General features: G+C 72.5%; 47 protein-coding genes and 1 pseudogene (2 of these 48 running past the window's edge). 41 read left to right on the forward strand and 7 right to left on the reverse strand.

Going from position 1 to position 57,671, the window contains the following annotated elements; translation table 11 throughout:
* From ACIQAK_RS09050 to ACIQAK_RS09065, 4 genes are all read left to right on the forward strand, one after another.
* A protein-coding gene (locus ACIQAK_RS09050; protein ID WP_366387605.1) for an ABC transporter ATP-binding protein crosses the window boundary here: on the forward strand, nt 1-594 show its 3' portion. Its footprint begins 399 nt before the window's first position; the window shows 594 of its 993 coding nt (coding positions 400-993); its start codon lies off the left edge, out of view; its stop codon occupies nt 592-594.
* Nucleotides 591-1,751, forward strand: coding sequence for an oligopeptide/dipeptide ABC transporter ATP-binding protein (locus tag ACIQAK_RS09055; RefSeq protein WP_366387606.1), 1,161 nt, complete (start codon nt 591-593; stop codon nt 1,749-1,751). Before ACIQAK_RS09050 ends, ACIQAK_RS09055 begins: the two co-directional genes overlap by 4 nt.
* A gap of 18 nt (nt 1,752-1,769) precedes the next feature.
* A complete protein-coding gene (locus ACIQAK_RS09060; protein WP_366387607.1) occupies nt 1,770-2,429 on the forward strand; it encodes a trimeric intracellular cation channel family protein in 660 nt (219 codons plus the stop codon).
* Between the two features lie 62 nt (nt 2,430-2,491).
* Nucleotides 2,492-3,364, forward strand: coding sequence for a thioesterase family protein (locus tag ACIQAK_RS09065; RefSeq protein WP_366387608.1), 873 nt, complete (start codon nt 2,492-2,494; stop codon nt 3,362-3,364).
* 31 nt (nt 3,365-3,395) lie between these two features.
* Here ACIQAK_RS09065 and ACIQAK_RS09070 read toward each other — a convergent pair whose 3' ends face one another.
* Complete coding sequence (locus tag ACIQAK_RS09070) at nt 3,396-4,031, reverse strand: TetR family transcriptional regulator (protein WP_366387609.1); 636 nt, start codon at nt 4,029-4,031, stop codon at nt 3,396-3,398.
* 127 nt (nt 4,032-4,158) lie between these two features.
* On the opposite strand from ACIQAK_RS09070, the gene ACIQAK_RS09075 reads away from it, so the two are divergent.
* From ACIQAK_RS09075 to ACIQAK_RS09085, 3 genes are all read left to right on the forward strand, one after another.
* On the forward strand, nt 4,159-4,314 hold the full coding sequence (locus tag ACIQAK_RS09075) for a hypothetical protein (protein ID WP_366387610.1): 156 nt from the start codon (nt 4,159-4,161) through the stop codon (nt 4,312-4,314).
* A gap of 73 nt (nt 4,315-4,387) precedes the next feature.
* Nucleotides 4,388-4,741, forward strand: a complete 354-nt coding sequence (locus ACIQAK_RS09080) for a hypothetical protein (protein ID WP_366387611.1) — start codon at nt 4,388-4,390, stop codon at nt 4,739-4,741.
* A gap of 165 nt (nt 4,742-4,906) precedes the next feature.
* Nucleotides 4,907-6,076, forward strand: a complete 1,170-nt coding sequence (locus ACIQAK_RS09085) for a cysteine desulfurase family protein (RefSeq protein ID WP_366387612.1) — start codon at nt 4,907-4,909, stop codon at nt 6,074-6,076.
* 7 nt (nt 6,077-6,083) lie between these two features.
* Here ACIQAK_RS09085 and ACIQAK_RS09090 read toward each other — a convergent pair whose 3' ends face one another.
* The gene (locus ACIQAK_RS09090) at nt 6,084-6,848 is read right to left on the reverse strand and encodes a peptidoglycan recognition family protein (protein ID WP_366387613.1); all 765 of its coding nucleotides are present in this window, start codon (nt 6,846-6,848) and stop codon (nt 6,084-6,086) included.
* Between the two features lie 61 nt (nt 6,849-6,909).
* Here ACIQAK_RS09090 and mnmA point away from each other — a divergent pair, with 61 nt between their 5' ends.
* Complete coding sequence (mnmA, locus tag ACIQAK_RS09095; RefSeq protein ID WP_366387614.1) at nt 6,910-8,040, forward strand: tRNA 2-thiouridine(34) synthase MnmA; 1,131 nt, start codon at nt 6,910-6,912, stop codon at nt 8,038-8,040.
* A gap of 41 nt (nt 8,041-8,081) precedes the next feature.
* On the opposite strand, the gene ACIQAK_RS09100 is transcribed toward mnmA, so the two are convergent.
* Nucleotides 8,082-8,897: an alpha/beta fold hydrolase gene (locus ACIQAK_RS09100; RefSeq protein ID WP_366387615.1), complete on the reverse strand. Its 816-nt coding sequence runs from the start codon at nt 8,895-8,897 to the stop codon at nt 8,082-8,084.
* Between the two features lie 73 nt (nt 8,898-8,970).
* Nucleotides 8,971-9,306, reverse strand: coding sequence for a DUF427 domain-containing protein (locus ACIQAK_RS09105; RefSeq protein WP_366387616.1), 336 nt, complete (start codon nt 9,304-9,306; stop codon nt 8,971-8,973).
* 106 nt (nt 9,307-9,412) lie between these two features.
* Here ACIQAK_RS09105 and ACIQAK_RS09110 point away from each other — a divergent pair, with 106 nt between their 5' ends.
* The 16 genes and pseudogenes from ACIQAK_RS09110 to ACIQAK_RS09185 all read left to right on the forward strand — a co-directional run bounded on the left by ACIQAK_RS09110 (nt 9,413) and on the right by ACIQAK_RS09185 (nt 31,326).
* Complete coding sequence (locus tag ACIQAK_RS09110; RefSeq protein ID WP_366387617.1) at nt 9,413-9,952, forward strand: TIGR00730 family Rossman fold protein; 540 nt, start codon at nt 9,413-9,415, stop codon at nt 9,950-9,952.
* A 38-nt stretch (nt 9,953-9,990) separates the two neighbouring features.
* A complete protein-coding gene (locus ACIQAK_RS09115; protein WP_366387618.1) occupies nt 9,991-10,680 on the forward strand; it encodes an SDR family oxidoreductase in 690 nt (229 codons plus the stop codon).
* 52 nt (nt 10,681-10,732) lie between these two features.
* Nucleotides 10,733-11,761, forward strand: a complete 1,029-nt coding sequence (locus ACIQAK_RS09120) for a methionine synthase (protein ID WP_366387619.1) — start codon at nt 10,733-10,735, stop codon at nt 11,759-11,761.
* A 32-nt stretch (nt 11,762-11,793) separates the two neighbouring features.
* Entirely contained in the window at nt 11,794-14,094 is a 2,301-nt protein-coding gene (gene ligA / locus ACIQAK_RS09125; protein ID WP_366387620.1) for an NAD-dependent DNA ligase LigA, read from the forward strand.
* A 366-nt stretch (nt 14,095-14,460) separates the two neighbouring features.
* The gene (locus tag ACIQAK_RS09130) at nt 14,461-16,611 is read left to right on the forward strand and encodes a bifunctional diguanylate cyclase/phosphodiesterase (RefSeq protein ID WP_366387621.1); all 2,151 of its coding nucleotides are present in this window, start codon (nt 14,461-14,463) and stop codon (nt 16,609-16,611) included.
* A gap of 320 nt (nt 16,612-16,931) precedes the next feature.
* A complete protein-coding gene (gene gatC / locus ACIQAK_RS09135; RefSeq protein ID WP_003966094.1) occupies nt 16,932-17,228 on the forward strand; it encodes an Asp-tRNA(Asn)/Glu-tRNA(Gln) amidotransferase subunit GatC in 297 nt (98 codons plus the stop codon).
* 5 nt (nt 17,229-17,233) lie between these two features.
* Nucleotides 17,234-18,736, forward strand: a complete 1,503-nt coding sequence (gene gatA / locus ACIQAK_RS09140; protein WP_366387622.1) for an Asp-tRNA(Asn)/Glu-tRNA(Gln) amidotransferase subunit GatA — start codon at nt 17,234-17,236, stop codon at nt 18,734-18,736.
* A 5-nt stretch (nt 18,737-18,741) separates the two neighbouring features.
* Nucleotides 18,742-18,975, forward strand: a complete 234-nt coding sequence (locus ACIQAK_RS09145) for a hypothetical protein (protein ID WP_366387822.1) — start codon at nt 18,742-18,744, stop codon at nt 18,973-18,975.
* Nucleotides 18,976-18,991: 16 nt separating this feature from the next.
* Nucleotides 18,992-20,500 carry an Asp-tRNA(Asn)/Glu-tRNA(Gln) amidotransferase subunit GatB gene (gene gatB, locus ACIQAK_RS09150; protein ID WP_366387623.1) on the forward strand — a complete coding sequence of 503 codons (1,509 nt, stop codon included), beginning with the start codon at nt 18,992-18,994 and terminating at the stop codon, nt 20,498-20,500.
* Nucleotides 20,501-20,598: 98 nt separating this feature from the next.
* Nucleotides 20,599-21,935: pseudogene (locus tag ACIQAK_RS09155) on the forward strand (SLC13 family permease).
* Between the two features lie 45 nt (nt 21,936-21,980).
* Complete coding sequence (locus ACIQAK_RS09160; protein ID WP_366387624.1) at nt 21,981-24,083, forward strand: phosphocholine-specific phospholipase C; 2,103 nt, start codon at nt 21,981-21,983, stop codon at nt 24,081-24,083.
* Between the two features lie 190 nt (nt 24,084-24,273).
* Complete coding sequence (locus ACIQAK_RS09165; RefSeq protein ID WP_366387625.1) at nt 24,274-26,514, forward strand: MMPL family transporter; 2,241 nt, start codon at nt 24,274-24,276, stop codon at nt 26,512-26,514.
* Entirely contained in the window at nt 26,492-27,061 is a 570-nt protein-coding gene (locus tag ACIQAK_RS09170) for a GNAT family protein (RefSeq protein WP_366387626.1), read from the forward strand. Before ACIQAK_RS09165 ends, ACIQAK_RS09170 begins: the two co-directional genes overlap by 23 nt.
* A 35-nt stretch (nt 27,062-27,096) precedes the next feature.
* Nucleotides 27,097-27,741: a hypothetical protein gene (locus ACIQAK_RS09175; RefSeq protein ID WP_366387627.1), complete on the forward strand. Its 645-nt coding sequence runs from the start codon at nt 27,097-27,099 to the stop codon at nt 27,739-27,741.
* A 184-nt stretch (nt 27,742-27,925) separates the two neighbouring features.
* The gene (locus tag ACIQAK_RS09180; protein ID WP_366387628.1) at nt 27,926-28,108 is read left to right on the forward strand and encodes a hypothetical protein; all 183 of its coding nucleotides are present in this window, start codon (nt 27,926-27,928) and stop codon (nt 28,106-28,108) included.
* A gap of 74 nt (nt 28,109-28,182) precedes the next feature.
* On the forward strand, nt 28,183-31,326 hold the full coding sequence (locus ACIQAK_RS09185; protein ID WP_366387629.1) for an AAA family ATPase: 3,144 nt from the start codon (nt 28,183-28,185) through the stop codon (nt 31,324-31,326).
* A 67-nt stretch (nt 31,327-31,393) separates the two neighbouring features.
* On the opposite strand, the gene ACIQAK_RS09190 is transcribed toward ACIQAK_RS09185, so the two are convergent.
* Together ACIQAK_RS09190 and ACIQAK_RS09195 are read right to left on the reverse strand one after the other, a co-directional pair.
* The gene (locus tag ACIQAK_RS09190; protein WP_366387630.1) at nt 31,394-32,602 is read right to left on the reverse strand and encodes a PQQ-dependent sugar dehydrogenase; all 1,209 of its coding nucleotides are present in this window, start codon (nt 32,600-32,602) and stop codon (nt 31,394-31,396) included.
* Nucleotides 32,603-32,797: 195 nt separating this feature from the next.
* Nucleotides 32,798-33,754: an aldo/keto reductase gene (locus ACIQAK_RS09195; protein ID WP_366387823.1), complete on the reverse strand. Its 957-nt coding sequence runs from the start codon at nt 33,752-33,754 to the stop codon at nt 32,798-32,800.
* Between the two features lie 164 nt (nt 33,755-33,918).
* Here ACIQAK_RS09195 and ACIQAK_RS09200 point away from each other — a divergent pair, with 164 nt between their 5' ends.
* The 9 genes from ACIQAK_RS09200 (at nt 33,919) to ACIQAK_RS09240 (ending at nt 47,904) form a co-directional block, all read left to right on the forward strand.
* On the forward strand, nt 33,919-34,881 hold the full coding sequence (locus ACIQAK_RS09200) for a 2-hydroxyacid dehydrogenase (RefSeq protein ID WP_366387631.1): 963 nt from the start codon (nt 33,919-33,921) through the stop codon (nt 34,879-34,881).
* Nucleotides 34,882-35,313: 432 nt separating this feature from the next.
* The gene (locus ACIQAK_RS09205) at nt 35,314-38,133 is read left to right on the forward strand and encodes an EAL domain-containing protein (RefSeq protein ID WP_366387632.1); all 2,820 of its coding nucleotides are present in this window, start codon (nt 35,314-35,316) and stop codon (nt 38,131-38,133) included.
* 218 nt (nt 38,134-38,351) lie between these two features.
* A complete protein-coding gene (locus tag ACIQAK_RS09210; protein ID WP_366387633.1) occupies nt 38,352-40,208 on the forward strand; it encodes an acetolactate synthase large subunit in 1,857 nt (618 codons plus the stop codon).
* A gap of 23 nt (nt 40,209-40,231) precedes the next feature.
* On the forward strand, nt 40,232-40,759 hold the full coding sequence (ilvN, locus tag ACIQAK_RS09215; RefSeq protein WP_366387634.1) for an acetolactate synthase small subunit: 528 nt from the start codon (nt 40,232-40,234) through the stop codon (nt 40,757-40,759).
* Between the two features lie 110 nt (nt 40,760-40,869).
* A complete protein-coding gene (gene ilvC, locus ACIQAK_RS09220; protein ID WP_366387635.1) occupies nt 40,870-41,871 on the forward strand; it encodes a ketol-acid reductoisomerase in 1,002 nt (333 codons plus the stop codon).
* Between the two features lie 311 nt (nt 41,872-42,182).
* Nucleotides 42,183-43,775, forward strand: a complete 1,593-nt coding sequence (serA, locus tag ACIQAK_RS09225) for a phosphoglycerate dehydrogenase (RefSeq protein ID WP_366387636.1) — start codon at nt 42,183-42,185, stop codon at nt 43,773-43,775.
* Nucleotides 43,776-43,964: 189 nt separating this feature from the next.
* Complete coding sequence (locus ACIQAK_RS09230) at nt 43,965-46,544, forward strand: Tox-REase-5 domain-containing protein (RefSeq protein WP_366387637.1); 2,580 nt, start codon at nt 43,965-43,967, stop codon at nt 46,542-46,544.
* Between the two features lie 81 nt (nt 46,545-46,625).
* A complete protein-coding gene (locus tag ACIQAK_RS09235; protein ID WP_366387638.1) occupies nt 46,626-47,324 on the forward strand; it encodes a hypothetical protein in 699 nt (232 codons plus the stop codon).
* 37 nt (nt 47,325-47,361) lie between these two features.
* Nucleotides 47,362-47,904, forward strand: coding sequence for a hypothetical protein (locus tag ACIQAK_RS09240; RefSeq protein WP_366387639.1), 543 nt, complete (start codon nt 47,362-47,364; stop codon nt 47,902-47,904).
* Here ACIQAK_RS09240 and ACIQAK_RS09245 read toward each other — a convergent pair.
* Nucleotides 47,901-49,052, reverse strand: a complete 1,152-nt coding sequence (locus ACIQAK_RS09245) for a helix-turn-helix domain-containing protein (RefSeq protein WP_366387640.1) — start codon at nt 49,050-49,052, stop codon at nt 47,901-47,903. The genes ACIQAK_RS09240 and ACIQAK_RS09245 overlap by 4 nt on opposite strands.
* A gap of 200 nt (nt 49,053-49,252) precedes the next feature.
* Between ACIQAK_RS09245 and ACIQAK_RS09250 the strand changes: the two genes are divergently transcribed.
* From ACIQAK_RS09250 to ACIQAK_RS09285, 8 genes are all read left to right on the forward strand, one after another.
* Entirely contained in the window at nt 49,253-50,179 is a 927-nt protein-coding gene (locus ACIQAK_RS09250) for a proline dehydrogenase family protein (protein WP_366387641.1), read from the forward strand.
* A 54-nt stretch (nt 50,180-50,233) separates the two neighbouring features.
* A complete protein-coding gene (pruA, locus tag ACIQAK_RS09255) occupies nt 50,234-51,865 on the forward strand; it encodes an L-glutamate gamma-semialdehyde dehydrogenase (RefSeq protein ID WP_366387642.1) in 1,632 nt (543 codons plus the stop codon).
* Between the two features lie 237 nt (nt 51,866-52,102).
* Nucleotides 52,103-53,170, forward strand: a complete 1,068-nt coding sequence (locus ACIQAK_RS09260) for a S1 family peptidase (protein WP_366387643.1) — start codon at nt 52,103-52,105, stop codon at nt 53,168-53,170.
* 124 nt (nt 53,171-53,294) lie between these two features.
* Nucleotides 53,295-53,846, forward strand: coding sequence for a GNAT family N-acetyltransferase (locus ACIQAK_RS09265; protein ID WP_366387644.1), 552 nt, complete (start codon nt 53,295-53,297; stop codon nt 53,844-53,846).
* A gap of 351 nt (nt 53,847-54,197) precedes the next feature.
* Nucleotides 54,198-54,326 carry a hypothetical protein gene (locus ACIQAK_RS09270; protein WP_366387645.1) on the forward strand — a complete coding sequence of 43 codons (129 nt, stop codon included), beginning with the start codon at nt 54,198-54,200 and terminating at the stop codon, nt 54,324-54,326.
* 100 nt (nt 54,327-54,426) lie between these two features.
* The gene (locus tag ACIQAK_RS09275; RefSeq protein WP_366387646.1) at nt 54,427-55,470 is read left to right on the forward strand and encodes a 3-isopropylmalate dehydrogenase; all 1,044 of its coding nucleotides are present in this window, start codon (nt 54,427-54,429) and stop codon (nt 55,468-55,470) included.
* Nucleotides 55,471-55,726: 256 nt separating this feature from the next.
* On the forward strand, nt 55,727-56,830 hold the full coding sequence (locus ACIQAK_RS09280) for a branched-chain amino acid aminotransferase (protein WP_366387647.1): 1,104 nt from the start codon (nt 55,727-55,729) through the stop codon (nt 56,828-56,830).
* Nucleotides 56,831-57,088: 258 nt separating this feature from the next.
* Nucleotides 57,089-57,671: the 5' portion of an agmatine deiminase family protein gene (locus ACIQAK_RS09285; protein ID WP_366387648.1), read on the forward strand. 446 nt of this gene lie beyond the right edge of the window; 583 of the gene's 1,029 nt are visible here — the first part of the coding sequence; it begins with the start codon at nt 57,089-57,091; its stop codon lies off the right edge, out of view.

Below are 57,671 nucleotides of genomic sequence, written 5' to 3' on the forward strand. Positions count from 1 at the left end.
TCGCTGCTCGACCGGGTCGGCATCCCCGACCCGGACCGGCGGCTCAAGGAGTACCCGCACCAGCTCTCCGGCGGTATGCGCCAGCGCGCGCTGATCGCCATGGCGGTGGCCTGCGCGCCCCGGCTGCTGATCGCGGACGAGCCGACCACCGCGCTGGACGTGACCATCCAGGCGCAGATCCTGGAGCTGCTCAAGGAGCTGGTCGACCAGGAGGGCACCGCCCTGCTGATGATCACCCACGACCTCGGTGTGGTGGCCGGCCTCTGTGACGAGGTCAACGTGCTCTACGCGGGCCGGGCGGTGGAATCGGCGGGCCGCCGCGAGCTGTTCGCCCACCCCACCCACCCGTACGCGCACGGGCTGCTCGGCTCCATCCCGCGCCTGGACGCCCCGCGCGGCGAGCCGCTCAACCCGATCCGCGGCTCCATCAACGACAAGATCGCCTGGGCCGACGGCTGCGCCTTCGCACCCCGTTGCGACCACTACACGATGGAGTGCCTCACCGGCACCCCCGAACTGACCGAACCACGCGCCGCCGGACACCAGGTGCGCTGCGTCAACCCGGTCCTGCCCGAGGCGGAGGTCCCGGCATGAGTCTGCTCGAACTGGACGGCGTCAAAGTCCACTTCCCGGTCAAGAAGGGCCTCTTCTTCGACCGTACGGTGGGCCATGTCTACGCCGTCGACGGCGTCTCGCTCAGCGTGGAGGCCGGTCAGACCTACGGTCTGGTCGGCGAGTCGGGGTGCGGCAAGACGACGCTCGGCCGCGCGGTGCTGCGGCTGAACGACATCACCGAGGGCGCGGTCGTCTTCGACGGCACCGACCTCGCCCAGTTGCCATCGGAGGAGATGCGGGCCTTCCGCCGCCGCCTCCAGATGGTCTTCCAGGACCCGCTGGGCAGTCTCAACCCCCGGCAGAACATCGAGTCGATCCTGGCCGAGGGCATGGCCGCCCACGACATCGGCAAGGACCAGGCCGAGCGCCGGGAGAAGATCAAGGGGATCCTCGCCAAGGTCGGCCTGCCCGCCAACGCGATGTCCCGCTACCCGCACGAGTTCTCCGGCGGCCAGCGCCAGCGCATCGGCATCGCCCGCGCGCTGGTCCTGGAACCCGACGTGATCATCTGCGACGAACCCGTCTCGGCGCTCGACGTCTCGGTCCAGGCCCAGGTCATCAACCTGCTGGAGGAGCTCCAGGAGTCGCTGGGCCTGACCTATCTGGTCATCGCCCACGACCTCGCGGTCGTCCGGCACATCTCGGACGTCATCGGGGTGATGTACCTGGGCGGTCTGGTCGAGGAGGCGCCGAGCGACGCGCTGTACGCGGGGCCCCGGCACCCGTACACCAAGGCGCTGATGTCGGCCGTCCCGGTGCCCGACCCCGAGGTCGAGGACCGCCGGACACGCATCCTGCTCCACGGCGACCTGCCCTCCCCGGCCAACCCGCCGGCCGGCTGCCGCTTCCACACCCGCTGCCCGTGGGTGCAGGAGACCAAGTGCGCCACGGAACGCCCGCCGCTGCTCGACACCGGTGACGGCCACAAGGTGGCCTGCCACTTCACGGCCGAGATCGAGGCCGGGACGGTGAAGCAGACCCTGGCGACCGGGATCGAGGCGGTGATCGACACGGAGGCGGTGGCGACCGAGGCGGTGGAGGTCTCGGAGGGCGATGTCCCGCAGGAGCCCGCGAAGGTGCCGGGCCAGGGGGACGCGCCCGTCGCCGTACCGGCGAAGGACGGAGCCCAGGAGTAGGACCGGCACAATTGCCCGGTGCTCACCGAACTGTTCACGCCCTCCGTCCAGCATGCGCTCGATCTCGTCGGGATCTTCGTCTTCGCGATCTCGGGCGCCCTGCTCGCCGTACGCAAGAACTTCGATGTCTTCGGCATCGCGGTCCTCGCCGAGGTGACAGCGCTGGGCGGGGGGCTGTTCCGTGACGTGATGATCGGCGCGATCCCGCCCGCCGCCTTCACCGACCTCGGCTACTTCACCACCCCGCTCGTCGCCGCCGGGCTGGTCTTCTTCCTCCACCCGCACGTGGAGCGCATCCAGGCCGGGGTCAACGTCTTCGACGCGGCGGGACTCGGCCTGTTCTGCGTGACCGGCACGGTCAAGGCGTACGAGTACGGCCTCGGGCTCACGTCATCGGCGGCGCTCGGGCTGGCCACCGCGGTCGGCGGCGGTGTGCTCCGGGACGTGCTGGCCAACGAGGTGCCCTCGCTGCTGCGCTGGGACCGCGACCTGTACGCGGTGCCCGCGATCGTCGGCGCGACCATGGTCGTCCTGTGCATCCGCTTCGACACCCTCAACGCTCTCACCAGCGGCATGGCGGTCATCGCCGCCTTTGTCCTGCGGCTGCTGGCCCTGCGCTTCCACTGGCGGGCGCCGCGCGCGTACAACCGTTCGTCGGCGCGGGCGGAAGAGGCCTAGGACCGGGAACGGAGCGCCGAAAAGCTACCGCTCAGTAACGCCATCCGTGTACCGTGCATGCCATGGCACAGGCAGCGACAGAGGCGGCGGCACAGACCGCCCCGGCAACCATCGGCGACAGCGAGTTCGACCGGGACACCGCGGTCACGTTGCGCGAGGAGGGCGTCTACGACGCGGAGCTCTCCGCGGGCTGGACCATCATCCACGCCGTCAACGGCGGCTACCTGCTGGCGCTCATCGGCCGCGCGCTCGGCGAGGCCCTGCCGCACTCCGACCCCTTCTCGGTCTCCGCGCACTACCTCACCGCCTCCGTGCCCGGCCCCGCCGTGATCCGGACCCAGACCGTCCGCTCCGGCCGCACCCTCTCCACCGGCCAGGCGTCCCTCTTCCAGTACGCCGAGGACGGCAGCGAGATCGAGCGCATCCGGGTCCTCGCCACCTACGGCGACCTGGACGCCCTCCCCGACGACGTACGCACCACCGCCGTGGCGCCCGCCATGCCCGACCGGGACCACTGCCTCGGCCCGAGCGACGGCGCGCCCAAGATCCCCGGCAGCTCCGCCATCACCGACCGCCTGGACATCAAGCTCGACCCGGCGACGGTCGGCTGGGCGGTCGGCGCCCCGTCCGGCAAGGGCGAGATGCGCGGCTGGTTCGGCCTCGCCGACGGCCGCGACCCCGACCCGCTCTCCCTGCTGCTCACCGTGGACGCCCTGCCGCCGACCTCGTTCGAGCTGGGCCTCACCGGCTGGACCCCCACCGTCGAGCTGACCACCCACATCCGCTGCCGCCCCGCCCCCGGCCCGCTCCGCGTCTCCATCACCACCCGCAACCTCGCGGGCGGCTTCCTGGAGGAGGACGCCGAGGTCTGGGACGGCGCCGGCCGCCTCGTCGCCCAGTCCCGCCAGCTGGCGAAGGCCCCCCGCGCCGAGTAGGGCGTAGGCGTACGTCGCCGCCCGCCCGGGCTCAGTCCCGGGCGGGCGCCTCGTCGAGCCAGTGGGCGCGGCCGACGGAGACCAGCCGCAGCCGCCGCCGGGCCTGCCGGACCACGGCCCGTTCGTGCTCGGGACCGGCGTCCAGCAGCGCCGACGCGGTCATCACCATGTGGTCCACATAGAACCCGCCCAGCATCAGCAGGTCCTCCTCGCTCCACCCGGCCGACCCCGGCTCCTGCCCGAGCGCGTACGCCACCTCCTCCGCGAACCGGAACAGCTGGGCCGCGATGGCCTCGCGCACCGGGCCCACCCCGCCGTGCTGCTCCCGGGCGATGAACCGGAAGTGGGCGGGCTGCGCGCCGACGTGCCGCGCTATCACCTCCACGCTGCGGTCCAGCCGCTCCTCGCTGTCACCCGTCTCCGTGAGCACCGCGCCGATCAGCCCGTGCAGGCTGCCCAGCGTCTCCTCCACCAGGGCCACGCCGAGCGCGGCGGTGTCGGCGAAGTGCCGGTAGAAGGCGGTGGGGGTGACCCCGGCGGCCCGGGTGACCTCGCGCAGTCCCAGGCTGCTGAGGCTCTGGTGCTCCAGCAGCAGGAGCGCGGCGTCGAGCAGGGCCTGGCGGGTCTTCAGCTTCTGGGTCTGGCGGACTCCGGCGGTGTGACTCATGCCATTCAGTAAACAACCGTTCTCCGAGTCGAGGAAGGGGTCGGAGGTTTAGGCTGGCAAGTCAGTGAACAGTCGTACTCTGAACGGCTTTCGTCCGCGCACAGACTTCGCACAGAGAGGTTCCGCCGTGCTCGTCCTCGTCGCCGCGCTGCTTCTGCTCGGAATCGCCCTCGGGGCGGTCGCCCAGCTCCCGCTCCCGGTCTCCCTGGTCGCCGCGGCCGTGATCGGCTGCTGGCTGCTGGTCTTCGCCGCGCGTGAGCGCCGCGCACGCCGCACCCGCTGACCCGCGCCCGCCGCACCCGCTTCAGCACCCGCCGAGCCTGCCGCACCCGGACCGATCCGAAGGAGCTCGCACCATGACCCTCACCCTCATCGACCGCGCCCGCCGTACGGACCACGGCACCGGCCAGGGCGTCGCGCCAAAACAGCCGCGCCCGCGCGAGGAGGCCGCCCCCGCTCCCCGCCGGGCCGCCGGCCGGGAGGCGGACGGGCTGGCCGTCGCCTCCTTCGTCCTCGGCCTCGTCGGCCTGCTGGCGTTCAACCTGCTCCTCGGCCCCACCGCGATCGTGATGGCGCTGCTGTCCCTGACCCGCCGCACCCGCCGTCCCGGCCGCGCCTACCTCGGCCTCGCGCTCGGAGTCGCCGACCTCGTCGTGCTGGCCGTCCTGGTCACCGCCAACGGCACGGTCGCCTGGAACTTCGGCGGCTGACGCGGGCCGCCCGAGCCGCTCTCCCCGTTCCGGATCGGGCTCCGGACTGGGCTTCGGACCGGGCCCTGCTGGGGTTCCGCGCATCCCCGTGCGAGCGTGCGCGGTCACCGCACCGGGACGCGCCCGCCATGCGCCCCGCCCCGGGCTCGTAGAATCGGCCCCACCATGGCCTACCTCGACCACGCCGCGACCACGCCGATGCTTCCCGAAGCGATCGAGGCGATGACCGCCCAGCTCTCCGTCACCGGCAACGCGTCCTCCCTGCACGCGGCCGGGCGCCGGGCCCGCCGCACCGTCGAGGAGTCCAGAGAAACCCTCGCCGACGCCCTCGGCGCACGTCCCAGCGAGGTGGTCTACACCTCCGGCGGCACGGAGGCCGACAACCTCGCCGTGAAGGGCCTCTACTGGTCCCGCCGCGACGCCGACCCCCGCCGCACCCGGGTCCTCGCCGCCCCCGTCGAGCACCACGCCGTCCTGGACGCCGTCGACTGGCTCGCCGAGCACGAGGGCGCGACCGTCGACCACCTCCCCGTCGACCGCTACGGCCGGGTCCACCCCGAAGACCTGCGTGAGGCGATCCTCCGCGACCCCGACGACATCGCCATGATCACCGTGATGTGGGCCAACAACGAGATCGGCACGATCATGCCGGTACGGGAACTGACCGCGGTCGCCGCCGAGTTCGGCATTCCGATGCACGCCGACGCGGTCCAGGCCTTCGGCCAGCTGGAGGTCGACTTCGCCCGCTCGGGGCTGGCCGCGATGACGGTCAGCGCCCACAAGATCGGTGGCCCGTTCGGCATCGGCGCGCTGCTGCTGGGCCGCGACCACACCCCCGTACCCGTCCTGCACGGCGGCGGCCAGGAGCGGCACGTGCGCTCCGGCACCCTGGACGTGCCCGCCGTCGCCTCCTTCGCGGTGGCGGGGCGGCTGGCCGCCGAGGGGCGCGAGCACTTCGCCCGGCGCGTCGGCTCCCTCCGCGACGACCTGGTGGCCGCCGTGCGCCACGCCGTCCCGGACGCCGTCCTCGGCGGTGACCCGGACCCGGCCGGGCGGCTCCCGGCCAACGCGCACTTCAGCTTCCCCGGCTGCGAGGGCGACTCCCTCCTGCTGCTGCTGGACGCCCAGGGCATCGAGTGCTCCACCGGCTCCGCCTGCACCGCGGGGATCGCCCAGCCCAGCCACGTACTCCTGGCCACCGGCACCGATCCGGACCTGGCCCGGGGCACCCTGCGCTTCTCGCTCGGCCACACCTCGACCGAGGAGGACGTGAAGGCGCTGGCCCAGGCGATCGGCCCGGTGGTGGAGCGGGCGCGGACGGCCGGACTCAGCTGAGGGGGCCCTACTCCGCCTTCGCCGAGGCGGAAGCCGTGGGCGCGGGTGCCGGGGAGGGCGGTGCCGTCGCCGCCCGCCGCACCAGCTTCAGATACCGCTCCCAGTCCCAGTGCGGACCCGGGTCGGTGTGGTCGGTGCCCGGCACCTCCACATGCCCGATGATGTGCTGCCGGTCGACGGGTATGCCGTGCCGCGCGCAGATCGAGGCCGTGAGCCGCGCCGACGACTCGTACATCGCCCGGGTGAGGTCCTTCGGCCGGTCCACGAACCCCTCGTGCTCGATGCCGACGGCGCGCTCGTTGTACGAGCGGTTGCCCGCCTGGTACGCCACGTCCAGCTCGCGGATCATCTGCACCACCCGCCCGTCCTGGCCCACGATGTAATGCGTCGCGGCCCGGTGGGCGGGGTTCTGGAACACCCGGACCGCGCTGTCGAAGCTGCCCTGGGTGACATGGATGATCACGCGGTCGATCCGGAAGTCGTCCGGCCGGTCCGCACGCCGCCAGTTCGCCTCGGACGCGGCGACCCAGGTGGCGCCCGCGTAGTCCAGCTCACCCGCCTTGCGGGGCTTCTCCACCCCCGGCACCTGCCACCACGCCCGCTTCACCTCGTCGCGCGCGAGCACGACTGCCGTGCCGGCCGCCAACACCGCGCCCCCGCCGATCAGCAGCGCACGCCGGCTGACGCCGCCCGCGGGCTTCTTCCGCGAGGGCCGGCGCGACGACGTGCCTGAGGGCTTGCCCGACGCCCCGGTGCTCCCGTTGTTCCCCATGTGATCGTGAACGTATATCCGCGAGCGTTCGGTTCCCGGCGACCCGTACCCTGGAGGGGCTATGACTCAGACTTCCCAGCGCCCCCTGCGTGTCCTCGCCGCGATGTCGGGCGGCGTGGACTCCGCCGTCGCCGCGGCCCGCGCCGCCGAGGCGGGCCACGACGTGACCGGTGTCCACCTCGCCCTGTCCGCGAATCCCCAGTCCTTCCGGACCGGGGCGCGCGGCTGTTGCACCATCGAGGACTCCCGCGACGCCCGCCGCGCGGCCGATGTCATCGGTATCCCGTTCTATGTCTGGGACCTGGCGGAACGCTTCCGCGAGGACGTCGTGGAGGACTTCGTCGCGGAGTACGAGGCCGGGCGCACACCCAACCCGTGCCTGCGCTGCAACGAGAAGATCAAGTTCGCGGCGCTGCTCGACAAGGCCCTCGCCCTCGGCTTCGACGCCGTCTGCACCGGCCACTACGCCACGGTGCGGCTCGCCAGGGACGGCAGCCGCGAGCTGCACCGCGCCTCCGACATGGCCAAGGACCAGAGCTATGTGCTGGGCGTCCTGGACGAGAAGCAGCTCGCCCACGCCATGTTCCCGCTGGGCGACACCCTCACCACCAAGGACGAGATCCGCGCCGAGGCCGAGCGCCGGGGCCTGGCCGTCGCCAAGAAGCCCGACAGCCACGACATCTGCTTCATCGCCGACGGCGACACCCAGGGCTTCCTGGCGAGCCGCCTCGGCGGCCCGGCCGAGGGCGACATCCTCGACGAGACCGGTACGAAGCTCGGCACCCACGACGGCGCGTTCGGCTTCACCATCGGCCAGCGCAAGGGCCTGAGGATCGGCCACCCCGCCCCCGACGGCAAGCCGCGCTACGTGCTGGACATCTCCCCGGTGAACAACACGGTCACCGTCGGCCCCGTCGAGGCCCTCGACGTGACCTCCCTGACCGCCATCAGGCCCCGCTGGTGCGGAACGCCCCCCTCCGGCCCCGGCACGTACACCGCGCAGCTCCGCGCCCACGGCGGCGAGAGCGAGGTCACCGCCGAGCTGGTGGACGGCGAGCTGAACGTCACCTTCACCGAGCCGGTACGGGGCGTGGCCCCCGGCCAGGCGGTCGTCCTCTACGACGGCAGCCGGGTCGTCGGCTCGGCCACCATCGCCACGACGGCGCGGCGCGAGCGGGTGTCCGCCGGCTGACGGGCCCCGCCTCACGAGGCCTGGCGTACTGACGCCCCGCCTCACGAGGCCTGGCGTACGTACACATCCCGGGCGAAGAAGTCCGCCAGCACCGGGGCGAGCACCTGCGGCGCCACCTCGCGCATCTGGCCCGTCAGCGTGCGGTGCCGGGCGCGCGGCAGGGCCTCGGCCAGGGTCCGGGTGGCCGCCCGTGCCGGGGCCGCGCTGAAGCCGCCGCAGACCACCAGCGTGCGGGCGGTGACGGCGGCGAACCGCTCCGCCGGGATCGCCCCGTCGCCCAGCAGCGCGTCGTCGTACGCCAGGGTGTGCGCCAGCGCCTCCAGGCCGGGCCACAGGGGCGCGCGCTGCATCCGGGCCACCGTCGCCGCGTCGAGACCCGTCGCGGTCAGGAACAGCTCCACCGCCCCCGCCCGGTCCCCGGCCGCCAGCAGCCGGTCCAGTCGGGCCGTGCAGCGGGCCTTGGAGAGGAGGCCGGAGGCGCCGGGGGTGTAGGGCGGCTCGTAGACGGCGAGCAGGTCGACGGGGAGCCCGGCGGCGGCCGCCTCCAGGGCCAGCGCCCCGCCGGAGGACATCCCGAAGAGGCAGGCGCCGGGGCCCGCCGCCGTCACGACCGCCGCCAGGTCCTCGATCTCCCGGCGTACGCTCCCGGCCCCCGCGCCACCGCCTCCGACGTCACCGCTGGCGCCGCGGCCCCGGCGGTCGTAGGTGACCACGGTGAAGCGCGGCGCCAGCAGCGCGGCCAGCGGCGCGTCGGTCGCCGCGGTGCCCAGCGCCCCGCCGACCAGGACCAGCGGTGGCCCCTCGCCCTGTCGGCGGTAGGCGATCGGTGTGCCGTCGGCGGAGAGAATCCTGTCCATGGGAGGGGAGACCGGGGCGGGCCGGCGAACTCATCGCTCCGGCGGAAAAACCTCCCGTGCCGCGGGCCGCGGGTCAGTCGGCCACGGTCTCCGTCCCGTAGAAGCAGAAGTGGTCCTTGATCGCGGCGACTTCGGGCTTCGGGTCCGGGTAGGCCCAGACGAGATCGGCGGCGCCGGGGAGCGACCAGTAGGCGGCGTCCCCCTTGAACGGGCAGTGCGTGCTGGTGTCCGACGGGGTGAGCAGGTCGGTGCGGACGTCCTCGGGTGGCAGGTAGTAGCGGTCCGGACAGCCCGTCTCGCGCAGGACGAGGGGGCGGCGGCTCTCGGCGAGCACCTGGCCCTCGTGCACGGCCCGGACGTGCGCGGTGCCCGGCTCGACGGTGATGTGGTGTCCTCGGGTGGAAGTCATGCCTCTCTCAGCGGCGTACCGGCCGGGAATCTTCCCCCGCCCGCCCGGTCGGCCGGAATTCCCACCGGAACGGGGGAGCGTGCGAGGCGGGTCGTACGGTTGGTCCATGGACATCTGCGTCTTCCTCTCCGCCGCCGACCTCGACGATCGGTACACCGTGCCCGCCCGGGAGTTCGCCGAGCTGCTTGGCAGAGGCGGGCACACCCTGGTCTGGGGCGGGTCGGAGAGTGGCCTGATGAAGGTCGTCGCGGACGGCGTGCGGGCGGCGGGCGGGCGGCTGGTGGGGGTCTCGGTCGACTTCCTGGCCGCGAAGGCCCGTACCGACGCCGACGAGATGGTGATCGCCCGCGACCTCGCCGAGCGCAAGGCCCTCCTCCTGGCGAAGGCCGACGCCGTGGTGATCATGGTCGGTGGGACCGGGACGCTGGACGAGGCCACCGAGATCCTGGAGCTGAAGAAGCACGGCAAGCACACCAAGCCGGTCGTGCTGCTCAACACGGCGGGCTTCTACGACGGGCTCCGCGAGCAGTTCCAGCGGATGGAGGACGAGGGCTTCCTGCCCGTGCCCCTGACCGAGCTGGTCTTCTTCGCCAAGGACGGCGTCGGCGCGCTCGCCTACCTGGAGGAGTCCGCCGGCCTGCAGTGACCGGGGCGGGTGGTGCGGGACACGCCTAGGATCGCCCCATGTCTACCCACCTCATCACCGGTGCCGGTTCCGGCATCGGGGCCGCTGTCGCCCGCCGTCTCCTGGAGCGCGGCGACGACCTCGTCCTGCTCGCCCGTGACGCCGGCCGAGCCAAGGAGTTCGCCGACCGCTACCCGGGCGCGCGGACCCTCGTCGGCGACCTGGGCAACCCCGACCGGCTCTCCTGGGCGTTCGGCCAGCAGGCCATGCCCGAGCGGATCGACACCCTGCTGCACGTGGCGGGCGTCGTCGAGCTCGGCACGGTCGGCGAACTCACCCCCAAGGCCTGGCACTTGCAGCTCAACGCCAACCTGATCGCCCCCGCCGAGGTCACCCGGCTCCTCCTCCCGCAGCTCCGGGCGGCCAAGGGCCACGTCCTCTTCGTGAACTCCGGGGCCGGGCTCGCCGCCCACTCCGGGTGGGGCGCGTACGCCGCGAGCAAGCACGGCCTCAAGGCGCTCGCCGACTCGCTGCGCCACGAGGAGCACGGCAACGGGGTGCGCGTCACCTCCGTCTATCCCGGGCGCACCGCCAGCCCCATGCAGGCCAAGGTGCACCAGCAGGAGGGCAAGGAGTACGACGCCGCCCGCTGGATCGACCCGGAGTCGGTGGCCACCACGATCCTGATGGCGATCGACCTGCCGCGCGACGCCGAGGTGAACGACCTCACCGTCCGCCCGGGCCGCTGAGCCCCGCGCCCCTGGCGAGCAGGGCCCCCACCCCGGACCGTAGGCTTCCGGCGTGAGCGAGAAGAGCAAGTTGAGCGGGTGCCCGGCGACCGGGATCGGGTCGATGCCCGGGGGAGACGCGAGGGAGGCGGCGAAGACCGTCACCGGCTCCTTCGCCGACGGCCAGGGCACGCCGTACCTGGCGGAGCTCCCGGCGCGCGGACCGGGCGCGGACATGATCGGCCGGACCATCGGCATGCTCGTCGAGATGTACGGACACGTCGAGCCGAGCGGCTGGCGGATCAGTGACCGGCCCGGCCGCGACACCCGCCGCGCCCGCTCCTGGCTGGGGGAGGACCTGGACGCCCTGGAGGAGTTCACCCAGGGGTACGAGGGCCTGCTCAAGGTCCAGGCCGTGGGGCCCTGGACACTGGCCGCCGGCCTGGAACTGCGCGGCGGCGAGGCGATGCTGGGCGACCCCGGGGCCTGCCGCGACCTGGCCGGGTCGCTGGTCGAGGGGCTGCGCGCCCACCTCGCCGAGGTGCGGCGCCGGATGCCCGGGGCCCACGTGGTGCTGCAACTGGACGAACCCTCCCTGACCGCCGTCCTGCTGGGCCGGGTCCGCTCCGCCAGCGGCTACCGCACCTACCGCGCCGTCGACCGCCAGGCCGTCGAGTCGGCCCTGCGTGACGTCCTCGCCGTCGCGGGCGAGGGCGGCACGACGATCGTCCACTCCTGCGCCCCCGAGGTGCCCTTCGCGCTGCTGCGCCGGGCCGGCGCGGACGGCATCTCGTTCGATTTCTCGCTGCTCACGGAGCGTGAGGAGGAGGCGATCGGGGAAGCCGTCGAAGACGGCACCCAGCTGTTCCTGGGCGTGGTGCCCGCGACCGACGCCGCCTCGGACGGATTGTCAGACCCGGGCGGTAGCGTCATGGGGGTCAGGACGCTGTGGAACAGGCTGGGGCTGAATCCGGGGACTCTCGCCGAGTCCGTCGCGATCACCCCGTCGTGCGGTCTCGCGGGCGCGTCGCCCGCGTACGCCCGCACCGCGCTCGCCCACAGCGCCCGGGCGGCGAGGTCACTCGCAGACAACCCTGAGTGACGGGGACGACGGGCAAACGGGAGGACGGGACGATGGCCGGCGAACAGCGGGTGGAGCAGGAGAGCTCGGTTCCGGCGGACGTGCGGGAGGAGCACGCACTGCTGGCCGAGCAGGTCGAGGAGCACCGCTTCCGGTATTACGTGAAGGACCAGCCGGTCGTCAGCGACGCCGAGTTCGACCGGCTGATGCGGGCGCTGGAGGCGCTGGAGGAGGGGCACCCGGCGCTGCGCACGCCGGACTCCCCGACCCAGAAGGTCGCGGGTCCCTATCGCACGGAGTTCACCTCCGTCGAGCACCGCGAGCGGATGCTCTCCCTGGACAACGCCTTCGACGACGAGGAGCTGGCCGCCTGGGCCGAGCGCGTCGCCAAGGACGTGGGCACCCCCGACCACCACTTCCTGTGCGAGCTCAAGGTGGACGGGCTCGCCGTCAACCTCACCTACGAGCACGGCCGGCTGACCCGAGCGGCGACCCGGGGCGACGGCCGCACCGGCGAGGACATCACGCCCAACGTCCGCACCATCGCGGAGATCCCGCACCGCCTCGCGGGCGACGACATCCCCGCCCTGGTCGAGATCCGCGGCGAGGTCTTCTTCCCGATGGAGGGCTTCGAGGAGCTGAACGCCCGGCTGGTCGCCGCCGACGACAAGCCGTTCGCCAACCCGCGTAACGCGGCGGCCGGTTCGCTGCGGCAGAAGGACCCGAAGGTCACCGCCACCCGCCCGCTGCACATGGTGGTGCACGGCATCGGCGCACTCAAGGGCCTCACCATCGACCGCCTCTCCCAGGCCTACGAGCTCCTCCACTCCTGGGGTCTGCCCACCGCCCGGCACAATAAGGTCGTCGACTCCCTCGCCGGCGTACGGGAGTTCATCGCGTACTTCGGAGACCACCGGCACTCCGTGGAGCACGAGATCGACGGGGTCGTCGTCAAGCTCGACGAGATCCCGCTCCAGGGCCGCCTGGGCTCCACCTCGCGCGCCCCGCGCTGGGCCATCGCCTGGAAGTACGCCCCCGAGGAGGTCAACACCAAGCTGGTCAACATCCGCGTCGGCGTCGGCCGCACCGGCCGCGTCACGCCGTACGCCCAGGTCCAGCCGGTCGAAGTGGCCGGTTCTGAGGTCGAGTTCGCCACCCTCCACAACCAGAACGTGGTCAAGGCCAAGGGCGTCCTCATCGGCGACACCGTGGTCCTGCGCAAGGCGGGCGACGTCATCCCGGAGATCCTGGGACCCGTCGTCGACCTGCGCGACGGCACCGAGAAGCCGTTCGAGATGCCGACCCACTGCCCCGAGTGCGGTACGGAGCTGCGCCCGATGAAGGAGGCCGACATCGACCTCCGCTGCCCCAACGCCCGCACCTGCCCGGCCCAGTTGCGCGAGCGGGTCTACTATCTCGCCGGGCGCAAGAGCCTGGACATCGACCACTTCGGCTATGTGGCCGCCGCCGCCCTGACCCGGCCGCTGGAGCCCGCCGAACCGGTCCTGCGGGACGAGAGCGACCTGTTCGACCTCACCATCGACCAGCTGCTGCCGATCCGGGCGTACGTCCTGGACCAGGACAGCGGGCTGCCCAAGCGCGACCCGAAGACCGGCGAGGAGAAGATCGCGACCGTCTTCGCCAACCAGCAGGGCGAGCCGAAGAAGAACGCGGTGGCCATGCTGGAGGGCATCGCCGCCGCGAAGCAGGCGCCGCTGGCCCGGGTCCTCACCGGGCTCTCCATCCGGCACGTCGGGCCGGTAGCCGCCCAGGAGCTGGCCCGTCAGTTCCGCTCCATCGACCGCATCGACGAGGCCACCGAGCAGGAGCTGGCCGACGCGGACGGCGTCGGCCCCATCATCGCCGCCTCCGTCAAGCAGTGGTTCGCCGAGGACTGGCACCGCGAGATCCTGCGCAAGTGGCGCGAGGCCGGGGTCCGGATGGCCGACGAGGGCTCCGACGAGGACCAGGGCCCCCGCCCCCTCGAAGGGCTCACCGTCGTCGTGACCGGCACCCTCGCCGCGTACACCAGGGACGGTGCGAAGGAGGCGCTCCAGCGCCTCGGCGCGAAGGTCACCGGATCGGTGTCGAAGAAGACCGGGTTCGTGGTCGTCGGCGACAACCCCGGCTCCAAGTACGACAAGGCCATGCAGCTGAAGGTCCCCGTGCTGGAGGAGGACGGGTTCGCCGTCCTCCTCGAACAGGGCCCCGACGCCGCCCGGGAGGCGGCCCTGCCGGTGCCGGCGGCGGCTCCGACCGGGCCGGAGGCGGCATCGGAAACCACCCCGGAAACCACCCCGGAAACCACCGCGGAAGCCGTCCCGGAAACCACCGCGGAAGCCGCCCCGGAGTAGCCGGCCCACCGTCCACCGGCCCGTCCGCCACTCCCGGACACCCTCCGTTCGCCGGATCGAGACGACTTCGCAACGCGGGCCCGGCGTGGCGCGCGCCCGGTGGGGAAGAAACCGGGCAGAGGGGCGAAGAATGGGCGGCCTGACCCCGAACGGCCCACCGGCGTCACCCGTTCGGCGCATAGCAGATGGTGACGGGTCGTCGGTTCGCCTTCGGCGAGAGCGGTGGAGCGCTGCCCCTGGAAGCCCTTCGCCGCCTACTGTTGAGGGGTAGCGCCCGCCGTGCACGGTCGCCCGTCCGGGGCCGTGCGAGCAGGAGAGCGGGGGTCACCGAGGGACTTCGGCACCGCCGGCTGTGAGAGGGACGGAATGAAACCGACCGAGAGCGCCGCCCCGGTGTCGCGGCTGCAAGGTTTCGTCGGCCTCACGTCCCCGGTGGGCGCCGTGGTCATAGGGATCGCCGCGTCCCTGCTGGCGGCCGGCTTCTACCGGGCGGTGCGCGAGGGCCACGCCCTCTTCCCGGACGGTGCCGTGGGCTGGTCGCTCGCCGTGCTCACCGGGATCATCGTCGGCCACCTGGTCGCGCTCGGCCGCGACCGCTGGTGGGGCGGCACCGGATCGGGGGCCGCCCTCACCCTCGCCGTGCTGCTGCTGTTCGGCTGGCTGCCCGCGGGTCTGGTCAGCCTGGTCGTCGTGGTGCTCGTCGGGAGCGCCCGCAGACACCGCTGGTGGCAGGGGCTGCTGCACGGCGCGGTGGACATCCTCGGCATCGCGGCGGCGGCGCTCGTGCTGGCCGCGTTCGGCGAGGCGCCGACCGTGGAGAGGCCCTGGCTGCCACTCGACTGGGGCATCGCGGCCGTACCGGAACTGCTCCTGACGGCGTCGACGTATCTCCTCGTCACCCGGGTCCTGCTGTGGTACGCGAAGGCGCCGCAGAACGGCGGGCTGCCGACCATCGCCCGCACCGCCCTGCTGCGCCAGGGGCTCGTCGCCGTCGCCCTGCTCGGCCTCGCCCCGCTGATCTGTGTCGTCACCATGTCCATGCCCGTCGTGCTGCCGCTCTTCGCGGTCCCGCTGATCGCCCTGGACTCCACGCTCTGGATCGCCCGCGCCCGCGCCGAGGAGCAGCTGCGGGACCCGCTGACCGGTCTGCCCAACCGCCAGTGGCTGCTGGAGCGGGCCTGGTCGACGCTGGAGGACGCCGAGAGCGTGGGCACCAGGTCGGGGCTCGTCCTGATCGACCTGGACCGCTTCCGCGCGGTCAACGACACACTCGGCCACCTCGCCGGTGACCGGCTGCTGCTCCAGATAGCGGAACGGCTGCGGCTCGCCCTGCCGCGCGGCGCGGAGGCGGCCCGCCTCGGCGGCGACGAGTTCGCCGTACTGCTGCCGCAGGCCGACTCGACCACCAGCGCCCAGCGGGTGGCCCGCCACCTGGTCGCCGAGCTGTCCTCGCCGCTCGACCTGGACGGGCTGGTCCTCGTGCTGGAGGCCAGCGCCGGGGTCGCCGTCTACCCCGACCACGCGCTGGACGCCGAGGGGCTGCTGCGCCGCGCGGACGTCGCCATGTACCAGGCCAAGCGGGACCGTACGGGGGTGGAGGTCTACGAGTCGAAGCGGGACAGCAACACCCCCGACCGGCTGGGCCTCCTGGGCGATCTGCGCCGGGCGCTGGACGCGGGCGACGTCGAGCTGCACTACCAGCCCAAGGTCCGCTTCGACGGCCAGGTCGCCGGACTGGAGGCGCTGGTGCGCTGGGTGCATCCGGAGCGCGGACGGGTCCCCCCGGACGAGTTCATCGCGATCGCGGAGTCCTCCGGCCTGATGCCGCACCTCACGGAGTACGTGCTGGAGACGGCGCTGGCGCAGGTCGCCCGGTGGCGGGCGCAGGGCCTGTTCGTACCGGTCGCGGTCAACGTCTCCCCGCGCGATGTGCACACCCCGGGCTTCGCGGGCGGGGTCGCCGCCCGCCTCGCCCGGCACGGCGTCCCGGCCTCGGCGCTCCAGCTGGAGATCACCGAGCACGTGCTGCTGGAGGACCCGCAGCGGGCCGCCGACACCCTGGCCGGGCTGACCGCCCACGGCGTGAAGATGTCCCTCGACGACTTCGGTACGGGCTACTCCTCCCTCGTCCACCTGCGCAGGCTGCCGGTGAGCGAGCTGAAGATCGACCGGTCCTTCGTGGCCCGGCTCGCGGTCGACCACGAGGACGCCGAGATCGTCCGCTGCACGATCGACCTGGCCCACTCGCTGGGATTGGTCGTCGTCGCCGAGGGCGTCGAGGACGACGAGACCTGGGGGCGGCTGCGGGACCTGCGGTGCGACGCGGTGCAGGGTTGGCTGGTGGCGGCCGCGATGCCACCCCAGGAGACAACGGCCTGGCTGCGGGCGCGTGGCGTGCACGGCTGGCGGCGCCCCGCCGAGCTGGAGGCCCAGGCGGCGGCCGCAGCGGCGAACGGGAAGCCGGACGCCGAGCAGCACCCCCAGGGACGGACGGTCTCGGGCCCGGCGACGGCCTGAGCACGGCCCCGGGCCCGTACCGAAAGGGCGGAATCCCGTACCGGGAAGGCCCGAAACGGGTGGGCCGATCGGGGTGGGGCACCCGCCCCCGGGTGACCCCATAGGATTGGGGGTCGGTGGCACATTTCCACCTGCCGCACGACGCCTGGCACGCACGCTCGCCGCGTTGCCGAAACGCCCACGTGGCCCCGCCACGAGGGCGCTCCGGCGCCTTGCGATCGCACGCACCGAACGCCGCGCGGCCCGTCCTCCGGACGGACGGTGGAAATGTGCCACCGACCCCCAGCCAAAACCACACACCAACCCCTGAGGATCGCTGCATGCCTGGCATCACGCGCGAGGAGGTCGCCCACCTCGCCCGGCTGGCGCGTCTGGAGCTGAAGGGCGAAGAGCTCGATCACTTCGCCGGTCAGCTCGACGACATCATCGGCGCGGTCGCCCGCGTCTCCGAGGTCGCCGACCAAGACGTACCGCCGACCTCCCACCCGCTGCCGCTGACCAACGTCATGCGCGCGGACGAGGTCCGTCCGTCGCTCACCCCCGCGCAGGCGCTCTCCGGCGCCCCGGCCCAGGAGCAGCAGCGTTTCAAGGTGCCGCAGATCCTGGGGGAGGACTAATCGCCATGACGGACAACAGCACCATCGTCAAGCTCACCGCGGCCGAGATCGCCGCGAGGATCGCCTCCGGCGAGCTCACGGCCGTCGAGGTCACCGAGGCCCACCTGGCCCGGATCGACGCGGTCGACGAGAAGGTCCACGCCTTCCTGCACATCGACCGCGAGGGCGCGCTCGCCCAGGCCCGTGCCGTGGACGCCAAGCGCGAGGCGGGCGAGAAGCTCGGCCCGCTGGCCGGCGTCCCGCTCGCGCTGAAGGACATCTTCACCACCAAGGACATGCCGACCACCGTCGGTTCCAAGATCCTTGAGGGCTGGGTCCCGCCGTACGACGCCACGCTCACGCAGAAGCTGCGCGCCGCCGACGTGGTCATCCTCGGCAAGACCAACATGGACGAGTTCGCCATGGGGTCCTCCACCGAGAACAGCGCCTACGGCCCCACCGGCAACCCCTGGGACCTCACCCGCGTCCCCGGCGGCTCCGGCGGCGGCTCCTCCGCCGCCCTCGCCTCCTACGAGGCCCCGCTCGCCATCGGCACGGACACCGGCGGCTCCATCCGCCAGCCCGCCGCCGTCACCGGCACGGTCGGCGTCAAGCCCACCTACGGCGGCGTCTCCCGCTACGGCATGGTCGCCTTCTCCTCCTCCCTGGACCAGGGCGGGCCCTGCGCCCGTACGGTCCTGGACGCGGCGCTGCTCCACGAGGTGATCGCCGGGCACGACCCGCTGGACTCGACCTCCATCGACGCGCCGGTCCCGCCGGTCGTCGAGGCCGCGCGCAACGGCTCCGTCCAGGGCATGCGCGTCGGCGTCGTCAAGCAGTTCCGCGGCGAGGGCTACCAGGCGGGCGTCCTCCAGCGCTTCGACGAGTCGGTCGAGCTGCTGAAGTCGCTCGGCGCCACGATCGTCGAGCTGGACTGCCCCTCCTTCGACCTGGCGCTCTCCGCGTACTACCTGATCGCGCCCTCCGAGTGCTCCTCCAACCTGGCCCGCTTCGACGCCATGCGCTACGGCCTGCGGGTCGGCGACGACGGCACCAAGTCGGCCGAGGACGTCACCGCGCTCACCCGCGAGGCCGGTTTCGGCGACGAGGTCAAGCGCCGCATCATCCTGGGGACGTACGCGCTCAGCTCCGGCTACTACGACGCGTACTACGGCTCGGCCCAGAAGGTCCGCACCCTCATCACCCAGGACTTCGGGAAGGCCTTCGAGCAGGTCGACGTGATCGTCTCCCCGACGACGCCGACCACCGCCTTCCCGATCGGCGAGCGCGCCGACGACCCGATGGCGATGTACCTCGCGGACCTGTGCACCATCCCCACCAACCTGGCCGGCAACTCCGCCATGTCGCTCCCCTGCGGCCTGGCCCCGGAGGACGGCCTGCCGGTCGGACTGCAGATCATCGCCCCCGCCATGAAGGACGACCGGCTGTACAAGGTCGGAGCAGCCGTCGAGGCCGCTTTCGTGGAAAAGTGGGGGCACCCGCTGCTTGAGGAGGCTCCGTCGCTGTGAGTGCCATGGCAAAGAAGGCCAGTAACTTCAAGAAGTCCAAGTCCGGGCTGTACATCTCGCTCGGCACCACCGCTTTCGGTGCGCTCAGCGTCGCCAAGCAGGCGAAGCTCGCCCGCAGCGACAACGACGTGCTGCGGCTGATCGACGCGGCCGTGTCCGCGGCCGCCATCGTCACCGGCCTCGCGATCCTCTATCGCGAACTGAAGCGTCTCGGCGACGACGACGTCCTGCTGGGCTGAGAGGGAAAGTTTCACCGTGACTGTCACTGACCTGGTGTCGTACGAGGACGCGCTCGCGTCCTACGACCCCGTCATGGGCCTCGAAGTCCATGTCGAGCTCGGCACCAAGACCAAGATGTTCTGCGGCTGCTCCACGGAGCTGAAGCAGGACGCCAACTCCCAGACCTGCCCGGTCTGTCTCGGACTGCCCGGCGCGCTGCCGGTGGTCAACGAGATCGGCGTGGAGTCGGCCATCAAGATCGGTCTCGCGCTCAACTGCGAGATCGCCGAGTGGTGCCGGTTCGCCCGGAAGAACTACTTCTATCCGGACATGCCGAAGAACTTCCAGACCTCCCAGTACGACGAGCCGATCGCCTTCAACGGCTACCTGGACGTCCAGCTGGAGGACGGCGAGATCTTCCGGGTGCAGATCGAGCGCGCCCACATGGAGGAGGACACCGGCAAGTCGACGCACGTCGGCGGCGCCACCGGCCGTATCCACGGCGCGTCCCACTCCCTGCTGGACTACAACCGGGCCGGCATCCCCCTCATCGAGATCGTCACCAAGCCGATCGAGGGGGCCGGCGCCCGTGCCCCCGAGGTCGCCAAGGCGTACGTCGCCGAGCTCCGCGAGCTGATCAAGGCCCTCGGGGTCTCCGAGGCCCGCATGGAGATGGGCCAGATGCGCTGCGACGTCAACTTGTCGCTGCGGCCCAACGGCACCGAGACGTTCGGTACGCGCTCCGAGACGAAGAACGTGAACTCGCTGCGTTCCGTCGAGCGGGCCGCGCGCTTCGAGATCCAGCGGCACGCCGCCGTGCTGTCCTCGGGCGGCACGATCGTGCAGGAAACCCGGCACTTCCACGAGGAGGACGGCTCCACCACGGCCGGCCGCATCAAGGACAACGCCGAGGACTACCGGTACTTCCCCGAGCCGGACCTGGTGCCCGTGGCACCCGCCCGCGACTGGGTCGAGGAGCTCCGCAAGGGACTCCCCGAGCTGCCCCGGCTGCGGCGCGCCCGGCTCAAGCAGGAGTGGGGCGTCTCCGAGCACGACATGCAGTCCATCCTCAACGCGGGCGCGGTCGAGCTGATCGTCGCCACGATCGAGGCGGGCGCTCCGGCGGACCAGGCCCGCAAGTGGTGGATGGGCGAGCTGGCCCGTAACGCCAACGAGACCGGCCGCGGCCTGGACGAGCTGCCGATCACCCCCGCGCAGGTCGCCCGGGTGGCCGCGCTCGTCGCCAAGGGCGACCTCAACGACAAGCTGGCCCGCCAGGTCATCGAGGGCGTCCTCGCGCGCGAGGGCGACCCGGACACCGTCGTCGAGAAGCGCGGCCTGAAGGTCGTCTCGGACGAGGGCGCGCTGTCCACGGCTGTGGACGAGGCCATCGCGGGCAACGCGGCCATCGCGGACAAGATCCGCGGCGGCAAGGTCGCGGCGGCGGGCGCGCTCGTCGGCGCGGTCATGAAGGCCACCCGCGGCCAGGCGGACGCGGCCCGCGTGCGCGAGCTGATCCTGGAGAAGCTCGGCGTCGAGGGCTGATCCGCCCATCATCACCCTGAAGGGGCGGTGCACCCGTACGTACGACGGGCGCACCGCCCCTTCACCCGTGTGCCACCCCCCCCGCCTGAGAGACCCCCCTGAACACCGTCGCCGCCGAGCTCATCTCCGTCGCCCTCCTCCTGGGCGTCCTGGCCTTCGCCGTCGTACGCCCCCGGGGCCTGCCGGAGGCGACCGCCGCCGTGTCCGCCGCCGTGCTCCTGGTGGCCGTGGGCGCGGTGTCCTGGCCCGAGGCCCGGGAGCAGGTCGGCGAGCTGCTGCCCGTCGTCGGGTTCCTCGCCGCGATCCTCGTGCTGGCCCAGCTCTGCGCCGACGAGGGCCTGTTCCGGGCCGCCGGTGACCTGGTGGCCCGCGCCTGCCGGGGGCAGACCCGCCCCCTGCTCGGCCGGGTCTTCGTCGTCGCCTCGCTCATCACCGCTGTCCTCAGCCTGGACGCCACCGTGGTCCTGCTCACCCCGGTCGTCCTCGCCACGGCGGCCCGGGTCGGCGCGCGGCCGCGCCCGTACGTCCACGCCTGCGCGCACCTCGCCAACTCCGCCTCGCTCCTGCTCCCGGTCTCCAACCTCACCAACCTGCTGGCGTTCACCGCGAGCGGGCTCTCCTTCACCCGGTTCGCCGCGCTGATGGCGCTGCCGTGGCTGGCCGCGATCGCCGTCGAGTACGCGGTGTTCCGCCGCGCGTTCAAGCCGACCTGGCCGCCGGGGCGCACGCGCCGGATGCCGAAGCGGAGCGCACGCCCGTCCCCGTCTTCACGCTCGTCGTACTGGCGCTGACCGTGGCCGGGTTCGTCGTCACCTCGTTCGCGGGCGCGGAGCCGCTGTGGGCGGCCCTGGCGGGGGCCCTGGTGCTGGCCGTGCGGGCACTCGCCAGGCGGGAGACCACGCCGGCCGCCGTCGTCCGCTCGGCCAACCCGCTGTTCTGCCTCTTCGTCCTGGCGCTCGGCGTCGTCGTCGAAGCGGTCGTGGGCAACGGGCTCGGTGAGGGGATCGCCGCCCTCCTCCCGGACGGCGACACACTGCCCGCGCTGCTCGGCGTCGCCCTCGTCGCGGCGCTGCTGGCCAACCTGATCAACAACCTGCCGGCGATCCTCGCCCTGCTCCCGATCGTCGCGTCCGCCGGGCCCGGACCGCTGCTCGCCGCCCTGATCGGGGTGAACCTCGGCCCCAACCTCACGTACGTCGGCTCCCTCGCCACCCTCCTGTGGCGACGCGTCCTGTACGCCCACGGAGAGGCCCCGGAGCTCGGCCACTTCACCCCGCTGGGACTGGCGACCGTACCGGCGACGCTCCTCGCCGCCACCCTCGCGCTGTGGGGGTCGCTTCACCTCATCGGGGTGCAGGCGCCCGGTTGGACTTCTCGTCCGACCTCTTGGACGTTCACCACCGGGCCGTACGCAGTCCTTCCCGGCGCCACCTGACCTGACTAGCTTCCCGGCTGTAACCACCGAAAACGGGAGGCTCTTTTGACCACGGACATGTCACGGCGGCGGCTCTTCGCCCTCGGCGGGGGCGCGCTAGGCGCCGCTGCGGCCGGATCGTTCCTGCCGCCGTCGCTCCAGGCAGCCATCGCCGCGCAGCCCGCCCACGCGGGGTCCGGGGGGCTCGGGGCCATCAAGCACGTGGTGATCCTCATGCAGGAGAACCGCTCCTTCGACCACTACTTCGGCACCCTGCGCGGTGTCCGCGGTTTCGGCGACCGCAACGCCGTCGAACTGCCCACCGGCGGGACCGTCTTCGAGCAGCCCGGTCCCGCCGGCTCCACCGTGCTGCCGTTCCCGGTGCGCGGGGCGGCCGAGGAGCAGAAGAGGGACCTCCAGTACATCGGCGCCCTCGACCACTCCTGGAACGGCGGCGCGAAGGCCTGGGGCGGCGGCTGGATGAACGGCTGGATCAGCGCCAAGACCGCGGCCACCATGGCGTACTACGACCGCCGCGACATCCCGCTCCACTACGAGCTGGCCGACACCTTCACCGTCTGCGACGCCTACCACTCCTCGGTCCACACCTCCACCAGCCCCAACCGCAACCACCTGTGGAGCGGGAAGACCGGCTTCGAGGCGAACGGGAAGCGGGCCGTCGGCAACGACGCGTACGACGAGGGCAGCCACCCCGGCTACGACTGGTCCACCTACGCCGAGCGGCTGGAGAGGGCCGGGCACAGCTGGCGGACGTACACCGAGTGGGAGAACTTCACCGACAACCAGATCGAGTTCTTCGCCACCTTCAAGGCCATCGCCCGCAAGGCGCTCGCCAGGACCGGCGGCCACACGTACATGGAGGCGTTCTACGCCGAGGTGCGGGGCGCGTCCGCGACCGGACGGGAACGGCTGCTCGGGCTGCTGGAGGAAGGCGTGGCCACCCTCACCCGGCAGGAGCGGAGCCTGTTCGAGCGGGGGCTGCGCCGGGTTCCCACCGGCATGCTGGCCGACGAGTTCGCCAAGGACGTGGCGGCCGGAACGCTGCCGGAGGTCTCCTACCTGGTGCCCTCGGCGATCGACTCCGAGCACCCGAGCGTCTCGTCGCCGGTGCACAGCGCCACCGTCGTCTACAAGATCCTGGACGCGCTGGGCAAGCACCCGGACGTCTGGCGGCACACCGCCGTACTGATCAACTACGACGAGAACGACGGCTTCTTCGACCATGTGCCGCCGCCCGTCGCACCCCCCGAGGTGACCGACGAGCAGTGGCAGGGCCGTCCGACCGGCCTCGGCATCCGGGTGCCGCTGCTCGTCGTCTCGCCGTGGACCGTCGGCGGGTACGTCTGCTCGGAGGTCTTCGACCACACCTCGGTCGTCCGCTTCCTGGAGCGCTGGACCGGCGTGAGGGAGCCCAACATCAGCGACTGGCGGCGCCGGGTCACCGGGGACCTGACCTCCGCCTTCGACTTCACCCGGCCCCGCAGGCAGCCCGCCGTCCAGGTGCCCGGGGCGATCCCGCCGCTCACCGGCCGCTGGCAGCCGAGGCCCCCCGCGGTCCAGCACCTCCCCGAGCAGGAGCCCGGCGCACGCCCGGCGCGCCCGCTGCCCTACCAGCCGGACGCGCAGGTCCGGCGGGCGGGCGGTGGGCTGCGGGTGGAGCTCGGCAACAGCGGCCGGTCCTCGGCGCACTTCACGCTCTACCCGTACGCCGGTGAGTTCCCGGCCCCCCAGCATCAGGACGTCCGGTCCTCGGCGCACTGGACGGTCCCGCTGACGGGTCCGGCGTACCGCTTCACGGTCACCGGGCCGAACGGCTTCCGGCGCGAGTTCGCCGGGCCGGCCCAGGGGAACGCCGAGGTCACCACCCGCATCGACACCCGCGACCGCGACCTCCACCTGACCCTGCGCAACACCGGCCGCCGGCCGCTGACCTTCCGTATCCGGCCGCTCGGCTACGTCGACGAGGACGACCTGCGGGACTGGACCCGTCGCGTCACGGTCAAGCCGGGCCGCAGCCGTACGGTCGTGCACTCGGCGGCCGACGCCCACGGCTGGTACGACCTCGCCGTCACGGCCGAAGGGGAGGACACCTTCCGGCGCCGGCTCATGGGGCACATCGAGAACGGCCGGGCGAGCGTCTCCGGCTGAGGCCGTTCGTGGTGGTCACCGGGCCGGTGTGTCCCCTGTAGGGAGCAGATCAAGCCCTGTGACCATGGCCACGAAACGGACAAAGAATTACTTTCTGCTGAGAGAGTGGCAGTCTCAGGTCATGCGACGTTTACGGGCAGATCCCTCCATCTGCGGGTAAGGGTCCACGAACCCGCAGGGAGCCCGTCCGTTGGCCGCCATCGCCCGCTGGTGCATCAGGCACCGTCTCGTCGCCGTCCTCATCTGGCTCGCCGCCCTCGGCGGCAGCGTCGCCGCCGCGGGGTTCGCGGGTTCCGCGTACTCCAACGACTACGAGGTGCCCGGTACGGAGTCCGGCCGGGCGGGCGAGCTCCTCTCGCGCGGGTTCACCGACCTAGGCGGTGACACCGACACCGTGGTCTGGCACACCGCCGGCTCCACGGTCCGGGCCGCCGACGTCGAGCAGACGATGACCCGCACCCTCCACGCGATCGACGCCCTGCCCGGCGTCGGCGGGGTCACCGGCCCCTACGGCGCCGCCGCCACCGACCGGATCAGCGAGGACGGCCGCACCGCCTACGCCACGGTCACCTTCGACCGGCCGGCCGACGAGATCCCGGTCTCCCAGGCCCAGGCCCTCGTCGACACCGCGAAGGCGGCCGAGGCGGACGGGCTCCAGGTGGAACTGGGCGGCACCGCCGTCGCCCTCACCGAAGCGCCCACCGCCCACATCGCCGAGGCCATCGGCGTGGTCGTCGCGGCCGTGGTCCTCTTCCTCGCCTTCGGCTCGCTCGCCGCCAGCCTGCTGCCCATCGCCACCGCCCTGGTCTCCGTGGGCACCGCCTACGCGGGCATCGTCCTGCTCGGCCATGTGATGACCGTGGCGGACTTCGCGCCGATGCTCGGCATGCTCATCGGGCTCGGCGTCGGCATCGACTACGCCCTGTTCATCGTCACCCGGCACCGCAGAGGACTCCGGCGCGGAATGCCGGTCGACGAAGCGGCGCGCAACGCCGTGACGACCACCGGGCGCGCGGTCGTCTTCGCCGGGGCCACCGTCTGTGTCGCGCTGCTGGGCATGCTGATCCTGCGGCTCAGCTTCCTCAACGGCGTCGCCATCGCCGCCTCGCTCACCGTCGTCCTGACCGTGGCCGCCTCGGTCACCCTGCTGCCCGCCCTGCTCTCCCTCATCGGGATGCGGGCGCTCAGCCGCCGCGAACGCCGGCAACTCGCCGAGCGCGGCCCGCAGCCCGAACTGCCCACCGGCTTCGCCGCCCGCTGGTCCGCCTTCGTGGAGCGCCACCCGAAGCTGCTCGGCGGGATCGCGGCCGTCGTCATGGCGGTCCTCGCGCTGCCCGCCCTCGGCCTCCACCTCGGCACCTCCGACCAGGGCAACAACCCGGCCACCGCCACCACCCGGCAGGCCTACGACCTGATCGCCGACGGCTTCGGACCCGGTGTCAACGGCCCCCTCACCATCGCCGCCCAGCTCGACGGGGCGGACGACCGGCTCGCACTGGACTCGCTGCCCGAGGCGCTGCGTACCACCGAAGGCGTCGCAGCGGTCAGCCCGATCACGTACAACAGCAGCGGTGACACCGCCTTCCTGACCGTCGTCCCCGACTCGGCACCCCAGTCGCAGGACACCAGTGAGCTGGTCGACCGCATCCGGGCGGACGTGCTGCCGCCGGCGACGGACACGAGCTCCCTGGAGACGTACGTCGGCGGGGTGACGGCGAGCTACGACGACTTCGCCGAGATCATCGTCGGCAAGCTGCCCCTCTTCGTCGGCGTCGTCATCGGGCTCGGCTGCCTGCTGCTGCTCCTCGCCTTCCGCTCCATCGGCATCCCGGTGAAGGCCGCCGTGATGAACGTGGCCGCCGTCGCCTCCTCCTTCGGCGTCGTCGTCGCCGTCTTCCAATGGGGCTGGGGCAGTGAGCTGCTCGGCCTCGGCAGCGCCGGGCCCATCGAACCCTTCCTCCCCGTGATCATGGTCTCGGTCCTCTTCGGCCTCTCCATGGACTACCAGGTCTTCCTGGTCGGCCGGATGTACGAGGAGTGGCTGGAGACCGGCGACAACCGGCGCTCGGTCCGGGTCGGCCTGGCCGAGACCGGCCGGGTGATCAACTCCGCCGCCGTGATCATGATCTCCGTCTTCCTCGCCTTCGTGCTCAGCGGCGACCGGGTGATCGCCATGTTCGGCATCGCGCTGGCCACCGCCGTCGCCCTGGACGCCTTCGTCCTGCGCACCCTGCTGGTGCCCGCCCTGATGCACATGCTCGGCGGCGCGAACTGGTGGCTGCCCGGCTGGTTGGACCGCCGGCTGCCCCGGATCAGCATCGAACCGCCCGACAGCGCGGTGGATCATGCGAAGATCCCGGAGGCGCGCGGTACCGAAGAGGGTGCCGGGCAGACAGAGGAGGAGCACGATGTTCGCCATATCCCTGGGTGACGACAAGGCGGAGCTGCGCCCGCTGGAGGTCTGGCAGGCCGAGGAGTTCCTCACCCACATGGACCGGGCCCGGGAGCTGGTCGACCCGTGGATCCCGTTCGCCTCCTTCGCCACCGACCTGGACTCGGCGCGCGCCCTGCTCCAGCGGTACGCGCAGAAGCAGGCGGCGGACACCGGACGGCTCTACGGCATCTGGCTGGAGGGCACCCTCGTCGGCGGCGTCCTGTTCCGGATCTTCGACGCGGATTCGGGCAACTGCGAGATCGGCGTCTGGCTGGAGCCCGCCGCCCAGGGCCGTGGTCTGATCACCCGGGCCGCCGAGCGCCTGATCGACTGGGCGGTGTACGAGCGCGGGATGCACCGGGTGGAATGGGACGCCTCCCCGGCCAACACCCGCTCGATCGCGGTGGCCCAGCGGCTCGGCATGACCCGGGACGGGGTGCTGCGGCAGAGCTACCTCTACCGGGGGGAGCGCCACGACTCGGAGATCTGGTCCGTGCTGGCCCCGGAATGGCGGGCCCGTACCGGCGGGGAGCACCGGCGTTAAGAGGGTTCTCATCCAGGACCCCTAGCGTGCGGCACATGAACACCACCCCCTCCAAGACGAACACGCCCGCCGACGACGCCGGGCAGAGCACCGCCGACGCCGTTACGGAGGACGCCACCGCCACGCCGTCCACGAACCCCGGTCCGGCGGTCCCCGCGTCCAGGGCCTCCGAGCCCCCGGTCACCGGGGACGGGACGCCGGCGGCCGACGCCTTCGACGAGGCCGAGCACGAGGACGACGACCTGGAGCCCGACCCCTTCACCGCGGCCCGCCACGGAGTCGGCGCGGGCGCCACCGCCGTCGTCTCCGCCGCCCTCGGCGTCGTCGCCCTGACCGGCGCCTGGTCCGGCCGGGTCGCCGCCGAGCGCGAGACCCTGATGGGCCAGATCCAGACCTCCGGCGGCGGCAGCGCGGCCCAGCAGATCTCCGAGATCTACGCGGACGCCTGGCACACCACCGCCCTGGTCAACGGCCTCTTCGCGGTACTGGCCCTGCTCGTCGGCGTCTTCGTCCTGGTGCGCCCCGCCTTCGGAGCCCCCGCCGTGAGGCCGCAGCCCGGCTGGGTCCGGGCGGTCGCGCTGGCCGGTGTCGCCCTGGGCACCCTCGGCGTGCTGATCTCCGTGGGCATGTACTTCGACCTGTTCCTCTCCCTGCCCGTCGCGGGCACACCGGCCGGCTGACCGGCTGCCCGGGCTAAGGCATCCGGGCCCCGCGCCTAAGGAGCCCGGCCCCGCGAAGATGCGGCACTCGCCCGATGTGGTGGTACCCCCCGGCCCACGACAGTGGAGGCACAGCGGAAGCACAGCCCCGGCCGGCCGGCCGACCGGCTTCCCCGCCGCTGTCACCGGCACCAGGGAGCACCCGATGTACGCGTACGAGCTGTACCGCACCACCTCCGCCGAGCTCATCCGCCGGGCCGACGCCGAGCGCGAGGTCCGCCGGGCCCGCCTCGCCCGCCGGGCCGCCCGCCGCACCGGGCGCGGCGACCCCGGAGGGCGGGTGAGCGCGGGCCGGAGCCACCTGGCCCACTTCGTCCGCGCCGCCTGACGGTGGCTCGGCCCTCGGGGCTCGCCGAAACATCCCCCGGGTCCGCCGAGGCGGGCCCGGGGCGTCCCGCGCCCATGATCACCACGGCGGAGGGCGCTGCCGTCCGCCAGGACCCGTATGCGATGCTCCACACCGTGGAGAACAGGCCAGTCAGCCCCCGGTTCGTCGGACGCGCGGCGGAGCTCGACGTACTCACCGAAGCGCTCACCCGCGCCGAGGCCGGCGAACCGCAGGCCCTGCTGATCGCCGGTGAGGCGGGCGTCGGCAAGACCCGGCTGGTGGAGGAGTTCGCCGGCCGGGCGGCCCGGCGCGACGCCGTGGTGGCCGTCGGCGGCTGCGTGGAGATCGGCGCCGAAGGGCTGCCGTACGCCCCCTTCCCCGCCGTCCTGCGCACCCTGCGCCGCGCCCTGCCCGAGGAGATGGCCGCCGCGAGCGCCGGGCAGGAGGGCGAGCTGGCCCGGCTCCTGCCCGAGCTCGGCGAGGCCCACCGCGACGCGAACGACGAGCACAGCACCGCCCGCCTCTTCGAGCTCACCGTCCGGCTCCTGGAGCGGATATCGGCCGACCGCCCGGTCGTCCTCGTCCTGGAGGACCTGCACTGGGCGGACGCCTCCACCCGGCACCTGCTCGCCTACCTCTTCCGCACCCTGGACAGCGGCCGCCTCCTGGTCGTCGGGACCTACCGCGCCGACGACATCCACCGCCGCCACCCCCTGCGCCCGCTCCTCGCCGAGCTGGACCGGCTGCGCACGGTCACCCGCTTCGAGCTCGACCGGTTCAGCCACGCCGAGGTCGGCGCTCAGCTCACCTCCATCCTCGCCGTGGCGCCCGGCTCCGGCGTGGTCGACGAGATCTTCGACCGCTCCGACGGCAACGCCTTCTTCGTCGAGGAGCTGGCCCGTTCGATGGAGAGCTGCGGCGACAGCTCCTGCCTCTCCGCCTCGCTGCGCGACCTGCTGCTCGTGCGGGTCGAAGCGCTGCCCGACCACGCCCAACGGGTCGCCAGGATCGTCGCCGAGGGCGGCTCCTGCGTCGAGCACGAACTGCTGGCCGCCGTCGCCGGGCTCGGTGAGGACGACCTCGACGGGGCACTGCGGGCGGCCGTCGGCGCCAACCTGCTGCAACCCGGCCCCGACAGCGGCGGCTACCGCTTCCGCCACTCCCTGGTCCGCGAGGCCGTCAGCGACGACCTGCTCCCGGGCGAGCGCACCCGCGTCAACCGCCGGTACGCAGAAGCCCTGGAGGCCGACCCGTCCCTGGTCCGGGAGGACGAACGCACCACCCGCCTCGCCAGCTACTGGTACGCCGCCCACGACGCGGCCAAGGCGCTGCCCGCCGTGCTCCACGCCGCCGTGGAGGCCCGGCGCCGCTACGCCTACGCCGAGCAGCTGCGGCTCCTGGAGCGGGCGATGGAACTCTGGGACGAGGTGCCCGACGCGGTACGCGACACCCTGCGCCCGCTGGACTTCGCGGAGGTCTACCCGCCCGCCGGCGACGACCCCGCCACCACCCCGCTGCGCTACCTGGACGTGCTGGCCGAGGCCACCGTCGCCGCCCGCTTCAGCGGTGACCGCGCACGCTCCCTGGCCATCTCCAAAAAGGCCCTGCGGACCCTGGAGAACGAGGGCGACCCGCTGCGCGCCGCCTGGTTCTGGGTCCAGCGATCCCGGCTGACGCAGGGGCTCGACCGGGGCGACGGCTGGGAGGAGCTGGCCACCGCGCAGGAGCTGGTGCGCGGACTGCCGCCCTCCGCCGTGCACGCCGAGGTGCTGACCAACGTGGCCAGTTGGCGGGCGCTGCACGAGCCGGGCCCGCAGGCGCTGGCCGACAGCGACCGCGCGGTGGAGTACGCCCGGCTCATCGGCGACGAGTACATCGAGCTGCACGCCCGCCTCACCCGGGGCTGGCTCACCGCCGACGCGGGCGGCATCGAGGACGGGCTCGCCGAGATGTACGCCGTCCGGGACCGCGCGGACGAACGGCAGCTGGTCCACCTGGTCGGCCGGGCGAGCGTCAACCTGCCCTCCTCCCTCGAAGCCATGGGCCGCTCCCTGGAGGCCGTGGCCGCCGCCGACCACGGCATCGCGGTCTGCCACGACCACGGCCTGGCCGACTGCGGTGCCTGGGTGTACGCCAACCAGGCACACTCCTACTTCTCGCTCGGCCAGTGGGCGCGCAGCGAGGCAGCGGCCGCGGCGGCACAACGCCTCGCCCTCGCCCACAAGGCCAAGGGCCTGGTCGCCGTCCGCCGCACCGAACTGGCCGTGGCCCGGGGAGACCTCGCCGAGGCGGAGGAGCAGCTCGCGCTGTCGAGGAAGTACTTCGGCCTGCGCGACCCGCAGCCCCAGCACCAGATCACCCCGGCCCGGCACGCCATGCTGCTGGCGGCGGCGCGCGGCCGGACCGCCGAGGCGCGGGAAGCGTTCGAGGAGGTGGCCGGGCGGGGCTTCCCGACCGGCACCCAGCGGTACGCACTGCCGCTGCTCCAGGCCGCCGCCGCGATCGAGGCGGACGCCCGAGGGCTGCCCGCCACCGAACCGGGGCGGCCGGCGATGCTGACGCTGATCCGCCGGTACGCCAAGGGGCTGCCGCTGCTCGTCCCCGTCTGGGCCGCGCACGGGCTGGCGATCGACGCCGAACTGGCCCGCGCGGAGGGCGCCGACACCCCGGAGCACTGGGCGCGCGCCGCGGCCGCCTTCGCCCCGCTGTCCCGCCCCTACGAGCTGGCGCAGATGCACCACCGCTGGGCCGAGGCACTGCTCGTCGCCCCCGGTGACCGGTCCGCCGCGACGGCCCTGCTGCGCAGCGCCCACACGGTGGCCACGCGGCTCGGCGCCCGCCCGCTGGCCGAGGCGGCGAAACAGCTGGCGGCGCGGGCCCGGATCGCCCTGCACGCCGTCGGGTCCGACGAGGAGGGCCGCCCGGCGATCCTGGCCGCACCCGCCGACGTCACCGAGGAGGCGGCCGGACCGCTCCCCGCCGAGGACCCGGACCCCGCGATCGCCGCCGTCGAGTCCTTCGGGCTGACCCCGCGCGAGCAGGACGTGCACCGGCTCGTCGCGGCCGGGCACACCAACCGGAGGATCGCCGAGGAGCTGTTCATCTCACCGAAGACCGCGAGCGTCCACGTCTCCAACATCCTGGCCAAGCTCGACGTCTCCACCCGGGGCGAGGCGGCGGCCCTCGCCCACCGCCTGCGCCTCTACCCGACCCCGTAGCCGCCGGGAGCCGCCTGGAATCAGCGGCCCCCGGGGGCGCTGCCGCGCGGGCGGTGCGCCCGTGCGTCTACTCCACCTCGACCAGCAGGATCCTGTCGTCCCCGGGCTTCGGCTCCCCTCGGCCGTCCGAATTGCTGGTGACCACCCAGAGCCGGTCGCCGCCCGCGCCCACCACGGTGCGCAGCCGGCCGTGCTCCTCCTCCAGGAACGACTGGGGGTCGGCCAGAGGTTCCTCGGCGGAGTCGCCGGAGAGCGGGATGCGCCAGAGCCGCTCGCCGCGCAGCCCCGCCATCCAGATCGAGCCCTGCGCGTACGCGATCCCGCTGAGCGAGGCCTCGGAGGTCTTCCACTGGGCCACCGGGTCGATGAATCCGTCCGCGCCCTCCCGGCCCTCCACCTCGGGCCACCCGTAGTTGCCGCCGGGCTCGACCAGGTTCAGCTCGTCCCAGGTGTTCTGGCCGAACTCGGCCGCCCACAGCCGCTTCTCGGCGTCCCAGGCGAGCCCCTGCACATTGCGGTGTCCGTACGAATACACCACCGAGTCCGCCTCCGGGTTGCCGTGCACCGGCTCCCCGTCCGGAGTCATCCGCAGGATCTTGCCGGCCAGCGACTCCTTGTCCTGGGCGAGCCCGGTGTCCCCGGTCTCGCCGGTGCCCGCGTACAGCATCCTGTCCGGGCCGAAGGCGATCCGGCCGCCGTTGTGGATGTTCCCCTTGGGGATGGAGCGCAGGATGGTGTCCGGCGCCCCCAGCTGCTGCCCCGCCGGACGCTTCTCGTCGTAACTCATCCGTACGATCCGGTTGTCGGAGGCGGTGGTGAAGTAGGCGTACACCCACCCGTCCGCGCCGAACGTCGAGGGGACGGCGAGTCCCAGCAGGCCGCCCTCACCGGCGGGGGAGACGCCCGGGACCGAGCCCAGCAGGGTCTGCTTCCCGCTCCCACCGTCGATCCGGTGGATCGTCCCCTCGTCACGTGAGGCGACCAGCAGGTCACCGCCCGGCAGCGCGGTCAGCCCCCAGGGCGACTTCAGGTTCTCCGTCAGCGTCGAGACGACCCTCGCCGAACCCCTGGCGGGCGGCAGGTCGGCCGACGCGCTCGGCGCGGGGGAGCCGGCGCTCCGGGAGGCGGTCGGCGAGGCGGCGCCCGTACCGGACGAACCCTCCTGCCCGCCGGAGGAGCACGCGGCGGACAGGGCCAGCGAGGCCGTCGCGAGCGCCGCCACCACCCCCCTGCGCACCGCGGGGGACTGAACAGATCCGAACACAGCACCGCGCACTGAACCGATCCTTTCGACGGCTGCCTGACTACCTGTTCCGCACTACTGCTCGTACTGTCTGTTCCGCACTACCTGTCCCGCACTACCTGCTCGTACTGTCTGTTCCTACACCGCGGCCCCGTCCGGAGTTCCCGGTGCGGCCCATTGTCCTGCCATCTCCCGCCCGGCGCTCGGCCTTCGGGGCGCAGCGCCCGCTCAGTCCCAGGACCCGCGCGCCCGGGGCAGTGCGGCGATCTCCGCCAGGTCCGCCGCGTCCAGCTCCACCTCCGCGGCCCCCGCGTTCTCCACCGCCCACCGCTCCCGCTTCGTCCCCGGCACCGCCACCACGTGCGGCCCCTGCCGCAGCACCCACGCCAGCGCCACCTGGGCCACGCTCGCCCCGCGCCGCTCCGCGATCCGCCGCAGCCCGGCCACCACCGGCTGGTTCGCCGCCATCATCTCGGCCGTGAACCGGGGATGCCTGGCCCGCAGGTCCTCGGGCTCGAACCCCTGGCCCGGCTTCAGCGTCCCGGTCAGATAGCCGCTGCCCAGCGGCATCGCGGCCAGCACCCCGACCCCGCGCGCCGCACACCAGGGCAGCAGCTCCTCCAACGCCTCCGGCGACCACACCGACAGCTCCGCCTCGACGGCGCTGACCGGGAAGACCTGCTGGACCCGCTCCAACTGCCGGATCGTTCCCGCATGCGGCCCGGCGCCGGACCGGCGCGGAGCGCGCGCCCCCACCGCGCACAGCCCCAGCGAACGCACCTTGCCCGCGGTCACCAGCTCCGCCATCGCGCCCCAGGTCTCCTCCACCGGCACCTCGGGGTCGGCCCGGTGCAGCTGGTAGAGGTCGATCACCTCGGTCTGCAGCCGCCGCAGCGAGGCGTCGCAGGCCCGTCGTACGTAACCGGGGCGGCCGTTGGCGACGATGTGCTGATCGCCCACCAGGAGCCCGCACTTGGTGGAGAGGAACGCCTGTGACCGGCGCCCCTTGAGCGCGCGCCCCACCAACAGCTCATTGGTGAACGGCCCGTACATGTCGGCGGTGTCGAGCAGCCGGACCCCCGCGTCGAGCGCCGCGTGCACCGTACGCACCGAACGGTCACCGAGCTGCTGCGACGCGCTGTAGCCCCAGCTCATCGGCATACAGCCCAGACCGACCGCGCCCACGGCGAGCCCCGCCGCCCCGATAGTCCTGCGCTCCAACTCCCCTGGCCTTTCGTCGTTCCCGCAGTCACGGGGCCCTACCGCACCCCAAACTAACCTCTGGCCCGGCCGCGCCTCCCGCCAGCCGTCCTGGAGCACTCGCACACCCGTCGCATAGCCTCCTGACCATGACTGCGACGACTGTTGGCGCGACGACCGCCGACGTATGGCTGCCCTTCCCGGCCGATGAGATCGACGGGCTCCCCGAAGGCCTCGACTACCTCTTCTGGGACGGGGGCCCGGAGTACCCGGGGGACCCCGCGCACTGCGTCTACTACGTCGTCCCCTACATGAAGGGTTCCGAGATCGCCGTCCGCCCGATGGGCGCCATGAGCGCCGTCCAGGTCGTGCAGACGCTCTCCGCGGGCATCGACCACGTGGAGCCGGGGCTCGGCCTGCTGCCCGCCGGCGTACGCCTGTGCAACGCCAAGGGAGTCCACGAGGCGTCCACCGCGGAGCTGACGCTCGCCCTCATCCTGGCCTCCCTGCGCGGGATCCCCGGCTTCGTCCGCGGCCAGGGCGCCGAGGAGTGGCGGTCCGGCTTCTACCCGGCGCTCGCCGACAAGTCCGTCCTCATCGTGGGGTACGGCTCCATCGGCTCGGCCATCGAGGACCGGCTCGCGCCCTTCGAGTGCGCGCGGGTCGCGCGCGTCGCGCGCTCTGCCCGGACCACCGGGCGCGGCCCCGTACACCCGCTCGAAGACCTGCCCGCTCTGCTCCCCGAGGCCGATGTCGTGGTGCTCTCCACCCCGCTGAACCCCTCCACGCAAGGGCTGGTGGACGCCGACTTCCTCGCCGCGATGCCCGACGGCGCCCTCCTCGTCAACGTCGCCCGGGGCGGAGTCGTGGACACCAAGGCCCTGTTGACCGAACTGGAATCCGGTCGGCTGCGGGCGGCGCTCGACGTCACCGACCCGGAACCGCTGCCGTCCGGCCATCCTCTCTGGCATGCTCCGAATGTCTTGATCACGCCTCATGTGGGCGGCAGCACCTCGGCGTTCGAACCGCGCGCCAAACGGTTGCTGGCCGCACAGCTCACCCGCTTCGCGGCCAGGGAGCCGTTGGTGAACGTCGTCAGCACCACCGGCTGAGGGCCACCGGCCCGTACGCCGAGGAACGATTCGTAGGCACACAGTGCCGCCCACCTCGCATTTCGTCACGGAGCGTAGAGAAGCTATGGCCCTGAGTGACGAACCTGGTGTATCGTCCGCTCCGGAGGGCTGCGCCGTGGCAGGGGCGGCGCGGGGGGAGCATCGGAACGCGAGGGGGCGACGGGCGATGTGCTGGCCATGGAAAGACGATCCGAGGCCGCGGAACGCGGTTCGGCGGCCCTGGGCGCTGCCCGCGCGCGGCGCCCGCGGATGGCCGGTTCTCCCCCCGAGGCGACGGCCGGGACCCGTGCCGGAGACGGCAGCGGCTCAGGCGACGGCGCGGGTGCGCGGTGCGCGGAGCCGGGCGGTGCGGACCGGACGGCCGGCGCCGGGGCGCCCGGGCCTCCCGGGACCGGGACGGGGAGCCCTCCGGTGAGCGTGCTGGGGACCTGGCTCTCGCCGCATCCCGCCGTCGGCTCCACGGGGCTGCGGGCCCGGCTCCTGCTCGGCGTCGTCTGCGCCGGTTATTCGGTCGGAGCGGCCGTCGGCTGGGGCTCGCCGGAACTGGCCCGCTTCATGGGGGACTTCGGTCTCGCCGCGGCGGCACTGGTCGCCGCCGTCTCCTGCTTCCTCTACGCCCGGGTGAGCGCCGGGCGGACGCGGCCCGCCTGGCTGCTGTTCTCGCTCTCCTCCGCCATGGCGGCCTGTGGGAACGCCGTCTGGGGGTGGTACGAGGTGGTGCTCGGCGTTCCCGTGCCAGCCCCGTCGGCCGCCGACGCCTTCTTCCTCTGCTTCGCGCCGCCCGCCATCGTCGGACTGCTCGTGCTGGCCAAGCGCCCCGTCACCCGGGCCGGCTGGGTCTGCCTGGCCCTGGACGCCTGGCTGATCGGCGGCTCCATGCTGACCCTCGCCTGGAGCCTCGCCCTCGCGCACGCCGCGCACATGGCGGGCGTCCAGGACGCCAGTGTGGGCCCGGCGGCGCTCTCGCTGGCCTACCCGCTGCTGGACATCGTGCTCGTCTCCATGGTGCTCGCGCTGCACTTCCGCCGCTCCGGGGCCAACCGCTCCGCGGTGAACACCGCGATCGCCGCCCTGGCGCTGACCGTCCTGTGCGACGCGGTGTTCACCTCTCCGCTGCTGCGCTCCACCTACCACTCGGGCCAGTTGCTCGACGCCGGCTGGTTCGCCGGCTCGCTGCTCCTGGCCTACGCGCCCTGGGGGGTACGGAGCCGGGTTCATGGCACCCACCGCCCGGGTCCGCCGCGCACCATGAGCCGCCCGATCGCGGGATCGCTGGCCGCGCTCACCCCGTATCTCGCGGCGGCCGTCTGCACCCTGGGCATCCTGTACAACGTGGTCGAGGGCCGCCGGGTGGACCGGGTGGTCATCTTCACCGGCTGCACGGTCGTCCTCGCCCTGGTCGTCCGGCAGGGCATCATGCTCCTGGACAACATCTCCCTCACCCAGGAACTGGCCCAGAAGGAGAACCACTTCCGCTCCCTGGTGCAGGGCTCCAGCGACGTCATCATGATCGCCGCCCCCAGCGGCACCCTGCGCTACGTCAGCCCCGCCGCCGCCGGGGTCTACGGGCGCGACGCGGAGGACCTCATCGGCGCCGAGCTCTCCTCGATCATCCACCCCGACGACCTCGGCCGGGTCGTCCACGACGTGCGGCGCTTCCTCGCCGCTTCGCCCCACGAGGAGCCCACCACCCGTATCGAGTGCCGCTTCCGCTCCGGCACCGGCGACTGGCTCAACGTCGAGTCCACCGTCAACCGGCACCAGGGCGGACTTCTCCTCAACAGCCGGGACGTCACGGAAAGGGTCAGGCTCCAGGCGCAGTTGCAGCACAACGCCGAGCACGACCCGCTCACCGACCTGCCCAACCGGGCCCTGTTCACCGCCCGGGTCCGCCAGGCGCTGACCGGCCGCCGGGCCGGCGACCCGGGCACCGCCGTCCTCTTCATCGACCTCGACGGCTTCAAGGCGGTCAACGACACCATCGGCCACCAGGCGGGCGACGAGCTGCTCATCCAGGCAGCCCGCCGCCTCCAGGAGTCCGTCCGCGCCGGGGACACCGCGGCGAGGCTCGGCGGCGACGAGTTCGCCGCCCTCATCATGGGCGACGGCACCCGCGACCAGGGCGCCCGGGAGTACCAGGTCCACGAGATCGCCGACCGGCTCCGCCTCACCCTCTCCCAGCCCTACCGGATCGGCCCCAGCGAGGTCCGGGTGGCCGCCTCCATCGGCGTCGCCTTCGCCGAGCCCGCGATCACCCCCACCGATCTCATGCGCAACGCGGACCTCGCCATGTACCGGGCCAAGGCCGGCGGCAAGGACCGGGTCGAGCTCTACGCCCCGCAGATGCAGGCCGACGTCGTACGCCGCTCCGAGCTCGCCACCCGGATGCGCACCGCCCTGCGCGAGGGCGAGTTCGCCCTGCTGCACCAGCCCGTCGTCCACCTCGCCAGCGGCTCGGTCGCCGCCGTCGCCGCCCAGGCCCGCTGGCGCTCCGCCCAGGGCATCCTCTTCACCCCCGCCGAGTTCCTCCGGGTCACCGGCGACGACGACCGCACCGCCGAGCTCGGCCGCTGGCTTCTGGAGGAGGCCGTCAAGCAGGCCGCCGACCGGGCCAGGGCCGGACACCCGGTCGCCGTCTCCGTACGGCTCTCCGCCACCCGGCTGCTCGACAAGGCCCTGCCCTTCGGCTCCATCGAGGCGCTGCTGACCCGCCATGGGCTGCCCTCGGGGGCGCTGATGATCGAGGTCGCCGACAGTGACCCCCGGATCTCCTTCGACGAGCTGGAACAGCGGCTCGTGGCCCTGCGCCGCCTCGGCGTCCGGATCGCGCTCGACGGCTTCGGCAGCGGTTTCGCCGCGATCAACGCGCTGCGCCGCCTCCCCATCGACGTACTGAAACTCGACCGGAACCTGGTCGAGGGGGTGGTGGAATCGGCCAGGCTGCACAAGATCACCAGCGGACTGCTGCGGATCGCCTGCGACCTCGGCCTCCAGTCCGTCGCCGAAGGCGTCGACGCCCCCGAGCAGGTCCTCGCGCTGCGCGCCATGGGCTGCACCCACGGCCAGGGGATGGCCTTCTCCGGCCCGCTCGACGAGTACCGGCTGCGCCGCGCCCTGATCCGCGGCCAGTTCCCCGTGCCGGGCGTCCCCGGCCCCCGTACGGTGATGGCCGGCGGCTCGATCCCGCTGCTCGCCGGATCACATGCTGAGACGCCCGTCCCACCCACTTGACACGTCATGCGTGCCGGAGAGAGGGTCAATGCCATGCGCACCCGAATTCTCGTACTTGGAAAGCGCGTCGGCTGAAGCAGGGTCACTCCATGACACCCTGCGGACCGCACCCGGCGCGCTCCCCTCGCTTGCCTCACGGCACGAGGGGTTTTTTGTTGCACTGACACTGATCAAACCGCTGCAAAACACCCGCGTAAACCCTCAGCTTCGAGAAGAGAATGCCGATGACCGAGCAGGCCACCGGGGCCCACCACCCGCAGCCGCGCGCCCGTACCGGCGGACAGCCGTCCGTCACCGTTGAGCACGTCACGGGCGCGCAGTCCCTCATCCGTTCTCTTGAGGAAGTCGGCGCCGAGACGGTGTTCGGCCTCCCCGGCGGCTGCATCCTCCCCGCCTACGACCCGCTGATGGACTCCACCAAGGTCCGGCACGTCCTGGTCCGCCACGAGCAGGGCGCGGGGCACGCCGCCACCGGGTACGCGCAGGCCACCGGCAAGGTCGGCGTCTGCATGGTCACCTCGGGTCCCGGCGCCACCAACCTGGTCACCCCGATCGCCGACGCGCACATGGACTCCGTGCCGCTCGTCGCCATCACCGGCCAGGTCGCCTCCAAGGCCATCGGCACCGACGCCTTCCAGGAAGCCGACATCTGCGGCATCACGATGCCGATCACCAAGCACAACTTCCTGGTCACCAAGGCCGAGGACATCGCGCACACCATCGCCGAGGCCTTCCACATCGCCTCCACCGGCCGCCCGGGACCGGTCCTCGTCGACATCGCCAAGGACGCCCTCCAGGCGCAGACCACCTTCAGCTGGCCGCCCACCCAGGACCTGCCCGGCTACCGGCCCGTCACCAAGCCGCACGCCAAGCAGATCCGGGAGGCCGCCAAGCTGATCACCCAGGCCAAGCGCCCCGTGCTGTACGTCGGCGGCGGCGTCCTCAAGGCCGGGGCCACCGCCGAGCTGAAGGTCCTCGCGGAGCTGACCGGAGCGCCCGTCACCACCACCCTGATGGCGCTCGGCGCCTTCCCCGACAGCCACCCGCTGCACGTGGGAATGCCGGGCATGCACGGTTCGGTCACCGCCGTCACCGCGCTGCAGAAGGCCGACCTGATCGTCGCCCTCGGCGCCCGCTTCGACGACCGCGTCACCGGCAAGCTGGACAGCTTCGCCCCGTACGCCAAGATCGTCCACGCCGACATCGACCCGGCCGAGATCGGCAAGAACCGCACCGCCGACGTCCCGATCGTGGGCGACGCCCGCGAGGTCCTGGCCGACCTGGTCCAGGCCGTCCAGGCCGAGCACACCGAGGGCCACACCGGCGACTACGCCGCGTGGTGGAAGGACCTCAACCGCTGGCGCGACACCTACCCCCTCGGCTACGACCTGCCCGAGGACGGCAGCCTCTCCCCGCAGCAGGTCATCCAGCGCATCGGCAAGCTCGCCCCCGAGGGCACGATCTTCACGGCGGGCGTCGGCCAGCACCAGATGTGGGCCGCCCACTTCATCGACTACGAGCAGCCCGCCACCTGGCTCAACAGCGGCGGCGCCGGGACGATGGGCTACGCGGTCCCGGCCGCGATGGGCGCCAAGGCCGGCGCACCCGACCGCACCGTCTGGGCGATCGACGGCGACGGCTGCTTCCAGATGACCAACCAGGAACTGACCACCTGCGCGCTCAACAACATCCCGATCAAGGTCGCCATCATCAACAACGGCGCCCTCGGGATGGTCCGCCAGTGGCAGACCCTCTTCTACAACCAGCGCTACTCCAACACCGTGCTGCACTCCGGCGCGGACACCGACGGCCAGCCCGCCAAGGGCACCCGCGTCCCGGACTTCGTCAAGCTGTCCGAGGCCATGGGCTGCTACGCGATCCGCTGCGAGGACCCGGCCGACCTGGACAAGGTCATCGAAGAGGCCAACTCCATCAACGACCGCCCCGTCGTGATCGACTTCATCGTCCACGAGGACGCCATGGTCTGGCCGATGGTGGCCGCCGGCACCTCCAACGACGAGGTCCAGGCCGCACGCGGCGTCCGCCCCGACTTCGGCGACAACGAAGACGACTGAGAGACAGAGAGAGATACGACTCCATGTCCAGCAAGCACACGCTCTCCGTCCTGGTCGAGAACAAGCCCGGTGTCCTCGCCCGGATCACCGCCCTGTTCTCCCGACGCGGCTTCAACATCGACTCGCTCGCGGTCGGTACCACCGAGCACCCCGACATCTCCCGCATCACCATCGTCGTGAATGTCGAGGACCTGCCCCTGGAGCAGGTGACCAAGCAGCTCAACAAGCTGGTCAACGTCCTGAAGATCGTCGAACTCGAGCCCGCCGCCGCGATCCAGCGGGAGCTCGTCCTGGTGAAGGTCCGCGCCGACAGCGAGACCCGCTCCCAGATCGTCGAGATCGTCCAGCTGTTCCGCGCCAAGACCGTCGACGTCTCCCCGGACGCCGTCACGATCGAGGCGACCGGAGGGGCCGACAAGCTGGAGGCGATGCTCAAGATGCTGGAGCAGTACGGCATCAAGGAACTCGTCCAGTCCGGCACCATCGCCATAGGGCGCGGCGCGCGCTCGATCACCGACCGGTCCCTGCGCGCTCTCGACCGTTCCGCCTAGCCGGCACGGGAGCGGTGCCCGCGCCGCTCGCATGGCGAGACCCGACAACGCATACGACGCACCCCGCCGTACGGTGGGACGCAACACCTGCACACCAAGGAGAAGACCCAGTGGCCGAGCTGTTCTACGACGACGATGCCGACCTGTCCATCATCCAGGGCCGCAAGGTCGCGGTTCTCGGTTACGGCAGCCAGGGCCACGCCCACGCGCTGTCGCTCCGTGACTCCGGCGTCGACGTCCGCGTCGGTCTGCACGAGGGCTCGAAGTCCAAGGCCAAGGCCGAGGAGCAGGGCCTGCGCGTGGTGACCCCCGCCGAGGCCGCCGCCGAGGCCGACGTCATCATGATCCTCGTCCCGGACCCGATCCAGGCCCAGGTCTACGAGGAGTCCGTCAAGGACAACCTCAAGGACGGCGACGCGCTGTTCTTCGGCCACGGCCTGAACATCCGCTTCGGCTTCATCAAGCCGCCGGCCAACGTCGACGTGTGCATGGTCGCCCCCAAGGGCCCCGGCCACCTGGTCCGCCGCCAGTACGAGGAGGGCCGCGGCGTCCCCTGCATCGTGGCCGTGGAGCAGGACGCCTCGGGCAAGGGCCTGGAGCTGGCCCTGTCGTACGCCAAGGGCATCGGCGGCACCCGGGCCGGCGTCATCAAGACCACCTTCACCGAGGAGACCGAGACCGACCTCTTCGGTGAGCAGGCCGTCCTCTGCGGTGGCACCGCCGCCCTGGTCAAGGCCGGTTTCGAGACGCTCACCGAGGCCGGCTACCAGCCGGAGATCGCGTACTTCGAGTGCCTGCACGAGCTGAAGCTCATCGTCGACCTCATGTACGAGGGCGGCCTGGAGAAGATGCGCTGGTCCATCTCGGAGACCGCCGAGTGGGGCGACTACATCACCGGCCCGCGGATCATCACCGACGCCACCAAGGCCGAGATGAAGAAGGTCCTCACCGAGATCCAGGACGGCACCTTCGCCAAGAACTGGATGGCCGAGTACCACAACGGTCTGCCCAAGTACAACGAGTACAAGAAGGCCGACAGCGACCACCTGCTGGAGACCACCGGACGTGAGCTGCGCAAGCTGATGAGCTGGGTGAACGACGAAGAGGCCTAGGCCTCGGGGGAGCGGGGCGGGTCCGGATGGGCCCGCCCCGCTCCGTTTCATCCGCCTCCCATCCCCGTGTCACTGCGGAAACCGGGTGTGAGACGGTGGCGGAAGCGGTGGTTCCGTACGGGTGTACACCACGTCGCCCTCGTGCGGGTGATCCTTCCACCGGGGCGCAGTCGACGGCCCTCCGCACCACTACACTTCTCAACACATACACGCGTCAGGGCCCACAGTGTCGTGCGTCTACCACGCGGCTAGCCCCTCCACCGCCTGCGGCCGTCGGGACGGCCGTCCGCACTGGACTTGTGAGGACTCACGTGAGCTCGAAACCTGTCGTACTCATCGCTGAAGAGCTGTCGCCCGCCACGGTCGACGCCCTGGGTCCGGATTTCGAGATCCGGCACTGCAACGGCGCGGACCGCGCCGAACTCCTCCCCGCGATCGCAGACGTCGACGCCATCCTGGTGCGTTCCGCCACGAAGGTCGACGCCGAGGCCATCGCCGCCGCGAGGAAGCTCCGCGTGGTGGCCCGCGCGGGCGTCGGTCTGGACAACGTCGACGTCGCCTCGGCCACCAAGGCCGGCGTGATGGTCGTCAACGCCCCGACCTCCAACATCGTGACCGCCGCCGAGCTCGCCTGCGGTCTGCTGGTCGCCACCGCGCGCAACATCCCGCAGGCCAACACCGCCCTGAAGAACGGTGAGTGGAAGCGCTCCAAGTACACTGGGGTCGAGCTCAGCGAGAAGGTCCTCGGCGTCGTCGGCCTCGGCCGCATCGGCGTCCTGGTCGCGCAGCGCATGTCGGCCTTCGGCATGAAGATCGTCGCCTATGACCCCTACGTCCAGCCGGCCCGCGCCGCGCAGATGGGCGTCAAGCTCCTCAGCCTGGACGAGCTCCTCGAAGTCGCCGACTTCATCACCGTGCACCTGCCCAAGACCCCCGAGACCCTCGGTCTCATCGGCGACGAGGCGCTGCACAAGGTGAAGCCCTCGGTGCGCATCGTCAACGCCGCGCGCGGCGGCATCGTCGACGAGGAGGCGCTGCACTCCGCCCTCAAGGAGGGCCGCGTCGCCGGCGCCGGCCTGGACGTGTACACGAAGGAGCCCTGCACGGACTCCCCGCTCTTCCAGTTCGACCAGGTCGTCTGCACCCCGCACCTCGGCGCCTCCACCGACGAGGCCCAGGAGAAGGCGGGCATCGCGGTCGCCAAGTCCGTCCGCCTCGCGCTCGCCGGTGAGCTGGTCCCGGACGCGGTCAACGTCCAGGGCGGTGTCATCGCCGAGGACGTACGCCCCGGCCTGCCGCTCGCCGAGAAGCTCGGCCGGATCTTCACCGCGCTCGCGGGCGAGGTCGCGGCCCGGCTCGACGTCGAGGTGTACGGCGAGATCACCCAGCACGACGTCAAGGTGCTGGAGCTCTCGGCGCTCAAGGGCGTTTTCGAGGACGTCGTCGACGAGACCGTCTCCTACGTCAACGCCCCGCTCTTCGCCCAGGAGCGCGGGGTCGAGGTCCGCCTCACCACCAGCTCCGAGTCGCCCGACCACCGCAACGTGGTCACCGTGCGCGGCACCCTCGCCAGCGGTGAGGAGGTCGCGGTCTCCGGCACCCTGGCTGGCCCGAAGCACCTCCAGAAGATCGTGGCCATCGGCGAGCACGACGTGGACCTGGCGCTCGCCGACCACATGGTCGTCCTGCGCTACCAGGACCGGCCCGGCGTGGTCGGCGCGGTCGGCAAGATCCTCGGCGAGGCCGGGCTGAACATCGCGGGCATGCAGGTCTCGCGCGCGGCGGAGGGCGGCGAGGCCCTGGTCGTCCTCACCGTCGACGAGACCGTCCCGCAGACGGTACTGACCGAGATCGCCGACGAGATCGGCGCCTCCTCGGCCCGCTCGGTGAACCTCACCGACTGACGCACCCAGCACGACCCCGGCTGCCGGGCGCCCCTTCACCGGGGGCGCCCGGCAGCCGTTTGTGTTCGGGGGACCAACCCGCCGCTATGGGCCCCGGGTTGGGTCCTGGGGCCCACGACGGGTGCGGCGCCCCGACCCTAGGGTGACCCGTTGTCATGTCACTCCTGGGCACCGGGGGTCGGATCACGTATGTCTGCTGTCGGTGGCATACCCGTAGCGGGAGGCCCGGCTCCGGCCACCGCCCCCCGGCGTGACCTGCCGGGCCCGCTCGTCGTCGTACGGGTGCTGCTCCTCGTCCTGCTCGGCGCGACGGCCCTCGGCGCGATCGGCCTCTCGGGCTCCGCGGTCGCCGCCGACGCCATGGGCGCGCAGGTGCTCGGCATCCTGCTGTACGCCTCCGCCCCCGGGGTGCTCTGCGCGTTGCTGGCCCGGCACCTGCGGACGGGCGGCAGGCGCGTGCGGTGGGGGATCGTCGCCGTCCAGGTCTGGCTGATCATCGGGGGCCTCGGCAACCTGGCGGACGGTTCGCCGGACGGGTTCACGCAGCTGGTGCTGCCCGTCGTGATCCTGGTGCTGCTGAGCCGGCCGCGGAGCCGGGCGTGGTTCCTGCTGCCGCCCCGGGAGCGCGGGGAGCCGCCGAGGTTCTCGCTCCCGCACATGATCACCTGGCGCCGCGACCGGGGCCAGTCCGCGCTGGAGTACCTGGGCCTGGTCCTGATCGTCGTCGCCCTGATCGGGGCCCTGACGGTGGGAGGCCTCGGCGGCCGGATCACGGAGGGGCTCCAGGCGGCGATCTGCTCGTTGACCGGCAGCTCGTGCCCGGTCTCGGACGGCAGCGACTCGGTGGACGCGGGGGACACCTCGGGCGGGGGCGCCGCGGAGGGCGGTGCCGCGGACGGCGGCGCTACGGACGGCGGCGCTACGGAGGGTGGCTCGGCGCGGGGAAGCGACGGGGGTGCCGACGGGGGTACGTCCGAAGGTGTGGACGCCGGTTCCACGGTCACGGGCGGTACGGGAGCCTCCGGCGGGGACGCGACGGGCGGGACCGGCAACACGGGCGGCACCGGTAGCACGGACGGCTCCGGCGGCACAGATGGCTCCGGTGGTTCCGGCGGCACCGGCGGCACCGGCGGCACGGACGGCTCCGGCGGTGACGTGGCCGGCAACGGGACCACCGGCTCCTCCGGCACCCCGTCCGGCACCCCAGCGAGCGGCGGCACCGGCGGACCCGACGACGACGGGCGCCCCGGCACCGGCGAGGACACCTTCCCCGAGGACGACGAGGAGCCCGAGGCCGCCTACGACGCACCCGCCTCCGCCGAAGGGGACGGCGACAACGGCGGCGGCGAGCAGGCCGAGAAGCCGGAGGACTGCGGCGGCTGGGGCTTCTTCGGCTGCGCCTGGGACCGTACGACCCAGGTCGTCAAGGGCCTGGTGGTCGACGGCATCTGGGGCGACATCTCCGGGATCATCGACCTGTTCAAGCCCGAGACGTGGTCCGGCCTCGCGGACTACGGACGGCAGCTCGGCGACCGGTGGACGAAGGACTCCCAGGGCGCGGGCGACAAGTGGCGTGACGGCGACCACCTGGGCGCGGTCTGGGACTGGGGCAAGGCCTCCGTCAACACCGTGGTCACGGTCGGGGACGACGTCTTCGTGGGGGACGAGGTCCGCGAGCGCTGGAACAACGGGGAGAAGACCCGGGCCGTCACCGATGTGATCTGGAACGTCGGCTCGCTCTTCATCCCCGGCTACAACGTCGCCAAGGTGGTCGGCAAGGCCGGGAAGCTCGGCAAGGTCGGCAAGGTGGCCTCCGAGATCGCGGACGCGGCAGGCGACGCGGGCGCGGCGGCCCGGCGGGCCCGCAAGGCGGCGGAGGCCGGCGACCTCGACGGCGTACGCAAGGCGGCGAAGGAGGCGGACGAGGCGGCGGACAGCGCCGAGGACGCGGCGCGCCGGACCGGCTGCGCCATCGCCTCGGGGCCGCCGCCCCCGGTGCGGTACGGGGGCGGGGCGACCGGCGGCGTCCCCGGCGACGGTACGGGGGTGCTGGCGGGCGGCACGCCCGGCCGGGTGGTCCTGGCCGAGGCCGGCTGCGACGAGGCGGCCGAGGCAGCGGCGGCGGAGGCCCGTAAGCAGGAACGCGCGGCCCACCTGGAGCAGAAGCGGCTGGAGGAGCCGGAGCGGGCGAGCAAGGCCGAGCTGGGCAAGAAGCAGTACCCCGAGCCGCAGCGCAACGACACCTCCGATCCGCGCAACTACAACCCGCCGTCCTGGGCGGACGACCTCAGGGACCGCACGCTCGGTGACGCCGACGCGGGCGACGGCTACTGGGCGAGCCGGGACCGCAACCCCGCGCCGAACTGGAAGAACGAGTCCTGTATCCGCTACCAGGAGCAGATCACCGGGACGAACCGGGGGCAGGAGTACGTCGTACCGCATCCCCGCGAGGGCAGGCCGGCCGTGGAGTACGACGGCTGGGACTCCTCCCGGCAGACCTATCTGGAGGCCAAGAACGGCTACGGCAGCTACCTCTCCAAGACCGAACCCGGCGCCCTCACCGCCTCCGGCAAGGAGAAGTTCGTCGCCGAGGCCCGCGCCCAGGTGGAGGCGGCCGGCGGCAAGCCGGTGGAGTGGCACTTCTCCGACCCGGAGGTCGCGAAGGCGGCCCGTAAGGCGTTCCGGGACGAGGGGCTGCCGATCAAGGTGGTCCCGACACCGGTGAAACCGGGCGACAGCACCCGGAAGCCCGGAGCCTTCGACGAGTAGCCGAGTAGCCTGCACGCGTGGTGCTCCCGGCCCCGGCCGGGAGACCGTGCGGAACAGCCGGGCGACGGAGGAGAGATCAGCATGCGACGTGTAGTGCGGGGCTTCTGGGGCCCGAGGCCCGAGTCCGCCGAGGCCCTGGCCGACCGGTGGCAGCAGACCCTGGACGGGCTCGCCGCCCTGGTCCCGCAGGCGGCGGACGCCTGGAGCCAGGTCCACGGGAACGGACCCGCCACCGCCTTCACCCCCGAAGGGGACGCCCTGCTCGGCGCGGTGCGCACCGCCCGGAGCGCGGCCGACTGGTCGGACCTGACGGGCACCGGGCTGCGGCTGGTCGGCACGGGGACGCCCGGCTGGGAGGCGGAGGTCAGCGGAGTGGCGGGCGGCGCACCGGAGTTCCTGCTCCAGTCCCTCGCGATCGTCCTGCACGCCCCGGACGACGCACCCGTCCCGGAGGAGGACGTCCTCGCGCTCCTCGTCCGGGTGTGGGAGCCCGACTTCGGCGATGTGAGCGACGACGACGTGCTGGACGCTCTGGAGGACGAGGCCGGGTATGCGGTCGGCGACCCGGTCGTGGGCCGGACCGGCTACCTCTCGCCGGCCCGCGCCGCCCTCGTACCGGACGATCTGGAGGTGGTCCGCCAGGAACTCTCCGGCGGCGGCCAGCTGTTGAGCATCGCGGCGCCCGGCGACAGCGCGGCGGTGGTCCGCGCGTACGAACGCCTCCGCGAGGCCGGGGCCCTGGCCCCGCTGCCCTGCCCGATGGACCGGGCAGTGCTGTGACCTGCGGAACCGCCCCCGCGACCACCCGCGCGGTGCTGTGACCTCCCGGGCGGGGGAGCCCTTCGTGCTGCCCCGGGCGGTGGCCGAGGCCGAACAGCTCCTCGCCACCCCCGTACCGTCCGCCGGCCCCACCGCCGGGCAGGGCGACCCGGTGACGGGCGAGTGGACCGCCACGGAGGGCGCGGGCTTCCGTATCGTGCCGCTCTGGGAGGGCGCCCCGCTGACCGGTGTGCACGCCCCCGAGTGGAACGCCGCCGAAGACGCCGCCGATGGCCATCTGGCTGTTCTCGCCCAGGAGTTGGACCGCCGCTGGGGTCCGCACACCACCGTCCGCCTGCACATTCCGCTCCAACGGTGGATGACCGGCGGCTCCCCCGTGGAGACCCTGTTCCAGGCGCTGTTCTCCGCGGACCTGTACGGGGACCTGGCTGTCTGGGGGCCGATCGGCGCGGCAGGCCCGGGCGGCTCCGGCGACCGCTGGTTCGCCGTGACCGTCGGCCACAGCGACGGGGACGCGCCCCTGGTGCTGGCCGCACTGGTCAGCGACCGGCCCGTGGTGGAACCGGCGGACAGGACCTAGAGCCGCGCCCGCTTCACCGCCATGTGCAGCAGCAGCCGGTCCTCGCCGTCACCCAGGTCGAGGCCGGTGATCTGCTCGATCCGGGAGAGCCGGTAGTAGAGCGTCTGGCGGTGGATGCCCAGCTCGGCCGCCGTCCGGCTCGCCTGGCCCGCGCAGTCCAGGAACACCTCCGCCGTGTGCGCGAGCTCCTTGTGCGGCTGGGTCAGAAGCGCGGCGACCGCCGGGTCGGCCGGGTCCGTGCCGGTGCCCGGAAGGGCGGTGAGCAGGCGGTACGGGCCGATGGCCGACCAGCGGGCGACCGGGCCGAAGCGGCTCTCGGCGCGCGCCGCGCGGGCCGCCGCCGTGGCCTCGCGCCAGGAGGCCGGCAGGGCGTCCAGGCCCCGGCGGGGCGCCGCGATCCCTCCGGCGGCTCCCGGGCCCGCCTCCGTACGCAAGCGGTCCGCGGCGCCCAGGGCCGGGTCCAGGCGGTCCGCCGAACGCAGCCGGATGAGCGCGGCCAGCGACAGGGGCCCGGCACCCCCGGGGGCGGAGACCGCCGCCAGCGCCGCCGCCGAGGCGACGCCCCGTACCGACGGGGTGTCGTCGGCCCCCCACGGCGTCACGCACACCATCGCGTGCAGCCCTTCCGCGTCCTGGCCCAGCGCCTCCCGCAGCGCCGCGACCGCCGTGTCCTGCTGCCGTCCGGGGCCGGCCGTGAGCACCGCGCCGAACTCCCGTGAGAGGTCCGCGCCCGCCCGCGCCTCGTCGGCCAGCAGCGCCCCGATCCGGGCGGCGACCTCCATCGCGGCGGCCAGCCGCTCGTCGGTCGGTCCGGGGTCGGTGTCCAGCAGCCAGACGTACCCGAGGACGACCCCCCGGTGGCGTACGGGAAGGCAGACGCGGTCGCGGAAGACCCCGGCCTCCGGGGCCGCGGGGATGTGGACGGGGGCGGTCGCCCGGGTGATGCCGAACCCCTCGAACCAGGCGCGGACGGCGGGGGTGGAGCGACGGGTCAGGATCGAGCGGGTGCGGACCGGGTCCATCGCGGTGTCGTCGTCGCTGTCGTGGGCCCCGAAGGCGACCAGGCCGAAATCGCGGTTCTCCAGGGTGGCGGGGGCGCCGAGGAGGGCGGAGACCTCGTCGACCAGTTCCTGGTAATCGCCTGTCACACCGCCATTCTCGCACCCCTTCAGACAGATGTCTGAGATGACGGCCACGGATGCGTGACAGGTGTCGATGGCACAGGACCGGCGGGGTACCTAGATTTCACGGCGGTTATCCGTGCCGTACCGGTGTGTTCATGTCCGTTCACACACGTTCATGTATCTACCGTTACGGCCCTTCGTCCGTACATTCGTGGAGGTGCCCCGTGCTGGGTCCCGTGATTCTCGCCGCGTCCCGCAGCGACAAGATGCGCCGGTTCATCTCGGCCGCGCCCGGCACCAAGCAGGTGGTCGACCGCTTCATCGCCGGGGAGACCGTCGACCAGGTCGTGCCGATCGTCGAGGACGCCGCGGACAAGGGGCTGGAGGTCACGCTGGACGTCGTCGGCGAGGACATCACCACCCCCGCGCAGGCCGAGGCCGCCCGCGACGCCTACCTGGAGCTCGTCGAGCGCCTGAGCGCCCTGGACCTCGGCCCCCGCGCCGAGATGTCCGTGAAGCTGTCCATGTTCGGCCAGTCGCTGGAGGGCGGCCACGAGCTCGCCCTCGCCAATGTCCGCCCGGTCGTCGAGGCCGCCGCCGCCATCGGCACCACGGTCACCCTGGACGCCGAGGACCACACCACCCTCGACTCGATGTTCGCCATCCACGAGGAGCTGCGGAAGGACTTCCCGCAGACCGGCTGCGTCATCCAGTCCTACCTGTTCCGCACCGAGGACGACGCCCGCCGCCTGGCCGCCGCCGGCAGCCGCGTCCGCATCGTGAAGGGCGCCTACAAGGAGCCCGCCACCGTCGCGTACCAGGACAAGGCCGAGATCGACAAGGCGTACGTCCGCATCACCAGGATCCTGATGGCGGGCGAGGGCTACCCGATGATCGGGTCCCACGACCCCCGTCTCATCGCCATCGCCCAGGAGCTCGGCCGCCAGGCCGGGCGCAAACTGGATGAGTACGAGTTCCAGATGCTGTACGGCATCCGCAGCGACGAGCACGTCCGGCTCGCGGCCGAGGGTCACCGGATGCGCGTCTACACGGCGTACGGCACCGACTGGTACGGGTACTTCATGCGCCGCCTCGCGGAGAAGCCGGCCAACCTGCTGTTCTTCGGCCGCTCGATCCTCACCAAGGGCTGAGCCGGCCGGTCCGGCCCCCACCCCCCCGCCGACACCAAAGGAGACAAGGCAACCATGGACGCCGTCACCCAGGTCCCCGCTCCGGTCAACGAGCCGGTCCACTCCTACGCCCCGGGCTCCGCGGAGCGCACCCGCCTGGAGAAGAAGCTCAAGGAGCTCAGCCAGAACCCGATCGACCTGCCGATGACCATCGGCGGCGAGAAGCGGATGGGTGGCGGCGAGCGTGTGGACGTCGTACAGCCGCACAACCACCGGGCCGTCCTCGGCACCTTCGCCGGCGCCACCGAGCAGGACGCTCAGGACGCCATCGACGCGGCCCTCGCCGCCGCTCCGGCCTGGCGCGCGCTGTCCTTCGACGACCGCGCGGCGATCATCCTGCGCGCCGCCGAGCTGCTGTCGGGCCCCTGGCGCGAGACGCTGGCCGCCTCCACCATGCTCGGCCAGTCCAAGACCGCCCAGCAGGCCGAGATCGACACCCCCTGCGAGCTCGTCGACTTCTGGCGCTTCAACGTGCACTACGCGCGCCAGATCCTCGCCGAGCAGCCGCCGGCCAACTCCCCGGGCGTGTGGAACCGCATGGACCACCGCCCGCTGGAGGGCTTCGTCTACGCGATCACGCCGTTCAACTTCACGGCCATCGCGGGCAACCTCCCCACCGCCCCCGCCCTCATGGGCAACGTCGTGGTGTGGAAGCCGTCCCCGACCCAGACCCACGCCGCCGTGCTGCTCATGCAGCTCCTGGAGGAGGCCGGTCTGCCCAAGGGCGTCATCAACCTGGTCACCGGTGACGGCAAGGCCGTCTCCGAGGTGGCGCTGAACCACCGCGACCTGGCCGGCATCCACTTCACCGGCTCGACCCCCACCTTCCAGCACCTGTGGAAGACGGTCGGCAACAACATCGCCAACTACCGCACCTACCCGCGGCTCGTCGGCGAGACCGGCGGCAAGGACTTCGTCGTCGCGCACCCCAGCGCCGACCGCGCCGTGCTGAAGACCGCGCTGACCCGCGGCTCCTTCGAGTACCAGGGCCAGAAGTGCTCCGCGTCCTCCCGCGCGTACGTCCCCGCCTCCATCTGGAACTCCGGTTTCAAGGAGGAGTTCGCGGCCGAGGTCGACTCCATCAAGATGGGTGACGTCACCGACCTGAGCAACTTCATCGGGGCCGTCATCGACGAGCGCTCGTTCGCCAAGAACAAGGCCGCGATCGACCGCGCGAAGTCCGACCCGTCGTGCACGGTCGTCGCGGGCGGCACCTACGACGACTCGGTGGGCTACTTCGTCCGCCCGACCGTCATCGAGTGCTCGGACCCCGGGAACGAGGTCTTCACGACCGAGTACTTCGGCCCGATCCTGGCGATCCACGTCTACGAGGACGAGAAGTACGACGCCATGCTGGAGCAGATGGAGTCGGTCTCCGACTACGCGCTGACCGGCTCGGTCATCGCGGGCGACCGCGCGGCCGCCGCGTACACGATGGACAAGCTCCGCTACGCCGCGGGCAACTTCTACATCAACGACAAGTCGACCGGCGCCGTCGTCGGCCAGCAGCCCTTCGGCGGCGGCCGTGCCTCCGGCACCAACGACAAGGCGGGCGCGCCGCAGAACCTCCAGCGCTGGACCCTCACTCGGGCCATCAAGGAGACCCTGGTCGCGCCGACCGAGTACACCTACCCCCACCAGGGCTGACGCCCTCCCCGGGGCGCCGCAGCACGACGCCCCGGGCGCCAGGGCCCTCCAGGAGGGCCCCTGAGCACCGCCCCCCGACCGGCCCCCCTGCCGGCCGGGGGGCGGTTTCCATGGGCGCGGTGCCCGCACGGGCCCCGGCGGCATCCGGGGCACGCGATCTTGTGGCATAGGTAATGTGCATGTCAAATTCCTTCTCGGTACGTCCCCACACGTCCACCCGAGATGGAGCTCCCCCCCATGAGACGCAACTCCCGTGCGCGCCTGAGCCTTTCCCTGCTGCTCGTCGCCGGCGCCCTCGGCCTCGGCGCGACTCCCGCCACCGCCACCGACGTCCACGCCGCCGCCCCCTCGGCGATCCCCTCCGCGTCCGCGTACGCACTGGACGCCGAGGTCGAACGCGCTCTCGGCGCCGGCACCGCCGGAACCTACCTCGACCGCAGGACCGGCGACCTGGTCGTCACCGTCACCACCGACCGGGCAGAGGAGCAGGCCCGCGCCGCCGGGGCCACCGTGCGCCGGGTGGCCCGCAGCGCCGCCCAGCTCGCCGCCGCCATGCGGACCCTGGAGGCCGAGGCGAAGATCACCGGCACCTCCTGGGGCGTCGACCCGCGCACCAACCAGGTCGCCGTCGAGGCCGACTCCTCGGTCCCGGCGCGGGAGCTGGCCCGCCTCGAAGCCGTCGCCGAGCGGCTCGGCGGCGCGGTGAGCATCAGCCGCGTACCCGGCGTCCTCCACCGCGAGGTGCTGGGCGGCGGAGCCATCCACGGTGGCGGCAGCCGCTGCTCGGCCGCCTTCAACGTCACCAAGGGCGGGGCCCGTTACTTCGTGACCGCCGGACACTGCACCGACATCGCCGCCAACTGGTCGTCCACCTCCGGCGGTCCGGTCGTCGGTGTCCGTGAGGGCACCAGCTTCCCGACCAACGACTACGGCATCGTCCGCTACACCGACGGCTCCTCGCCCGCCGGAACCGTCGACCTCCACAACGGCTCCGCCCAGGACATCACCTCCGCCGCCAACGCCGTCGTCGGCCAGGCGATCCGCAAGAGCGGCTCCACCACCAAGGTGACCTCCGGCACGGTCACCGCCGTCAACGTCACCGTCAACTACGGTGACGGGCCCGTCTACGGCATGGTCCGCACCACCGCCTGCTCCGCCGGAGGCGACAGCGGCGGCGCCCACTTCGCCGGGTCGGTCGCCCTCGGCATCCACTCCGGCAGCTCCGGCTGCTCCGGCACGAGCGGCTCGGCCATCCACCAGCCGGTGGCCGAGGCGCTCTCCGCGTACGGCGTCGCGGTGTACTGAGCCGCCGCCGTACGCGCCCGATGCCCGCCCGGACCACCGCGCTCCCGGTCCGGGCGGGCCCCGCTCCGCCCCCACATCGCCCCTGCGTGCCTGGTGGGAGCCGGTGCCTGGGAAACTGGGTCCCATGACCGAGCTCCCCGCGGTGCACGCCGCCCACACCTATGAGCTGACCGCGGCTGTACGGGACGAGATCCGCTACCTGCTGGACTCCGCCTTCGACGGTGACTTCGGCGACGACGACTGGGAGCACGCCCTCGGCGGCATCCACGCCCTGGTGCGTGACACCGGCGGCCTCCTGATCGCCCACGGCTCCGTCGTCCAGCGCCGGGTGCTCCACGAGGGCCGCGCCTACCGCACCGGATACGTCGAAGCCGTCGCCGTCCGCCCCGGCCGCCGCCGCCAGGGACTCGGCCACCGGGTGATGGCCGCGCTGGAGCGGGTCGTCGACGGGGCGTACGACTTCGGCGCCCTGTCCGCCTCCGACGCGGGCGCGGCCCTCTACGCGGCGCGCGGCTGGCAGGTGTGGCCGGGCGGCCTCGCCGCCCTCGGCCCGCACGGGACGCTGGCGCTGCCGGAGGAGGAGGGCAGCACCTACGTCCGCCCGGCCGCCGGTCACGCACTGCCCCCGGCCGGTCATCCGCTCGTCTTCGACTGGCGCGAGGGCGACCTGCTCTGAGGTGCCGCGGACGGCGGAGCGCCGGGCGCAGCCGTCTCAGATAGTAGGAAGTCCGACTAACTGTGGAGACAGCGCGGCCCAACTGTCCTAACGTTGTGGAAGCCGAACGAAATCGCTCGATCCAGCGACTGTGGCGGTCGACGGGCGCACGCTGAAGCAGGTAACCCCTGCGGCGTACGCTCCCCGCCCCTTCCGGCACCTCGAAATCCGATCCCGGTTTCCCCCGGCGCCGCGATGTGCCCGCCCGGGCCCCGGCCGATCACCGGCCGCCGCCCGTGCCCCGTGTCCGGTCCGGCAGCCACGCGACCTTCGCGACCGTCGATCCTCGCGATCTCAAGGAGTCGATCCATCATGGCCAACACCACCACCCGCCGCGTCCGCCACAGCTCCCGCCAGGCCGAGACCGAGCGTAAGAACGCCGCCGCCGCCCTGCAGCGCGCCCTCGACCGCCGCGACAACGGAGGCTCGACCGGCCACTGAGCCGCCGGATAACCGCTCGCCCCGCCCCGGGCACTCCGCCGTCCGTCCGCATGATGGACACCGGATGTCATGGATTGGGACGCACCGTTAGGCTTCCCGCATGTCTCGCAGCATCGATCTCGCAGTGATCCCCGGTGACGGAATCGGCCAGGAAGTCGTGGCCCAAGGCCTCAAGGTCCTCAACGCTGTCCTCCCGCAGGATGTGAAGCTGGAGACCAGGGAGTACGATCTCGGCGCCCAGCGCTGGCACCGCACCGGCGACACCCTCCCGGACCCGGAGCTGGAGGCGCTCAGGAACCACGACGCCATCCTGCTCGGCGCGATCGGCGACCCGTCCGTGCCGTCCGGCGTCCTGGAGCGCGGGCTGCTGCTGAAGCTGCGTTTCGCCTTCGACCACTTCATCAACCTGCGCCCCTCCAAACTGTTCCCGAACACCGCGACCCCGCTGGCCGGCCGCCCCGACATCGACTTCGTCGTCGTCCGGGAGGGCACTGAGGGCCCGTACACGGGCAACGGCGGCTCGCTGCGCACCGGCACCCCCGCCGAGGTCGCCACCGAGGTCAGCGTGAACACGGCGTACGGCGTCGAGCGCGTGGTGCGGGACGCCTTCGAGCGCGCGGCGGCCCGTCCGCGCAAGAAGCTGACGCTGGTCCACAAGAACAACGTCCTCGTCTATGCCGGCCACCTGTGGAAGAACACCTTCGACCGGGTCGCCGCCGAATACCCGCAGGTCAGCACCGACTACCTGCACGTCGACGCCGCGACGATCTTCTTCGTCACCCAGCCCGAGCGCTTCGATGTCATCGTCACCGACAACCTCTTCGGCGACATCCTCACCGACCTCGCCGCCGCTGTGACCGGCGGTATCGGCCTGGCCGCCTCCGGCAACATCAACCCGACGGGCGCGTTCCCGTCGATGTTCGAGCCGGTCCACGGCTCCGCCCCCGACATCGCGGGACAGGGCAAGGCCGACCCGACCGCCACGGTCCTCTCCGTCGCCCTGCTGCTGCGCCACCTCGGTTACGAGGGCGAGGCCGTGCGCATCGAGGACGCCGTCTCCGCCGACCTCGCGGAGCGTGACCGAGCGGCTACGCGTACGACCGACGAGATCGGTGACGCGCTCGCGGTACGCGTAGCGAGCTGACCCGACGACTCCACTTCGAAGCCGCCGGGTCGCATCAGCGCCCGGCGGCTTCACCTGTGCGGCCCCCGGGTGCCACCATCGACCCCTGGACCGCATTCACACCATTTCGTGCCTGGCCCCCCGCAAGCGATAATCGAACGCGGGGCCGTGGCTCGCGGTAAAGCTCGGACGTCCTAGGGCCTGGCCGGAAAGCGTCAGGCAGGAACGGGCGTGGGCGCGGTCCATCACACACAAGACCGGTGAAGGACACGCACTCATGACGACGCCCACGATCGAGCTCAAGCCCTCCTCGAACCCGCTGTCCGACGCGGAGCGCGAGGCGATCCTGGCCAACCCCGGATTCGGCCGGCACTTCACCGATCACATGGTGACGATCCGCTGGACCGAAGGCCGCGGCTGGCATGACGCCGAGCTGGTCCCCTACGGCCCGCTGTCGATGGACCCGGCCAACATGACCCTGCACTACGCGCAGGAGATCTTCGAGGGGCTCAAGGCCTACCGCCAGCCCGACGGCTCGGTCGCCTCGTTCCGCCCCGACGCCAACGCGCGCCGCTTCCAGCGCTCCGCCGCCCGGCTCGCCATGCCCGAGCTGCCCGTCGAGACGTTCATCGACGCCTGCGACGCGCTGGTGCAGCAGGACAAGGGGTGGGTTCCGGCGCACGGCGGCGAGGAGTCGCTCTACCTGCGCCCGTTCATGATCGCCACGGAGGTCGGCCTCGGCGTGAAGCCGGCCAACGAGTACCTCTTCCTGGTCATCGCCTCACCCGCCGGCGCCTATTTCCCCGGCGGTGTGAAGCCCGTCTCCATCTGGCTCTCCGAGAACCGCGTCCGCGCCGTCCCCGGCGGCGTGGGCGACGCCAAGACCGGCGGCAACTACGCGGCTTCCCTGCTGGCCCAGGCCGAGGCCGCCCAGCACGGCTGCGCCCAGGTCGCCTACCTCGACGCCGTCGAGCACAAGTGGGTCGAGGAGCTCGGCGGTATGAACCTGTACTTCGTGTACGAGCAGGAGGACGGCTCCAAGAAGATCATCACGCCCGCCCTCACCGGCTCCCTCCTGGCCGGCGTCACCCGCGACTCCCTCCTCAAGGTCGCCCGCGACCTCGGTTACGGCTCCGAGGAGGGCCGCGTCTCCATCGAGCAGTGGCGCGACGACACGGCGAAGGGCACCCTCGCCGAGGTCTTCGCCTGCGGCACCGCCGCCGTCATCACCCCGGTCGGCACCGTGAAGACCGCGAACGGCGAGTGGACCCAGGGCGACGGCACCCCCGGCGAGGTCACCATGAAGCTGCGTGACCGCCTGCTGGACATCCAGCGCGGCATCGCCGAGGACACCCACGGGTGGATGCACCCGCTCGGCTAGGGCCGTCCCTCCGGAAAGGCCGCACCCATGACGATCCGGGTGCGGCCTTTTCCGCGCCTCAGGGATAGAGCGCCACTCCAAGAAGCGTCGGAGAAACCATCGGAGAGACGTCGGAGAGACGTCGGAGAAGCAGCGGAGAAGCAGCGGAGAGGCAGCGCAGGAGCAGCGGATATGCGCTGAAAGGCCCGGCAGAGGCTTCCGTACAGCTCCGCACCATGGTTAGAGTGGCACTCTAAGTGAACCGTCCTAGGAGCCCCCATGCCGGCCACCCCCACCCCCTTTCGTATGCCCCCCGAGTGGGCCCCCCACGAGCGCACCTGGATGGCCTGGCCCGGCCCCAATCCCACCTTCGCCTCCGACGCCGAGCTGGCGGAGGCCCGCCACGCCTGGGCCGTGGTCGCCCGGGCCGTCCGCCGCTTCGAGCCGGTCACGATGGTCGTCGGACCCGGACAGGAGGAGGGGGCCGCCGCGCTGCTCGGGCCGGACGTCGAGCTGGCCGTGCGGCCGCTCGACGACGCCTGGATGCGGGACATCGGGCCCACCTTCACCACCGACGGCCGCACGCTCGCCGCCGTCGACTGGACCTTCAACGGCTGGGGCGCCCAGGGCTGGGCCCGCTGGGAGAGCGACCAGCACATCGCCCGGGCCGTCGCCGAGCTGACCGGGACCCCCGCGCACAGCTCTCCGCTCGTCAACGAGGGCGGCGCGATCCACGTCGACGGCGAGGGGACCGTCCTGCTGACCGAGACCGTCCAGCTCGGCCAGGAGCGCAACCCCGGCTGGACCCGTGAGCAGGTCGAGGCGGAGATCCACGCCCGCCTCGGCACCGAGAAGGCCATCT

Origin of the sequence: Streptomyces sp. NPDC088706 (assembly GCF_044752765.1) — a bacterium.
GTDB lineage: Bacteria > Actinomycetota > Actinomycetes > Streptomycetales > Streptomycetaceae > Streptomyces.

Bases quoted from the DNA above. Each gene is read 5' to 3' on its own strand.
- ACIQAK_RS09055 (WP_366387606.1), top strand. From the start codon at position 591: ATGAGTCTGCTCGAACTGGACGGCGTCAAAGTCCACTTCCCGGTCAAG.
- ACIQAK_RS09065 (WP_366387608.1), top strand. From the start codon at position 2,492: ATGGCACAGGCAGCGACAGAGGCGGCGGCACAGACCGCCCCGGCAACC.
- ACIQAK_RS09070 (WP_366387609.1), bottom strand. From the start codon at position 4,031: ATGAGTCACACCGCCGGAGTCCGCCAGACCCAGAAGCTGAAGACCCGC.
- ACIQAK_RS09080 (WP_366387611.1), top strand. From the start codon at position 4,388: ATGACCCTCACCCTCATCGACCGCGCCCGCCGTACGGACCACGGCACC.
- ACIQAK_RS09085 (WP_366387612.1), top strand. From the start codon at position 4,907: ATGGCCTACCTCGACCACGCCGCGACCACGCCGATGCTTCCCGAAGCG.
- ACIQAK_RS09090 (WP_366387613.1), bottom strand. From the start codon at position 6,848: ATGGGGAACAACGGGAGCACCGGGGCGTCGGGCAAGCCCTCAGGCACG.
- mnmA (WP_366387614.1), top strand. From the start codon at position 6,910: ATGACTCAGACTTCCCAGCGCCCCCTGCGTGTCCTCGCCGCGATGTCG.
- ACIQAK_RS09100 (WP_366387615.1), bottom strand. From the start codon at position 8,897: ATGGACAGGATTCTCTCCGCCGACGGCACACCGATCGCCTACCGCCGA.
- ACIQAK_RS09105 (WP_366387616.1), bottom strand. From the start codon at position 9,306: ATGACTTCCACCCGAGGACACCACATCACCGTCGAGCCGGGCACCGCG.
- ACIQAK_RS09110 (WP_366387617.1), top strand. From the start codon at position 9,413: ATGGACATCTGCGTCTTCCTCTCCGCCGCCGACCTCGACGATCGGTAC.
- ACIQAK_RS09115 (WP_366387618.1), top strand. From the start codon at position 9,991: ATGTCTACCCACCTCATCACCGGTGCCGGTTCCGGCATCGGGGCCGCT.
- ligA (WP_366387620.1), top strand. From the start codon at position 11,794: ATGGCCGGCGAACAGCGGGTGGAGCAGGAGAGCTCGGTTCCGGCGGAC.
- ACIQAK_RS09130 (WP_366387621.1), top strand. From the start codon at position 14,461: ATGAAACCGACCGAGAGCGCCGCCCCGGTGTCGCGGCTGCAAGGTTTC.
- gatC (WP_003966094.1), top strand. From the start codon at position 16,932: ATGCCTGGCATCACGCGCGAGGAGGTCGCCCACCTCGCCCGGCTGGCG.
- gatA (WP_366387622.1), top strand. From the start codon at position 17,234: ATGACGGACAACAGCACCATCGTCAAGCTCACCGCGGCCGAGATCGCC.
- ACIQAK_RS09145 (WP_366387822.1), top strand. From the start codon at position 18,742: ATGGCAAAGAAGGCCAGTAACTTCAAGAAGTCCAAGTCCGGGCTGTAC.
- ACIQAK_RS09170 (WP_366387626.1), top strand. From the start codon at position 26,492: ATGTTCGCCATATCCCTGGGTGACGACAAGGCGGAGCTGCGCCCGCTG.
- ACIQAK_RS09175 (WP_366387627.1), top strand. From the start codon at position 27,097: ATGAACACCACCCCCTCCAAGACGAACACGCCCGCCGACGACGCCGGG.
- ACIQAK_RS09180 (WP_366387628.1), top strand. From the start codon at position 27,926: ATGTACGCGTACGAGCTGTACCGCACCACCTCCGCCGAGCTCATCCGC.
- ACIQAK_RS09185 (WP_366387629.1), top strand. From the start codon at position 28,183: ATGATCACCACGGCGGAGGGCGCTGCCGTCCGCCAGGACCCGTATGCG.
- ACIQAK_RS09200 (WP_366387631.1), top strand. From the start codon at position 33,919: ATGACTGCGACGACTGTTGGCGCGACGACCGCCGACGTATGGCTGCCC.
- ACIQAK_RS09210 (WP_366387633.1), top strand. From the start codon at position 38,352: ATGCCGATGACCGAGCAGGCCACCGGGGCCCACCACCCGCAGCCGCGC.
- ilvN (WP_366387634.1), top strand. From the start codon at position 40,232: ATGTCCAGCAAGCACACGCTCTCCGTCCTGGTCGAGAACAAGCCCGGT.
- ACIQAK_RS09230 (WP_366387637.1), top strand. From the start codon at position 43,965: ATGTCTGCTGTCGGTGGCATACCCGTAGCGGGAGGCCCGGCTCCGGCC.
- ACIQAK_RS09235 (WP_366387638.1), top strand. From the start codon at position 46,626: ATGCGACGTGTAGTGCGGGGCTTCTGGGGCCCGAGGCCCGAGTCCGCC.
- pruA (WP_366387642.1), top strand. From the start codon at position 50,234: ATGGACGCCGTCACCCAGGTCCCCGCTCCGGTCAACGAGCCGGTCCAC.
- ACIQAK_RS09260 (WP_366387643.1), top strand. From the start codon at position 52,103: ATGAGACGCAACTCCCGTGCGCGCCTGAGCCTTTCCCTGCTGCTCGTC.
- ACIQAK_RS09265 (WP_366387644.1), top strand. From the start codon at position 53,295: ATGACCGAGCTCCCCGCGGTGCACGCCGCCCACACCTATGAGCTGACC.
- ACIQAK_RS09270 (WP_366387645.1), top strand. From the start codon at position 54,198: ATGGCCAACACCACCACCCGCCGCGTCCGCCACAGCTCCCGCCAGGCC.
- ACIQAK_RS09275 (WP_366387646.1), top strand. From the start codon at position 54,427: ATGTCTCGCAGCATCGATCTCGCAGTGATCCCCGGTGACGGAATCGGC.
- ACIQAK_RS09280 (WP_366387647.1), top strand. From the start codon at position 55,727: ATGACGACGCCCACGATCGAGCTCAAGCCCTCCTCGAACCCGCTGTCC.